General features: G+C 63.6%; 52 protein-coding genes and 4 tRNA genes (2 of these 56 running past the window's edge). 25 read left to right on the top strand and 31 right to left on the bottom strand.

All coding sequences use genetic code 11. The annotated features are described in order from the left end of the window. Positions 1-192, bottom strand: partial view of a substrate-binding periplasmic protein gene (locus JWV26_RS00230; protein ID WP_206418073.1) — the start only. 681 nt of this gene lie to the left of the window's left edge; the window shows 192 of its 873 coding nt (coding positions 1-192); it begins with the start codon at positions 190-192; the stop codon falls past the left edge of the window. Positions 193-195: 3 nt separating this feature from the next. Then, positions 196-615 (bottom strand): cytochrome c-550 PedF, encoded by a 420-nt coding sequence (gene pedF, locus JWV26_RS00235; protein WP_017363267.1) that lies wholly within the window; start codon positions 613-615, stop codon positions 196-198. A 329-nt stretch (positions 616-944) separates the two neighbouring features. Here pedF and exaA point away from each other — a divergent pair, with 329 nt between their 5' ends. The 4 genes from exaA to JWV26_RS00255 all read left to right on the top strand — a co-directional run bounded on the left by exaA (position 945) and on the right by JWV26_RS00255 (position 5535). Further along, positions 945-2807, top strand: a complete 1863-nt coding sequence (exaA, locus tag JWV26_RS00240; protein WP_206418075.1) for a quinoprotein ethanol dehydrogenase — start codon at positions 945-947, stop codon at positions 2805-2807. Between the two features lie 117 nt (positions 2808-2924). Continuing rightward, positions 2925-3584, top strand: a complete 660-nt coding sequence (locus tag JWV26_RS00245) for a pentapeptide repeat-containing protein (protein ID WP_206418077.1) — start codon at positions 2925-2927, stop codon at positions 3582-3584. A 224-nt stretch (positions 3585-3808) separates the two neighbouring features. Next, entirely contained in the window at positions 3809-4237 is a 429-nt protein-coding gene (locus JWV26_RS00250; RefSeq protein WP_206418078.1) for a DUF2231 domain-containing protein, read from the top strand. Next, entirely contained in the window at positions 4234-5535 is a 1302-nt protein-coding gene (locus JWV26_RS00255) for a PQQ-dependent sugar dehydrogenase (protein WP_206418080.1), read from the top strand. Before JWV26_RS00250 ends, JWV26_RS00255 begins: the two co-directional genes overlap by 4 nt. Positions 5536-5715: 180 nt before the next feature. Here JWV26_RS00255 and JWV26_RS00260 read toward each other — a convergent pair whose 3' ends face one another. The 4 genes from JWV26_RS00260 to JWV26_RS00275 form a co-directional block, all read right to left on the bottom strand. Next, positions 5716-6156 carry an NUDIX hydrolase gene (locus JWV26_RS00260; protein WP_074916248.1) on the bottom strand — a complete coding sequence of 147 codons (441 nt, stop codon included), beginning with the start codon at positions 6154-6156 and terminating at the stop codon, positions 5716-5718. 314 nt (positions 6157-6470) lie between these two features. Next, positions 6471-7121 (bottom strand): response regulator transcription factor, encoded by a 651-nt coding sequence (locus JWV26_RS00265; RefSeq protein WP_206418082.1) that lies wholly within the window; start codon positions 7119-7121, stop codon positions 6471-6473. Further along, on the bottom strand, positions 7118-8383 hold the full coding sequence (locus JWV26_RS00270) for a HAMP domain-containing sensor histidine kinase (RefSeq protein WP_206418083.1): 1266 nt from the start codon (positions 8381-8383) through the stop codon (positions 7118-7120). The genes JWV26_RS00265 and JWV26_RS00270 overlap by 4 nt, the downstream gene beginning before the upstream one ends. A 13-nt stretch (positions 8384-8396) precedes the next feature. Then, on the bottom strand, positions 8397-8834 hold the full coding sequence (locus JWV26_RS00275) for a cupredoxin domain-containing protein (protein WP_074915805.1): 438 nt from the start codon (positions 8832-8834) through the stop codon (positions 8397-8399). Positions 8835-8992: 158 nt separating this feature from the next. Here JWV26_RS00275 and JWV26_RS00280 point away from each other — a divergent pair, with 158 nt between their 5' ends. From JWV26_RS00280 to JWV26_RS00310, 7 genes are all read left to right on the top strand, one after another. Further along, positions 8993-10168 (top strand): ABC transporter substrate-binding protein, encoded by a 1176-nt coding sequence (locus JWV26_RS00280; protein ID WP_074915807.1) that lies wholly within the window; start codon positions 8993-8995, stop codon positions 10166-10168. A gap of 86 nt (positions 10169-10254) precedes the next feature. After that, on the top strand, positions 10255-11220 hold the full coding sequence (locus JWV26_RS00285) for a YVTN family beta-propeller repeat protein (RefSeq protein ID WP_206418085.1): 966 nt from the start codon (positions 10255-10257) through the stop codon (positions 11218-11220). After that, on the top strand, positions 11217-12038 hold the full coding sequence (locus JWV26_RS00290) for an ABC transporter ATP-binding protein (RefSeq protein WP_206418087.1): 822 nt from the start codon (positions 11217-11219) through the stop codon (positions 12036-12038). The genes JWV26_RS00285 and JWV26_RS00290 overlap by 4 nt, the downstream gene beginning before the upstream one ends. Then, a complete protein-coding gene (locus JWV26_RS00295) occupies positions 12038-12829 on the top strand; it encodes an ABC transporter permease (protein WP_206418088.1) in 792 nt (263 codons plus the stop codon). The genes JWV26_RS00290 and JWV26_RS00295 overlap by 1 nt, the downstream gene beginning before the upstream one ends. A 310-nt stretch (positions 12830-13139) precedes the next feature. Then, the gene (locus JWV26_RS00300; protein WP_206418090.1) at positions 13140-13715 is read left to right on the top strand and encodes a PQQ-dependent catabolism-associated CXXCW motif protein; all 576 of its coding nucleotides are present in this window, start codon (positions 13140-13142) and stop codon (positions 13713-13715) included. Between the two features lie 23 nt (positions 13716-13738). Beyond that, the gene (locus JWV26_RS00305; protein WP_017363255.1) at positions 13739-14404 is read left to right on the top strand and encodes a response regulator transcription factor; all 666 of its coding nucleotides are present in this window, start codon (positions 13739-13741) and stop codon (positions 14402-14404) included. 154 nt (positions 14405-14558) lie between these two features. Beyond that, a complete protein-coding gene (locus tag JWV26_RS00310; RefSeq protein WP_072425577.1) occupies positions 14559-14978 on the top strand; it encodes a GNAT family acetyltransferase in 420 nt (139 codons plus the stop codon). A 177-nt stretch (positions 14979-15155) separates the two neighbouring features. Here the strand turns inward: JWV26_RS00310 and nahK are convergent, their stop codons facing one another. From nahK to pqqF, 4 genes are all read right to left on the bottom strand, one after another. Next, a complete protein-coding gene (nahK, locus tag JWV26_RS00315) occupies positions 15156-17798 on the bottom strand; it encodes a hybrid sensor histidine kinase/response regulator NahK/ErcS' (protein ID WP_206418092.1) in 2643 nt (880 codons plus the stop codon). Beyond that, positions 17728-18891, bottom strand: a complete 1164-nt coding sequence (nosP, locus tag JWV26_RS00320; protein WP_206418103.1) for a nitric oxide-sensing protein NosP — start codon at positions 18889-18891, stop codon at positions 17728-17730. Before nosP ends, nahK begins: the two co-directional genes overlap by 71 nt. A 261-nt stretch (positions 18892-19152) precedes the next feature. Further along, complete coding sequence (locus JWV26_RS00325; protein ID WP_074915821.1) at positions 19153-20337, bottom strand: porin; 1185 nt, start codon at positions 20335-20337, stop codon at positions 19153-19155. A 361-nt stretch (positions 20338-20698) separates the two neighbouring features. Further along, a complete protein-coding gene (gene pqqF / locus JWV26_RS00330) occupies positions 20699-23080 on the bottom strand; it encodes a pyrroloquinoline quinone biosynthesis protein PqqF (protein ID WP_196460750.1) in 2382 nt (793 codons plus the stop codon). A 184-nt stretch (positions 23081-23264) separates the two neighbouring features. On the opposite strand from pqqF, the gene dusA reads away from it, so the two are divergent. Then, complete coding sequence (dusA, locus tag JWV26_RS00335) at positions 23265-24257, top strand: tRNA dihydrouridine(20/20a) synthase DusA (protein WP_196460752.1); 993 nt, start codon at positions 23265-23267, stop codon at positions 24255-24257. Here dusA and JWV26_RS00340 read toward each other — a convergent pair. After that, entirely contained in the window at positions 24254-24553 is a 300-nt protein-coding gene (locus tag JWV26_RS00340) for a transcriptional repressor (RefSeq protein ID WP_072425583.1), read from the bottom strand. The two genes, dusA and JWV26_RS00340, sit on opposite strands and share 4 nt — an antisense overlap. A 195-nt stretch (positions 24554-24748) precedes the next feature. Between JWV26_RS00340 and tal the strand changes: the two genes are divergently transcribed. Then, positions 24749-25675, top strand: a complete 927-nt coding sequence (gene tal, locus JWV26_RS00345; protein WP_206418105.1) for a transaldolase — start codon at positions 24749-24751, stop codon at positions 25673-25675. Between the two features lie 129 nt (positions 25676-25804). Here the strand turns inward: tal and rssC are convergent, their stop codons facing one another. Next, entirely contained in the window at positions 25805-26287 is a 483-nt protein-coding gene (gene rssC / locus JWV26_RS00350; RefSeq protein ID WP_026088796.1) for an anti-sigma factor antagonist RssC, read from the bottom strand. Between the two features lie 8 nt (positions 26288-26295). Next, positions 26296-27480 carry a two-component system response regulator RssB gene (rssB, locus tag JWV26_RS00355; protein WP_072425585.1) on the bottom strand — a complete coding sequence of 395 codons (1185 nt, stop codon included), beginning with the start codon at positions 27478-27480 and terminating at the stop codon, positions 26296-26298. A gap of 213 nt (positions 27481-27693) precedes the next feature. On the opposite strand from rssB, the gene JWV26_RS00360 reads away from it, so the two are divergent. Next, the gene (locus JWV26_RS00360; RefSeq protein ID WP_196460754.1) at positions 27694-27993 is read left to right on the top strand and encodes a PilZ domain-containing protein; all 300 of its coding nucleotides are present in this window, start codon (positions 27694-27696) and stop codon (positions 27991-27993) included. A gap of 56 nt (positions 27994-28049) precedes the next feature. On the opposite strand, the gene JWV26_RS00365 is transcribed toward JWV26_RS00360, so the two are convergent. Further along, positions 28050-28754, bottom strand: a complete 705-nt coding sequence (locus JWV26_RS00365) for an MlaA family lipoprotein (RefSeq protein ID WP_017679272.1) — start codon at positions 28752-28754, stop codon at positions 28050-28052. Between the two features lie 104 nt (positions 28755-28858). Here JWV26_RS00365 and JWV26_RS00370 point away from each other — a divergent pair, with 104 nt between their 5' ends. From JWV26_RS00370 to JWV26_RS00380, 3 genes are all read left to right on the top strand, one after another. After that, a complete protein-coding gene (locus JWV26_RS00370; protein WP_072425587.1) occupies positions 28859-29269 on the top strand; it encodes an acyl-CoA thioesterase in 411 nt (136 codons plus the stop codon). A 62-nt stretch (positions 29270-29331) separates the two neighbouring features. Then, entirely contained in the window at positions 29332-30048 is a 717-nt protein-coding gene (locus JWV26_RS00375) for an HAD superfamily inactivated hydrolase PcrP (protein WP_072425588.1), read from the top strand. Positions 30049-30164: 116 nt separating this feature from the next. Further along, positions 30165-30431, top strand: a complete 267-nt coding sequence (locus tag JWV26_RS00380; protein ID WP_021490580.1) for a DUF4404 family protein — start codon at positions 30165-30167, stop codon at positions 30429-30431. A 68-nt stretch (positions 30432-30499) separates the two neighbouring features. Here the strand turns inward: JWV26_RS00380 and queF are convergent, their stop codons facing one another. The 6 genes from queF to JWV26_RS00410 all read right to left on the bottom strand — a co-directional run bounded on the left by queF (position 30500) and on the right by JWV26_RS00410 (position 38305). Then, complete coding sequence (queF, locus tag JWV26_RS00385) at positions 30500-31330, bottom strand: NADPH-dependent 7-cyano-7-deazaguanine reductase QueF (protein WP_072425589.1); 831 nt, start codon at positions 31328-31330, stop codon at positions 30500-30502. Positions 31331-31511: 181 nt separating this feature from the next. Continuing rightward, positions 31512-34580 (bottom strand): efflux RND transporter permease subunit, encoded by a 3069-nt coding sequence (locus JWV26_RS00390; RefSeq protein WP_072425590.1) that lies wholly within the window; start codon positions 34578-34580, stop codon positions 31512-31514. Further along, complete coding sequence (locus tag JWV26_RS00395) at positions 34577-35599, bottom strand: efflux RND transporter periplasmic adaptor subunit (protein WP_072425591.1); 1023 nt, start codon at positions 35597-35599, stop codon at positions 34577-34579. Before JWV26_RS00395 ends, JWV26_RS00390 begins: the two co-directional genes overlap by 4 nt. Positions 35600-35764: 165 nt before the next feature. After that, entirely contained in the window at positions 35765-36559 is a 795-nt protein-coding gene (locus JWV26_RS00400; RefSeq protein WP_072425592.1) for an ABC transporter permease, read from the bottom strand. Continuing rightward, positions 36556-37488: an ABC transporter ATP-binding protein gene (locus tag JWV26_RS00405; RefSeq protein ID WP_072425593.1), complete on the bottom strand. Its 933-nt coding sequence runs from the start codon at positions 37486-37488 to the stop codon at positions 36556-36558. Before JWV26_RS00405 ends, JWV26_RS00400 begins: the two co-directional genes overlap by 4 nt. Positions 37489-37642: 154 nt before the next feature. Further along, on the bottom strand, positions 37643-38305 hold the full coding sequence (locus tag JWV26_RS00410) for a transglutaminase-like domain-containing protein (RefSeq protein ID WP_206418107.1): 663 nt from the start codon (positions 38303-38305) through the stop codon (positions 37643-37645). A 140-nt stretch (positions 38306-38445) separates the two neighbouring features. Between JWV26_RS00410 and JWV26_RS00415 the strand changes: the two genes are divergently transcribed. Together JWV26_RS00415 and JWV26_RS00420 are read left to right on the top strand one after the other, a co-directional pair. Next, positions 38446-40893, top strand: a complete 2448-nt coding sequence (locus JWV26_RS00415; RefSeq protein WP_206418109.1) for an acyl-CoA dehydrogenase — start codon at positions 38446-38448, stop codon at positions 40891-40893. Positions 40894-41037: 144 nt separating this feature from the next. Continuing rightward, entirely contained in the window at positions 41038-41445 is a 408-nt protein-coding gene (locus JWV26_RS00420; RefSeq protein WP_206418111.1) for a PA2817 family protein, read from the top strand. 109 nt (positions 41446-41554) lie between these two features. On the opposite strand, the gene JWV26_RS00425 is transcribed toward JWV26_RS00420, so the two are convergent. From JWV26_RS00425 to JWV26_RS00440, 4 genes are all read right to left on the bottom strand, one after another. Then, a tRNA-Gly gene (locus tag JWV26_RS00425) sits at positions 41555-41630 on the bottom strand. Between the two features lie 14 nt (positions 41631-41644). Next, a tRNA-Glu gene (locus JWV26_RS00430) sits at positions 41645-41720 on the bottom strand. A 45-nt stretch (positions 41721-41765) separates the two neighbouring features. Continuing rightward, a tRNA-Gly gene (locus JWV26_RS00435) sits at positions 41766-41841 on the bottom strand. A 15-nt stretch (positions 41842-41856) separates the two neighbouring features. Then, a tRNA-Glu gene (locus tag JWV26_RS00440) sits at positions 41857-41932 on the bottom strand. A 243-nt stretch (positions 41933-42175) separates the two neighbouring features. On the opposite strand from JWV26_RS00440, the gene JWV26_RS00445 reads away from it, so the two are divergent. Beyond that, on the top strand, positions 42176-42919 hold the full coding sequence (locus tag JWV26_RS00445; protein WP_074915976.1) for a hypothetical protein: 744 nt from the start codon (positions 42176-42178) through the stop codon (positions 42917-42919). Between the two features lie 53 nt (positions 42920-42972). Next, positions 42973-43635: a glutathione S-transferase family protein gene (locus JWV26_RS00450; protein WP_206418113.1), complete on the top strand. Its 663-nt coding sequence runs from the start codon at positions 42973-42975 to the stop codon at positions 43633-43635. A gap of 125 nt (positions 43636-43760) precedes the next feature. On the opposite strand, the gene JWV26_RS00455 is transcribed toward JWV26_RS00450, so the two are convergent. Next, positions 43761-44243, bottom strand: coding sequence for a GAF domain-containing protein (locus JWV26_RS00455; RefSeq protein ID WP_206418114.1), 483 nt, complete (start codon positions 44241-44243; stop codon positions 43761-43763). After that, entirely contained in the window at positions 44240-45130 is an 891-nt protein-coding gene (locus JWV26_RS00460; protein ID WP_021490590.1) for an ATP-binding protein, read from the bottom strand. Before JWV26_RS00460 ends, JWV26_RS00455 begins: the two co-directional genes overlap by 4 nt. Positions 45131-45240: 110 nt before the next feature. Here JWV26_RS00460 and JWV26_RS00465 point away from each other — a divergent pair, with 110 nt between their 5' ends. Continuing rightward, positions 45241-47562: a response regulator gene (locus JWV26_RS00465; RefSeq protein WP_206418116.1), complete on the top strand. Its 2322-nt coding sequence runs from the start codon at positions 45241-45243 to the stop codon at positions 47560-47562. Here the strand turns inward: JWV26_RS00465 and JWV26_RS00470 are convergent. The 3 genes from JWV26_RS00470 to pdxB all read right to left on the bottom strand — a co-directional run bounded on the left by JWV26_RS00470 (position 47552) and on the right by pdxB (position 49804). Next, positions 47552-48010 carry a MarR family winged helix-turn-helix transcriptional regulator gene (locus tag JWV26_RS00470; RefSeq protein WP_100549378.1) on the bottom strand — a complete coding sequence of 153 codons (459 nt, stop codon included), beginning with the start codon at positions 48008-48010 and terminating at the stop codon, positions 47552-47554. The two genes, JWV26_RS00465 and JWV26_RS00470, sit on opposite strands and share 11 nt — an antisense overlap. Then, the gene (locus JWV26_RS00475) at positions 48007-48492 is read right to left on the bottom strand and encodes a glutathione peroxidase (protein WP_206418118.1); all 486 of its coding nucleotides are present in this window, start codon (positions 48490-48492) and stop codon (positions 48007-48009) included. The genes JWV26_RS00470 and JWV26_RS00475 overlap by 4 nt, the downstream gene beginning before the upstream one ends. Positions 48493-48673: 181 nt before the next feature. Next, positions 48674-49804: a 4-phosphoerythronate dehydrogenase PdxB gene (gene pdxB / locus JWV26_RS00480; RefSeq protein WP_206418120.1), complete on the bottom strand. Its 1131-nt coding sequence runs from the start codon at positions 49802-49804 to the stop codon at positions 48674-48676. Between the two features lie 150 nt (positions 49805-49954). Here pdxB and JWV26_RS00485 point away from each other — a divergent pair, with 150 nt between their 5' ends. Both JWV26_RS00485 and JWV26_RS00490 read left to right on the top strand, forming a co-directional pair. Further along, positions 49955-51328 (top strand): MATE family efflux transporter, encoded by a 1374-nt coding sequence (locus JWV26_RS00485; protein WP_206418121.1) that lies wholly within the window; start codon positions 49955-49957, stop codon positions 51326-51328. A gap of 40 nt (positions 51329-51368) precedes the next feature. Continuing rightward, positions 51369-52442, top strand: a complete 1074-nt coding sequence (locus JWV26_RS00490) for a DUF3080 domain-containing protein (RefSeq protein ID WP_206418122.1) — start codon at positions 51369-51371, stop codon at positions 52440-52442. A gap of 99 nt (positions 52443-52541) precedes the next feature. Here the strand turns inward: JWV26_RS00490 and tusA are convergent, their stop codons facing one another. Beyond that, a complete protein-coding gene (gene tusA, locus JWV26_RS00495; RefSeq protein ID WP_420890286.1) occupies positions 52542-52793 on the bottom strand; it encodes a sulfurtransferase TusA in 252 nt (83 codons plus the stop codon). A gap of 91 nt (positions 52794-52884) precedes the next feature. Further along, positions 52885-53940 carry a 23S rRNA (cytidine(2498)-2'-O)-methyltransferase RlmM gene (rlmM, locus tag JWV26_RS00500; protein WP_206418123.1) on the bottom strand — a complete coding sequence of 352 codons (1056 nt, stop codon included), beginning with the start codon at positions 53938-53940 and terminating at the stop codon, positions 52885-52887. Between the two features lie 256 nt (positions 53941-54196). Here rlmM and acnA point away from each other — a divergent pair, with 256 nt between their 5' ends. Then, positions 54197-55797, top strand: partial view of an aconitate hydratase AcnA gene (gene acnA, locus JWV26_RS00505; protein WP_206418124.1) — the 5' portion only. It continues 1141 nt past the right edge of the window; 1601 of the gene's 2742 nt are visible here — the first part of the coding sequence; the start codon lies at positions 54197-54199; its stop codon lies beyond the right edge, outside the window.

Here is a 55797-nt window from a genome sequence, read left to right on the forward strand (position 1 = left end):
AGCCAGCGCCTTGGTCAGCTCGTAGTCGACGCCACGCGGCTGACCGTCCTGCTCGTAGCTGTAGGGCGGGAAGTTCTGGTACAGCGCCACGCGCAGGATGCCCGACTCGGTGATGCGGTCGAAGTCACGCACCTGCGCGTGAGCGATGCCCAGGCTGAGCAGAAGGCCACACAGGAGGATCAGCAGGCGCATGAATTACTCCTCGACGTGCACGCTCTCCAGATAGGTACGCACCGCCCACAGTGCTTCCTGGCTCAGGTAATCGGCCATTTTCGGCATATACACACGCCCATCGCGCACCGCGCCGTTGATCACCCGCTCCTTGAACCATTCATCGCCGCTGGCACCGAGCTCCAGCAGGCGCAGGTCTGGCGCGATACCGCCGGACTTGGCTTCCAGGCCATGGCAGGCAGCGCAGTTCTGGTTGTAGGCCGAGGAGCCGATCTCGATGGCGCGCGGGTTGTCGCGATAGGGGTTCTCTTCCAGCCATTCCTCACCCAGCGGCTCCAGGCCGTCGGTGTTCACTGCCTGCGGTACCACATCGCCGTGCGCCCAGAGGTTGGTCGACGCGGCGAGCAGCAGCAACGCCAGGGTGGATTGGATCTTCTTGTTCATGGCTAGGACCTCATCTAATGCACGCAAGACAGCCCGTTCAGAGCTTGTGGCGACCATCTTAGAAAGGCCGTGCAACGCGCCGAATGCTGCTTTGGTGGTCGCGTTCTAGTCCCTTGGTAGTAGGGCTTGTGAGGGGGTGTCAGCGATGCCTTGGCAGCAAGGCCAAGTCATGCCCCCATCGGGAAATCCTCCCGGCAAAGACGGGAGTTTTTCCGTAGGCGCAAAGGTGGCCGGGTACCACCATCGGCTTGCCTCTGCAGGGCATTCCCGGAACCACGTTCTTGCGGTGTCACTGCAGCGACCTACCACCTCCAATGGGAAGCACAACGATGACAACAAGAAACCTACCCAGCACCCCACGCCCCCTGGCGCTTGCCCTGATGCTGGCTGGCGGCCTGGCGCTGAGCCAGACGGCGTTGGCCAAACCGGTCACCTGGGAAGACATTGCCAACGACCACACCACCACCAGCAACGTGCTGCAGTACGGCATGGGCACCAACGCCCAGCGCTGGAGCCCGCTGGCCCAGGTGAACGCGGACAACGTGTTCAAGCTGACCCCGGCCTGGAGCTATTCCTTCGGTGACGAGAAGCAGCGCGGCCAGGAATCCCAGGCCATCATCCACGACGGCGTGGTCTACGTGACCGGCTCCTACTCGCGCGTCTTCGCCCTCGACGCCAAGACCGGCAAACGCCTGTGGACCTACAGCCACCGTCTGCCCGACGACATCCGCCCGTGCTGCGACGTGGTCAACCGCGGCGCCGCCATCTATGGCGACAAGATCTACTTCGGCACCCTCGACGCCCGCGTCGTGGCGCTGAACAAGGACACCGGCAAGGTGGTGTGGAACAAGAAATTCGGCGACCACTCTGCCGGCTACACCATGACCGGCGCGCCGACCATCGTGAAGGACGGCAAGAGCGGCAAGGTTCTGCTGATCCACGGCAGCTCCGGTGACGAGTTCGGCGTGGTCGGCCGCCTTTTCGCCCGCGACCCGGATACCGGTGAGGAAGTCTGGATGCGCCCCTTCGTCGAAGGCCACATGGGCCGCCTGAATGGCAAGGACAGTACCCCGACCGGCGACGTCAAAGCGCCGAGCTGGCCGGACGATCCCAACCACCCGACCGGCAAGAAGGAAGCCTGGAGCCAGGGCGGCGGCGCGCCGTGGCAGAGCGCCAGTTTCGATGCCGAGACCAACACCATCATCATCGGCGCCGGCAACCCGGCCCCGTGGAACGGCTGGGCACGCACCAGCGACGGCGGCGATCCCAAGGACTACGACAGCCTGTACACCTCCGGCCAGGTCGGCGTCGACCCCACCACCGGCGAAGTGAAGTGGTTCTACCAGCACACCCCGAACGATGCTTGGGACTTCTCCGGCAACAATGAGCTGGTACTTTTCGACTACAAGGACAAGGACGGCAAGGTCACCAAGGCCACCGCTCACGCCGACCGCAACGGCTTCTTCTACGTGGTCGACCGCGCCAACGGCAAGCTGAAGAATGCCTTCCCCTTCGTCGACAAGATCACCTGGGCCAGCCATATCGATCTGGAAACCGGTCGCCCGGTCGAGAACGAAGGCCAGCGCCCGCCGAAGCCCAAGGCCGGCGAAACCAAGGGTCAAGTGGTCGAAGTCTCCCCGCCCTTCCTCGGCGGCAAGAACTGGAACCCCATGGCCTACAGCCAGGACACTGGCCTGTTCTACGTCCCGGCCAACCACTGGAAAGAGGACTACTGGGCCGAAGAGGCGCATTACAAGAAAGGCTCCGCCTACCTGGGCATGGGTTTCCGCATCAAGCGCCTGTTCGACGACCACGTCGGCATCCTGCGCGCGATGAACCCGACCACCGGCAAGGTCGCCTGGGAACACAAGGAGCGCCTGCCGCTTTGGGCCGGCGTGCTCGCCACCAAGGGCAACCTGGTGTTCACCGGCACCGGCGACGGCTACTTCAAGGCCTTCGACGCCAAGAACGGCAAGGAGCTTTGGAAGTTCCAGGTTGGCACCGGGATCATCTCCCCGCCCGTCACCTGGGAACAGGACGGTGAGCAGTACATCGGCGTGACCGCCGGCTACGGCGGCGCCGTACCGCTGTGGGGCGGCGACATGGCCGACCTGACCAAACCGGTCGCCCAGGGTGGTTCCTTCTGGGTGTTCAAGCTGCCGAGCTGGGATAACGCCAGCGCCAAGCGCTAAAGGCTTAACGTATGGCGCACCGTAGGGTGCGCCATACGCACCAGCTTTTCGCGTTCCCATCTCGCCATCTGCGCTGCCCTATTGGTGCGCACGGCGCACCCTACACGAGGACTCGCCATGAACTACTTGCCCCTGCTTATCCCGGTCCTGCTGCTGGTAATCGGCAGCCATGCCATCGGCGCCGAAACCGAGAACGACGGCGTACTGCAGATCAACGGCTGCCGCATCGAACCCGACAGCCAATGCCCCAACGCCAACCTGCGTGGCGCCGACCTGCGCAACCTCGACATGCGCCGCATGGACCTGTCCGGCGCGGATCTTTCCGGCGCCGACCTGCGCCACGTCAACCTCGATCTGGCCAACCTTGAAAAAGCCAAACTGCGCGGCGCCAACCTGACCCGTGCCAGCCTGCAACAGAGCAACCTGCGCCTGGCAGATCTGTCCGGCGCAAGCCTGGTCGCCATCAGTGGCTGGGCCATGTTCGCCCAGGCTGCCGAGTTCGAAGGCGCCGACATGCGCGCCGCCAACCTGGAGTTCGCCCGCCTCTCGGGCGCCAAGCTGCACAACGTGCAACTGCAGGCCGCCAACCTGGAAATGACCTGGCTGAGCAAGGCCGACCTCAAGGGCGCACACCTTGAGGATGCCAACCTGCAGGAAGTGAAGCTCGGCGGCTCCAACCTGGAAAACGCCAACCTCACCGGCGCACGCACCCGCTTCGGCAACTTTCAGGACGCCAACATGCCCGGCTGCGTGCAATGTCCCAAGGGTTGGGACTGAGTCCGATCCCGGTAGGAGCGGCTTCAGCCGCGATGCGCTCGTGAATATCTCGGCTAAAGCCGCTCCTACACCCCATGCGAGCACCAGGCCGAACGCCTCGACCTTTCGCCCTGAAGTAAAACAACCTGAACCATGCCCACACAGGGCAATCCCTTTTTAGGAACAGCCAGATCGAGGCGGCAGCATCCAGGCCGTCATCAGTCATTGCCCAAGAGGGATCTGCCGTGACCACCACCGCAACGCCACACGCCTGCCCCACCTTGCTCAGCCCCCTGCACGTCACCCTGCTGTGCGGCCAGGTACCGCTGTTTCTCGGCGCACTGCTGGCCGACATCGCCTACTACCGCAGCTACCAGATCCAGTGGAGCAACTTCGCTTCCTGGCTGATCGCCGGTGCGCTGGTGTTCACCGGTCTGGCCTTGCTGTTCGCCCTGGTCGGCCTGCTGCGTGAACGCTCCAGTTCACGCCCACTCACCTATTTCCTCCTGCTTCTGGTCACCTGGGTGCTGGGCTTCATCAATGCGCTGGAGCACGCCAAGGACGCCTGGGCTGTGATGCCCATGGGCCTGGCCTTGTCGGTGGTCGTCACCTTGCTGGCCGTTACCGCCACCTGGGTCGGCATGGCCCAGCCACGCACAGGAGATGCCCGATGAAAACGCACCTAGCATTGACCGCCCTGCCCCTCGCCCTGCTGCTGGCCGCCTGCGTCGAAGAGCCCGGCAGCAACCAGCAGTTCTACGGCGCCCAGCCGGACTTGCCCGAGCCCGAACGCGGCATCCTGCCGAGCATGACCATCGCCGAGCCGACGCCCTGGGGCGATCAGCGACCGACCGTGCCTGAAGGCTTCAGCGTCAGCGCCATCGCCACCGACCTGAAGATTCCCCGGCAAACCCTGGTGCTGCCCAACGGCGACATCCTCGTCGCCGAGGGCCGTGGTGGTAACGCGGCCAAGCTCAAGCCCAAGGACGTGATCGCCGGCGTGATCAAGGCACGCGGCAACACCACGGTGGAAAGCGGCAACCGCCTGACCCTGCTGCGCGACGCCGATGGCGACGGCAGCTACGAGCTGCAGACGGTGTTCGCCGACGACCTCAACGCGCCCTACGGCCTGGCTCTGCACGAAGGCAATCTGTACGTGGCCAACCAGAACGAGCTGGTGCGCTTCGACTACGAAGAGGGCCAGACCAAGGCCAGCGGCCCGCCAAGCAAGGTCGCCGACCTGCCGTCGGAGATCAATCACCACTGGACCAAGGCGCTGACCATCAGCGAAGACGGCCGCTACCTGTACGTCGGCATCGGCTCCAACAGCAACATCACCGAGCGAGGCATGGAGGCCGAAGTCGACCGCGCCCTGGTCTGGCAGGTGGACGCCGAAACCGGCGCCTACAAGCCCTACGCCACCGGCCTGCGCAACCCCACCGCACTGGCCATCCAACCGGGCACCGGCACTTTGTGGGCAGTGGTCAACGAACGTGACGAACTGGGCGAAGACCTGGTGCCCGACTACCTCACCTCGGTGCAGGAAGGCGGCTTCTACGGCTGGCCCTACAGCTACTTCGGCCAGCACGTCGACCCGCGGGTGAAGCCACAGGACCCGGACAAGGTCGCCAGCGCCATCGCCCCGGACTACGCCCTCGGCGCCCACGTCGCGGCACTGGGCCTGGACTTCTCCAGCGAAGTGATGGGCGAGCAATATGCCGACGGCGTATTCGTCGGCGAGCACGGCAGCTGGAACCGCAAGAACCCGGTGGGCTACAAGGTGATCTTCGTGCCATTCGAGAACGGCCGCCCTGCAGGCGACCCCATCGACTTCGTCACCGGCTTTCGCACCGAAGACGGCAAGACCCGTGGCCGCCCGGTTGGCGTGACGGTCGATCCACGCGGCGCACTGATCGTGGCGGATGATCTGGCCAACACGATTTGGCGGGTGGTGCGCGAAGGCAGCGAGTGAGGCTAAGGGAAGCGATCTCACCTATGGCTCCCACACTCCGCGTGGGGAGGAAGCCCATGACGCTCTGCGTAGCCAGCGGATGCATATGCGCCACGACATACAAGCGGACGCTGAGCGTCTAGGGCTGCATTCCCAAGCAGAGCGTGGGGAAGATCAATCTGATCCGACTAACGCTTGAGTTCAGTTGCCCGCTTTAGCGGGTCCGCTGGAATGATTGGTTAGGGCTGTACGAATGAATGCCAACGCACCTTGAAAGACTTCGTGCCACTCTGAATGGACTGGCTTGGCAAGAGGATGCCAGAAAAACTTGAAATCATGCCCACCATCGTCGCCAGTGTGATGAACCCATTTATCAGGAGTTTCTTGCCCAACCTTACAGAGATGAAATGACCAGATTTGATCCTGGTAACCAGACGCCCAAAGACCTAGGTCAGATGTAACGTCTGCTGCCAGGATGCCAGCCTCTTCCGCGAGTTCGCGTACCGCTGCTTCCCTTGGATTTTCTCCCGGTTCAATTGTGCCTTTTACCAACTGAAGACCAGCAATCGGATGCTGGAATGCAAGAATTTCCACCTCATCGCCATTACGCAGAACCACGGGACAAGATTTCGTTGGTGTCATTTCTGTGCCCCTAACAGTGATTAGATTGCTGTCCATGCTAATCCAATAGCAGAGAGGGCGGTATAACTCCGCACACCCACCACAACAACAATCGCTATAAAATCAATATGTTGCAAGCCATCCCAAAAAGGCGAATGTATTCGCTGGGCCTCCTTTCGCTCACGCATTGCGGCGCCACAAAGAATCAGGCCGAAAGGCGGGATGCAAATACCGCTGCGCCAACGAAAGTCCCCGCGAGTGCGGGCAAATAAGGGCAGCCAGAATAGGATCGGCCTTCCGGCGTTCATACACGGCGTCAACAGGCATCACCCTGCTCAAGCACTCTCTAACCCCACCCTTACCACCCCACTATCAATCGCCAAATACACCAGCTCCGCCTGCGAGCTGATCTGCAGTTTGTTCTTTACCAGGGTCTGGTAATTGGACAGGGTCTTGGCGCTGATGCACAGCTTTTCGGCGATCTGCCTGGGTGGCAGGCCGCGGGCGAGCATGACGAAGATTTCGAACTCGCGCTGGGTCAGTTCACGCAGGCGCGGGTCGAGGCCGTCGCCGCTGGCGGGGTTGCAGGCCAGTTGGGTCGCCAACTGCTGCTCGATATAGGCGTGACCGGCGGCGGTGCGTTTGACCGCTTCCACCAGCACTTCCGGTGAGGAGTTCTTGGTCAGGTAGCCGATGGCGCCGGCGTCCAGTGCCTGGCGTACCAGGGGCAATTCGTCGTGCATGCTGAAGAACAGCACGCGCAGTTGCGGCAGGCGCTGGCGCAGACGGCGAGTGGTTTCCAGGCCGCTGATACCGGGCAGGCCGATGTCCATGATCACCAGGTTGGGTATCTCTTCCTGCACCCGCTGCAGGGCCTGCTCGCCATCGCAGGCTTCGCGCAATTGCACCTCCGGCAAAAGGGCGCGCAGCAGGCTGGCGTAGCCCTGGCGCACCACGGCGTGGTCATCTACCAGCAAAATCTTCATGACGTTGCCTCCAGGGGAATATTCAGGCACAGCGCCCAGCCCGCTTGCGGGCGACTGTGCAGGCGCAGTTCGCCGCCCAGGCTGCGGCTGCGTTCGCGCATCGAGCGCAGACCGATGCCAGGACGCAGCGGCAGCGCGGTGCCCTGTCCGTTATCGCGCACCAGCAACCGCAGGCCCTGGCCACGGCGTTGCAGGCGAATGCGCACTTCACTGGCATCGGCATGACGGGCGACATTGGTCAGCGCCTCCTGCACCAGGCGATAGAGATGGGCCTTGCTCGCCAGCGGCAGGCTTGGCAGTTGTTCGCTCAGTTGCAAGCGACAGCGAATGCCTTGCGCCTGCTGCCAATCGGCGGCCAGTTGCTGCAATGCCGGGCCGAGTTCCAGACGCTCCAGCACCACCGGGTAGAGGTCGCGGATCAGGCTGCGAAAGCCCTGTTGCAAGCGCTCGCAGTTGTCGTCGAGCAGACGCGCGGTGTCCTGCACCTGCTGCGGCCGGTCGGCAATCACCTTGAGCAGGCAGGCCTGGGCGCGAATGCCACTGAGGTATTGGCCGAGGTCGTCATGCAGGGTCTGACCGAGACGCGTGCGCTCGCGCTCCTGCAGTTCCAGCAGCGCCTGGGTCAGTTCGGCGTTGTCCGCCTGCACCTGTTGCAGGGTGATGGCCATCTCATTGAAGTGCGCCGCCAGGTGCTTGGCCTCGGCCGGGCCGTGGTCATGCAAGCGCGTATCGAAGTGACCGGCGCCGACTTCGCGCAAACCGGCGAGCAGTTCGTCCAGCACACGCCGAGCCCGCTGCACGGCAAAGCGGATGGTCAGCAGGCTGAGGATCAGGGCGAAGGCGCTGAGGAGCAGCAGTTGCAGCAGCGAGTCCTGGATTTCTTCGATTTCATCATAGGGATCGAGGGCGATACGCAACTCGCGGCCATCCTCCAGCGGCCAGGCATCGGCCACCAGTGAGGCCGAGCCCAGCAGGCGTTCGGCGATCCAGTGCTCGATGACGCTTTCGGTCTGCTGCTCGGGCTCTTCGCCCGGTCGCAGCCAGCTCACGCGGATATGTCGCAGGTTTTCGGTCAATTCCGGGCGCAGGCTGCCGGGGTTGCTGCGCGCCACTTCGCCAAGGTATTCCACCACCGCTTCGGCGGCCTGCAACTCACGCTGCACATCGTGGCTGGCCTGGCGCAACAGCAGCGCCAGCCCGGCCAGGGTCACCAGCCCGAACAGCAGGCTGACGCCGAGATTGATGCGGCCCAGAGCAGTCATCTACTTGGCCACGCTACTTGACCACGAAGTAACCAAGCATGCCCTTGCCTTCCAGGCCCTTGGCGTAGAAGCGGTATTTGCCTGGCTTGACCGGCAGGAAGAAGATCTCCGCCTCGCCGGCATCCTCGAATTCCAGTTCGGTGAGGGTGACCGCCTTGATCTCCACACCACCCGCCTCGACCTTGCGCAGGTAGATGGAAGTGGCGAACTCCGGCGCCTGGAAGGCGTATTCCTTCTGCCCACTGGAAATGACCTTGAGCTGGTAGGCCTGACCGGTTTCCAGCTGGTATTCGGTCTGCGACATGAAGTAGTCGCTGTCATCGTTACCCAGCACCAGGTCGGGCAGCGCAACCGGGCGGCGGGTCATGTCACCGGCGGCATGCAGGCTGTCAACTCCGAGTAGGCTGAGGATCAGCAGCAGCGGCAACGTAAGGACTTTGATGATGCGCATGGAAGTTCACCTGTTGTTTTTATGGGCCTGGTGACCATGCTAGGGAGCGGGCGACCGTTGCGGTCTACTACCTTGGTACGGCCCCGCTGGTACTTTGGGCATATTTCCCAAGGCGGGGGCTGTTCCTATGCTGGGGCCATCCGACCGGGAGCCGCCCCATGCGCCAGATTCGCCAGTCCGCCCTGCTAGTTCTCGCCCTGCTCTACACCGGCGCCGCCTGCGCCAGCGAGCTGCAGGTACGCATCGGCTACCTGGCCCACCTGCCGCCGCGCGGCCCGCTGCTGTCCAACGTCATTCCCGAGCCGCTGGACGCCGGCCGCCGCGGCGCCGAGCTGGCGATTGCCGACAGCAACAGCACCGGACGTTTTCTCAAGCAGAGCTACAGCCTGGAGAGTGCCGAGAGCGACGACGCCGCAGCCGTGCTCGCTGCCGCCGAACAGCAGCACCAGGCCGGCATCCGCCTGTTCGTGGTCAACGCCCCGGCCGCCACTCTGCGCCAGCTCAGCCAGCGCCTGCCAGACAGCCTGCTGCTCAATGCCGGCAGTGCCGACGACGGCCTGCGCCGCGCACACTGCCTGGGCAACGTGCTGCACACCCTGCCCAGCCGCGCCATGCTGGCCGACGCCCTGGCGCAGTTCCTCGCCGTACGCAAATGGACACGCTGGCTGCTGGTAACCGGCAGCACCGAGGACGACATCGCCTACGCCGACGCTCTCAAACGCGCCGCCAAACGCTTCGGCCACAGGATCGTCGCCGAGAAGCCGTGGAGCTTCGACACCGATCAGCGCCGCAGCGCCCAGGCCGAGATGCCTCTGTTCACCCAGGCCAGCGAGTACGACGTGGTGCTGGTGGCCGACGAGCGCGGCGACTTCGGCGAATACCTGCCTTACAACACCTGGTATCCGCGCCCGGTGGCCGGCACTCAGGGCCTGAGCCCGACCGCCTGGCACAAGACGGTGGAAACCTTCGGCGCCGCGCAGTTGCAGAAACGCTTCGAGGCACTGGCCGGACGCTGGATGAACGACCGTGACTTCGCCGCCTGGATGGCCGTGCGCAGCGTCGCCGCCGCCGTGACCAAGCAGCGCGCCGCCGAGCCACAGGGCATTCGCCACCTGCTGTTGAACGAACAACTGCCGCTGGACGGCTTCAAGGGCCGCAAGTTGAGCTTCCGGCCGTGGAACGGTGAGCTGCGCCAGCCGATTCCGCTGGTACACCCACGCGCCCTGGTCAGCACCTCGCCGCAGGACGGCTTCCTCCATCCGAGCAACGAAATGGACAGCCTCGGCTATGACCGGCCTGAGGTGAGCTGCGATCTGGCGGAGACCGCTAACTGATGGTGCGCACGGCGCACCCTACCCAAACCGAACCGTAGGGTGCGCCGCGCGCACCAGTCCAAGATAACAACAAGAGGATCACCCCCATGCGTCTGACCCGTATCGCCTGCGCCGTCGCCTTCGGCCTGGCCTGCCAATCGGCCTTCGCCGCTACCGCCTACGTGTCCAACGAGAAGGATGACAGCATCAGCGTCATCGACCTCGACAGCCTGGAAGTCACCGCCACACTCGACGTCGGCATGCGCCCGCGTGGGCTGCTGCTGTCCTCCGACAACAAGCTCCTGTACATCTGCGCCAGCGACTCGGACCGCGTACAGGTGATGGACCTGGCCACGCGCAAGATCATCAAGGAGCTGCCCTCCGGCGCCGACCCCGAGCAGTTCGCCCTGCACCCCAACGACCGCTGGCTGTACATCTCCAACGAGGACGACGCCCTGGTCACCGTGGTCGACGCCCAGAGCGACGAGGTGCTGGCGCAGATCGAAGTGGGCGTAGAGCCCGAAGGCATGGCCGTGAGCCCGGACGGCAAGTGGGCGGTCAACACCAGCGAAACCACCAACATGCTGCACTGGATCGACACCAGCACCCAGCAACTGGTGGACAACACCCTGGTCGACCAGCGCCCGCGTCACGTCGAGTTCGACAAGGACGGCAAGCGCCTGTGGGCCTCGGCCGAGATCGGCGGCACAGTGACGGTGCTGGACGTGGACTCGCGCCAGGTACTCAAGGTGCTCAACTTCGCCATCAAGGGCGTGCACCCGGACAAGGTGCAGCCGGTGGGAGTCAAACTCACCGACGACGGCAAGTACGCCTTCGTCGCCCTCGGCCCGGCCAACCATGTGGCGGTGGTGGATGCCAAGACCTACGAGATTCTCGACTACCTGCTGGTGGGCCGGCGCGTCTGGCACCTGGCGTTCACCCCGGATCAGAAGCGCCTGCTGACAACCAACGGCGTCAGCGGCGATGTGTCGGTGATCGACGTCGATGCCCTCAAGGTGACCAAGTCGATCAAGGTCGGCCGCTACCCCTGGGGCGTGGTGGTGACGCCATGAATGCACTGGAGGTGAGCGGCGTTGGTTTCGCCTATGGCGCGCGCCAAGCACTCAACGACCTGGCCTTCGAGCTGGCGCCAGGGCGTTTCGGCGCCCTGCTCGGCCCCAACGGCGCCGGTAAGTCCACCCTGATCGCCCTGCTCACCCGCCTGTACGACCTGCAGCAGGGCGACATCCGCATCTTCGGCCACAGCCTGCGCAATGAGCCGCGCCAGGCGCTGCGCCAGCTCGGCGTGGTGTTCCAGCAAAGCACCCTGGATTTCGACCTGTCGGTGCAGCAGAACCTCACCTACCACGCTGCACTGCACGGCATGCCGCGCCGCGAGGCACAGGCGCGCATCGACGAGGAACTGTTGCGCCAGGATCTCGCCGAGCGCCGTCACGACAAGGTGCGCACGCTCAATGGCGGCCACCGCCGCCGCGTGGAAATCGCCCGCGCCCTGCTCCATCAACCGCGCCTGCTGCTGCTCGACGAAGCCAGCGCCGGACTCGACCCGGCCAGCCGCCTGGCGCTGGGCCGGCATGTGCGCAACCTGTGCCGCGAGCAAGGTCTGTGCGTGCTGTGGACGACCCACCTGCTGGACGAGATCGAGTCCAGCGACGATCTGCTGATCCTCCATCGCGGCGAGCGCGTGGCCTGGGGCAAGGCCAGCCAGTTCGGCGGCGACCTGGCCATCAGCTTTGCCCGCCTCACCGGCGACGAGGCGCTGGGCCGTGGGCATGTGCGTGAGGCGCTGCGGCCGAAGCGTGCCGACGACGTTGGCGATGATGAAACGGCCCCGGTGCGCACGGCGCACCCTACGCGAGGTGCTCGCTGATGACCGCCTACTGGGAATGCCTGCGCGGCATCGTCCTGCGCGAATGGCTGCGCTTCGTGCTGCAGCGCTCGCGCTTTCTCAGCGCCCTGGTGCGCCCGCTGCTGTGGCTGCTGGTGTTCGCTGCTGGTTTTCGCGCCGCGCTGGGCATCGCCATCATCGAACCGTACGACACCTACATCACCTACGACACCTATATCGTGCCGGGCCTGGCCTGCATGATCCTGCTGTTCAACGGCATGCAGGGCTCGCTATCGATGGTCTACGACCGCGAGATGGGCAGCATGCGCGTGCTGCTGACCAGCCCGCTGCCGCGCGCCTTCCTGCTGGTGGCCAAGCTGCTGGCCACGGCGCTGATCTCGCTGCTGCAGGTCTATGCCTTCCTCGTCATCGCCTGGGTCTATGGCGTGCAACCGCCGGCCTGGGGCCTGCTCGCCGCACTGCCGGCGCTGCTGCTGGTGGCGCTGCTGCTCAGTGCGCTGGGCTTGCTGCTGTCCAACGGCATACGGCAACTGGAAAACTTCGCCGGGGTGATGAATTTCGTCATATTCCCGATGTTCTTCCTGTCGTCGGCGCTGTACCCACTGTGGAAGATGCGCGAGTCCAGCGAGTGGCTGTACTGGCTCTGCGCGGTCAACCCCTTCACCCATGCCGTTGAGCTGGTGCGCAACGCCTTGTACCTGCGCCTGCATGTCGAGGCGCTGCTGGTCTGCGCCGGCCTGACGGTATTACTGACGCTGCTCGCCGTGATCAGCTTCAACCCGCAGCATGCCGCGCTGCGCAAGGCGGGATAGGTAACGAACAAATGCAGCGAATCGCGACGCCAACCGCGTAGGGCGACCCGTAGCACCGACCGTAGGGCGAACTCAGGAGCGAAGCGAACAGTCCGCCAGGCATGGCATGGCATGGCATGGCATGGCAGCACAACGTTCCAACGAAACTCCATCGGCGTACTGCTTCGCGAGTACGCCCTACGACAGATTCCAGGCACGCCCCACCAGCCACCTCTACTACTTTGGTACTGGTTTTCCTCTCCAACGTAGAATTCCCAAGCCTGCGACCATGGCCTGTAATACCGCTACAAAAATAAGTAGAGACCTTGCCATGAAGTACCGTCTGCCCGTGCAAGCAGGCCTGATGCTCGCCTCGGTGTTACTGGCCTGCCTTGCGCACGCCGAAGAGCTGTTCGACGCCGATGGTTATCGCAGCAGCCAGTACCGCAGCCCAACGCCTTCCAGTCTGGAAGGCGTACAGATCGTCGATACCCCCGCCCTGCAGAAGCTCCTTGCCGAGCGCCCGGACACCCGCCTGATCGACGTGTATCGCCGCCCCTTCGTGCAGGACCGCTTCGTCGAGGACGCCCCCCACGCCAACCTGCCTGGTAGCCTATGGCTGGCCAACGCCGGCGACGGCAACCTGCCCCCGCAATGGCAACGCTACTTCACCCACTACCTGCACCAGCAGAGCCGTGGCGACGTGCGCCAGCCCTTCGTGTTCTACTGCCGCTCCGACTGCTGGCTGAGCTGGAACGCCGCGCGTCGCGCCCATGCCATGGGCTATCGCCAGCTCTACTGGTACCGTGACGGCGTCGATGCCTGGGAACAGGCCGGCCTGCCCCTGGAGCCCGCACAACCCGCCGAACTGCCTGCTGCTTTCCTCACGCCCACTGCCACACCATAATCACGACAACGAGGTGCAAGGCCATGTACAAGATTCTGATTGCCGACGACCATCCGCTGTTTCGTGAAGCCATCCATAACGTCATCGCCGACGGCTTTCCCGGCAGCGAGATCATGGAAACCGCCGACCTGGACAGCGCCCTGGAGCTGACCCAGAGCCACGACGACCTGGACCTGATCCTGCTCGACCTGAACATGCCCGGCATGCACGGCCTGGGCGGGCTGATGAACCTGCGCAACGAGGCGCCGACCATTCCGGTGGTGATCGTTTCCGCCGAGCAGGACAAGCAGATCGTGCTGCAGGCCATCACCTATGGCGCGGTGGGTTTCATCACCAAGTCCTCGCCACGGGCGCAGATGACCGACGCCATCGCGCAGATTCTCGACGGCAACGTCTACCTGCCGCCGGACATCATCCGCTCACAGAAGAGCGGTAGCTCGCGCCAGCACCACGACAACCACAGCATCGCCCCGGAGCTGCTGCAGGCCCTGACGCGCAAGCAACTGCTGGTGCTCGAGCGGATGACCAAGGGCGAGTCGAACAAGCAGATCGCCTACAGCCTGGATATCGCCGAAACCACCGTCAAAGCCCACGTCTCTGCCATCCTGCGCAAGCTCGGCGTGCATAACCGCGTGCAGGCGATCCTCTCGGCTGGCGATATCGACTTCGCCTCCTACCTGCGCCGCTAGCGCCCGATAGGTTGACTGTCATTCCCGCGCAGGCGGGAAGCCAGAACCCAAGAAGCACCTGGGCTCCCGCCTTCGCGGGAGTGACGAGCGAGGTTGTCCTGACTCCCGTCATCAAGCCGTGCTAAAACGGCGGCCTCACCGATTGGAGTCCACCATGCACATCCGCCCCTTCCGGCTAGCTGACGAAGCCGCCGTCGTCGATCTCTGGCAACGCTGCGACCTGACCCGCCCGTGGAACGACCCGCACAAGGACATCCAGCGCAAGCTGCAGGTGCAGCCCGAGCTGTTTCTGGTGGGTGAGATCGACGGCAAGCTGGTGGCCTCGGCCATGGCCGGCTACGAAGGCCATCGCGGCTGGGTCAACTACCTGGCGGTGTGCCCCGAGCAACGCCAGCAGGGCCTGGCCCGTCAGCTGATGGCACATATCGAAGAACAGTTGCTGGCCCTGGGCTGCCCCAAGCTCAGCCTGCAGGTACGCGACACCAACGCCGCGGCATTGGCCTTCTACGAGCGGCTTGGCTACAAGGTCGATGCCTCGGTCAGCCTGGGCAAGCGATTGATCGCGGATGATTGACTGCGCGCCCGCATCATAGCCCGGATGCAATCCGGGGCAGAACGGCATGATCCTTCCCGGATTGCATCCGGGCTACGGGCCAGCTTCGGTGCGCGCAGCGCACCCTACGGGATCGAGGCCGCCTGCGCGGTTGGCGTCATGCGAGTACATCGTAGGGTGCGCCGTGCGCACCGGGTTTCAAGCCCCCGCCCCGCGCTCCATCAGGTGACTCATCGCCGCCTTCAGCTTCATCGGCCGCACCGGTTTGTGCAGCAGGCTGTGGCCCAGTTCGCGCATCTGCTGCTTGAGTTCGTTGCTGTAGTTGGCGGTGATCATCAGCGCCGGTAGCGGCGTGCTACGTCTAGCATTGATCTGCGCCACGGCGTCGACGCCATTGCGCTCGTCATCGAGGTGGTAGTCGGCGATCAACAGGTCGGCTTCGGCGTGGTAGTTGTCCACCTGGCGCGCCAGATCTTCTTCGCTCAGCGCGGTAACCACCCGGCAGCCCCAACCTTCGAGCAATGTACGCATGCCCGCGCAGATCGCCGCATCGTTATCCAGCACCCAGACCCGCGCACCGCTGAGGCGTTCGAGCAACTGATCCGGACTGTCCTGCACAGTGCGCACACGCGGCGCGCGGCGGGTCAGCGGCACCTCGACGGCAAACATCGATCCCCTGCCCTGCTGCGATGCCACGCGAATACGGTGACCGAGCATGCCCGCAATCTTGTCGACGATCGCCAGGCCCAGGCCCAGGCCGCGATCCTGCTTGCGCTGCACGTTATCGCCGCGTTTGAACTCCTGGAAAATCTCCACCAGCTTGTCCTGAGCGATGCCGATGCCGGTGTCCCAGACCTCGATGGACAGGCTGTTGCCGCGCCGCCGGCAGCCCAGCAGGATGCGCCCGCTGGCGGTGTAGCGAATGGCGTTGCTAAGGAAGTTGCGGAGAATCCGCGCCAACAGCTGCACGTCGCTGCGTACCAGCGCCGAGCTGGGCAGGTAGTCCAGACGCAGGCCCTCGCTACGGGCGATCTGGTGGTACTCGGCGGCCAGATTTTCCAGCAGCTCGCTGACGGCGAACGGCGCGATATCCGGCTTGATCACCCCGGCATCGAGCTTGGAGATATCCACCAGTGTACCCAGCAAACTCTCGACGTCTTCCAGCGAGTTGCTGACATTACGTACCAGCGGCGCGCAGCCGGAAAGGTCCTTCTTCTCCAACAAGGCACTGGTGAACAGCCGCGCCGCGTTGAGCGGCTGCAACAGATCATGGCTGACCGCCGCGAGGAACTTGGTCTTGGACAGATTGGCCTGCTCGGCCTCGCCCTTGGCTTCGCGCAGGCGCGCCTCCATCTGCGTGCGCTCGTCGATCTCGCGGCGCAGTTGGTCGTTCACCGTGGTCAACTCGGCAGTGCGCTCACGCACGCGCTGCTCCAGATGCTGATAGGCCTGGTGCAGCGCCTCGGCGGTGCGACGGCGCTCGGTAATATCGCGGATCAGCACGAAGATACCGACCACCTCGCCGCTGGCCTGGCGGTTGGGCACGTAGGAACGCAGCATGTAGCGTTCCTGGCCGTTGTGGTTGGTTTCGGCGAATTCGAAGGTCACGCTCTCACCGGACAGCGCCAGTTCGACGTAGGGCTCCAGGCGCTGGCAATGCTCCTCGCTGTGCACTTCGCGCAGGCTCTGGCCGAGCATGGCGCCGCGCGGCCAGCAGTACCATTCCTCGTAGACCTTGTTGGTGAATTCGTAGACCAGGTCGGCCGACAGATAGGCGATCAGCGCCGGCACGTGGTCGGTGATCAGTCGAATCCAGCGCTCGCTGTCGCTCAGCGCCTGGGCCTGGCGATGACGCTCGGTGATATCGGTGAAGGTGTTGACGAAGCCGCCGGTAGGCAGCGGATGGGTGCGCACTTCCAGCATGCGCCCGTCGAACAGGCGCACCTCTACCTGGCGCAGCGGTTTGCCGGCGGCATCGCGGCTGTCCGGGGTCAGCGGCTCAAGTTCGCTTTCCGCCATCACTTCGGCGAACGGCCGATGGGCATTGATCGGCGCCAGGCCGCAGAGTTCGAGGAAACGGTGATTCCACAACTCCAGCGCGCCCTCGGCATTGACCATGGCCATGCCCTGCGACAGGTTGTCGACCGCGCGCTGCAGCAGCCGCGACTTCTGCGCCAGGGCCTGTTCGCGGCGCAGCGCCTCGCTCTGCTTCACCTCGGTGATGTCGGTGTAGAGGATCACCAGCCCGCCCTCGCGGGTAGGTCGTTCGCTGACCTGCACCCAGCGCCCGTCCTGCAGGCGGAACAGGCTCGGCTCGCCCTCCTTGCCCAACTGCGCCTCCACCACCAGGCCGGTGCTGCGGCTCAGCCGGCGAATCTCCTCCAGCCGCGTGCCCGTGCCGATGCGCGCGCGGCTGCGTGCCCACAGCGCCTTGAAGCGGCTGTTGAACAGGACGATGCGCTGGCGATCATCGAACAGCACGAAGGCGTCTGAGATGCTCTCGATGGCGTCGATCAAATGCTGGTGTGCGGTCTCGGCCCGCAACCGCGCATCGCTGAGCAGCTGGTTGCTGGATTTCAGTTCGGCCATCGCCTGGTTCAGCGCATCGGTGCGTTCGCGCACCTGCTCGGACAGCACCACCGAATGCTGGAAGGCCGCGTAGGCGTCATCGCCACGGGAATGGATCGACTCGACCCGCTCGATCAGCGCGGCGTTGATGCGCTTGAGCTTGGCGTTTTCCTGCTCCAGCGCCGTACGGCGTGCCTGCAGCTCAGCGTTCGCCACGTCCAATAGGTCGGCCAATGGCGACACCGGTGAAGGTCTGGTTGATGTGCATGCCATTGAACTGCTCTCCGTAGGTGTTGAAGCCGATCACCCGCTGCTGACGCAGCAGTGTGGCGACCGACTCGACGCCGCCATCGTTCTCGATCTCCAGGCGGCGCAGGAAGCAGTCGCAGCCGATGGTCAGCAGCAGCGGACCGAGGCGCTGCTCCAGCCCGGCGAACAGCTGCGCAAGGTTCGGCAGCAAGGGGCCAGGGTGCATGGAGGTGAGGACGATGCCGTTCTCCACCGCACAGTAGAAGGTCAAGCTGAGGTCGTCATGCACCTGCTGGATCGAGCGCACGTAGTAGTGATCGCTGATCCGCACCGCCAGCGGATAGGCAGCGAACGCGCGCAGATCCAGGGCCTCGACCGGCACGCCGATCAGCTCGGCATATTCCTGCGCGGCCGGCGCGGCATTGAGTTCGTACACCCGGCGCGTGGCGCTGTCGGCACGGGTCACCACCAGCTTTTCCGCACTGGGCTGTATGTGATGGGTGCTGAACACCTCGAATTCCAGCCAGGTGTTGAACAGCACCACGACCGCCGCACCGCTGTGGAAGCGCCCGCCGTGATAGACGTGAGTGTGGGTCAGGTGGTTGTCGTCGCCGGCCGAGCCGCCGAAGTGCGGGATGCTGCCCAGCGCCGCACTGAGTGCGCCGAGCACCAGTTCTTCGCGGCTGGAAAGTCCGTCGAGCAGGGTCAGGGCGAAGCTGTGGCCCTTGATCGAGGCCAGCTCGTTGCTGCGGCAATCCTTCACCAGGCCATCGACCAGTTGCTGTGCATCGAGCAGATTGAAGCGCTCCATCTCGTCGATCAGCACGCTGGCGATGGAGAAACAGCGCAGGTCGAAGCCCAGCGCCACCACGCAGCCGCGGTCGTAGCCCTGCGGGGTGATCTCGCCGGCGCTGGTACAGCCCACCAGGCTGACGCCGCCGAAATGCGCCTCCAGCGCCTGACCGAGGCCGTCGAGATCGTACTCGGCCGAGCAAAAGAACAGCACGAAGCCGAGATAGGGATGGATCAGCTGGCGTGCCAGTTCCTGGGCGGCCAATTCCACATCCTTCGTGCTGGAGACGGCGCTAAGCACGCCCTCCGACTGTTCCAAGGCCATATCACGCCCCAAATGCACCTGCTGATCATGGGGAAATTCTACGAAGCTGGCGCTGGCCACCCCATGCTACTTGAGTACTGGGTAGTAGATCCGTAGGGCGTACTCGCGAAGCAGTACGCCGGACGCCAAGTGGGACTCAGGGGAACGGTAATCGCTGGTGCGCGCGGCGCACCCTACGGGGCGGCGTAAGTAGCCCAGGAAGCCATAGAACAAAAAAGACCGGGCAGAGGTCGCCCCCTGCCCAGCCTTGTGCAACGGCGCTTACCAGCTGAGTACCGCACCGACGGCGAAGGTGTCGGTGTCCTCGTTCAGACCGCTGCCGGCGGCGGCGTCGATCTGGTACTGGTTGTACTCGGCGACCAGCTTGAGGTTGTCGTTGATGGTGCGGAAATAGGCGATGCCGCGGGTCTCGTAGTCCGCCGCCACGCCCAGGCCGTTGCCGTCGTCCTCGGTCTTGCCGTAGGACAGCGCCACGCGGTTCTTGCCCCAGGTGTAGGAGCCCTGCAGCAGATAACCGTCGCTATCGATGTCACGCAGGGTCGGCTCGCCCAGGTTGTTGGTGAAGAACGGGTTGATGCCTTTGGCCTGGAAACCCGAACCGGTCAGCGACAGGCCGCCGAACTTGGCCTGCACGCCATAGCCAAGGCCCTTGGAGGTGACCTTGTCGACGGTGTCGTCGGTGTTTTCGGAGGTCTGGTAGGCGCCGTTGACCCAGGTGTAGATGGTCGAACCGCCCACATCGAACTGGTAGCTGACTTCCGATTCGAAGCGCGGGTTTTCCTGGTAGGCCTTGCCGGTGGCGCTGTCGTCGTTGGTGTCGACCGGGTCCATGATGCCCACTGCGACGCGCAGGCCTTCGGCCAGGTTGTTGTTGCGGTAGGTGATCTGCGAAGTCGGGAACGGGTAAGGGTAGCCGGTGCCGATGTTGCCGAAGGACACGCCGTTGCCGTCCACCAGGCCGAGAGTGTCGGAGACGTTGCCGTAACCGGCCAGCAGCTCGTCGAGGAAGATGTTCGAGCGCGAGAACAGACCGAAGTCCTTGCCCACCAGCACCTCTCCCCACTCCGGGCTGGAAACGGTGCCATAGAACTGACGAACGTCGATAGCGGTGTCGGTGCCATTGGTTTCGCTGTCGTTGATGGTGACCCAGAAGGACGAGCGGCCGGTCAGTTTCAGATCATCGATCTGCTTGCCGAAGTTGAAGCCGATCCAGTTGGGCAGAAAGCCCATCTTCACCCGCGACTGGCGACGGTCGAACTGCTCGCCATCACGGTCCACGTCGCTGTTGACGTAGAAGGCGTTGATGTAGCCGTCGGTGGAGAAAGTGGTGTCGTCCTTGTCGTACAGGACGATCTCGGCGGCGGCCTGCTGCGCGGTCGCCAGGGCAACGGCCGTAGCCAGAGTCAGGGGCAGAAATCGAGTGATGGCGATCTTGTTGTTGTGCATAACGCTCTCCGCTTGAGTGGCGACCGCCAGGGCAGTCGTGTCGGAGGCGATTATCGAAAGCGGGTCCGGCGGGCCATACGCTGCCTTGGCAGCGATTCGCTGCTGCTTTGGCCGGGCGCTACCGTCGCGCTTCCGCCGGATCGCGACCGACCTGCTACCGGTAGCGGGAGAAAGGTATTAGTACCGGGCCAGCCCTAGGGTGTAGAAATGCGCCGGCAACTAAGCGGCAGGCGTCGCACACCGCAACGAACGGCGGCGGCGCGGCTGCACAAGGCTTCGCCCCGGGTCGGGGCTTCTACAGAAAAAGGGCGTTGGAAATTCGAGCGCAGTCGCGCGCAAAGAGCACTGAAGAGAAAACAGCCTAGACCGTCGACGGCGCTCCGCTGGCCAGCACGCGCCAGTCGCAGGCACTTAGCAGTTGCTCATGTGCCTGGAGCAGATCGTTTGCGGTCAGGCCCACCAGCGCTTGCTGCACCCGTTGCAGGTGCGCCTCGGGCAAGCCTGCCAGATGCAGCTGCCATAGCTGCTCGGCACGCGGCAGATTGGCCATGGCCCGGCTCAGCGCTGGCAGCAAGGCATCGCGATACCGCGACACGGCCGTATCGTCCAGTACTGCGAGCAACTGACGCTGCTCGCCCAGAAAGGCGCGGATATGCTCGAAGATGCCAGCCGCCTCGCAGATTGGTGACTGCAGGGCAAACAGCAACCCCCGGCAACCCTCGATTTGGCGGAAACCGGCGAACAAGGCATAGCCCAATTGCAGCTCACCACGCAGGCGCTGATAGAAGCGCCCCTGCAACACCTGGCCAAGCAGGCGCCAGGCAGCCTCGGTGCAGGCATCGTCGGCAGGCAAGGGGCAGAACAGCAGCAACGCGGCGTCCTTACCCGGCTGCGCGACCTGGTGCCAGTCGACCCCGGTCTCGATGCGGGGCACTGGCGGCAGATCCGCAAGCGCCTCGACAGCCGCGCACAGCTCGGCCAACTGTGCCTGTTCGCTCGCCCCGAGCCCGACGCTCAGGCCTTCCAGCCGTGAGGCCTTGGGCCGTTCGCAGAGCTGCGGCAAACGCTGCAGCAGCGCCCGCAACAACATGCCCTGGGAAGCGGGCTCCGCCGGTTGATCGAGCTCGGCCAGCAGCAGCGGCACCAGCAAGGCACTGAAGGCCGGCAACAGCGCTGCCGGCCCGCGCAGTGAAAGGCTCCAGCCAGCGGCTTGCACGCTCAGTTGGCTGACGATGCCAAGCCGCTCACCGCGCCAGCGCAGATCGGCGCTACGCAGCAGCAATCCTGCTTCGATGGCCGCCGTGTCGCCCGCGCCTGAACAAGGGCCACGCCAGTAAAGCGCGGCCGGCCCACCCTCGGTCTGCCCCGGATGATGTCGCAACGCGGCCAATGGCAAAACGGCCGATACCACGGCAGCGCCGGCCAGCAGCGGATCATTGCCAGGCAGCCGCCACTGGTGGCTCGGAATTGGAGTTGGCAATGACATCGGCAGGGTCTGCAATGGCAAATCCAATCCGATCGCCGGCCACAGGGGTCGCACCTGTTCGCCGCACCGCAATTCGATCAGCCCGTCACCGCGAGCCACGCAAACCAGCAAGGCGTTCAGATCGCGTAAGGTATGGCTCTCGTCCTGAACAGGCGACTGCAGCTCCCTGGCCATCGCCAACGGGCTGAGCCCAAGCAACCTGAGCGCTGCTGCCTGCTGTTGGTGCTGCAGCCGCAATGACCAATCTGCATGGCCCTGCAGCTGCGCGGCCCAACTCTGTACGACCGCGCGCACTGCGGCGCCCTGCTCCGCGGTGGCGCCAGGAAAGTCCAGGCGCAATAGGCATTGTCCCCCGTGCTGATACAGCACCCGCGCCTGCAACTGCCGGCACAATTGCAGTGCGCGCAGGCCGTCGAGCAAGCCGCCGGGCGCAGGGTCCTGCAAGGCATCCAGTAACAGACCCAACGATGCGCTCAGCTCATGGGTGTCGAGCTGTACGGCAAGGCCCAAGTGCACTCCAGGGCGACTGTGCTGCAGATGCAGGCACGGCGCTCGCAGCGGTAGCAGGTCGGCCGGCGGCGCGGAACAGACGGCACCCTCGCCTGCTGGTAACGTTCCAAGCAGCGCCTCGGCGATATCCAGCAACTGCTCGGCCGGTTGTGGCCCGACCAGGGTCAGGCGAATATGTCCGGCGTGGTAGTGGCACTGGTGATAATCACGCAGCGCCTGCTGAAATTCCGCAGACTCCACCGCCAGCGTGCTTCGATCCCCTGCCAGGAATGCGCCGCAGCGGTGCCCGGCGGCGAGCGCCTGGCCCAGGGCATGATCGATGCGACTGTCGGCATCCTGGCTGCGCGCCTGATATTCGGCGTGCAGCACCTCGCGCTCGCGCAGCTGCGCGTCGATCTCCAGCAACGGCTGGCAGAGCATGTCCAGCAGACGCGTCAGTGCCGGTTGCAACAGCCCGGCCGGCAGCTCACAGACGAAATCGGTATGCCGCGCCTGGGTCGAGGCATTGACCAGCCCACCATGGCGCTGGACGAAGGCCATCAAACCCTCGTCGCTCGGATAATCGCGGCTACCGAGAAACAACAGATGCTCGAGAAAGTGCGCCAGGCCCGGATAGGCCGGCGGCTCGTCATGACTGCCCGCAGCAACTCGCAGGCACACCCCTACCTGCTGCGCCCAAGGCTGCTGCTGCGCGCGCAGCTCGGCGCCGTTGGCCAGGCGCCGGGTAATGGGAGCTTGATCAGTCATCGAGGGTTCTCTGGACAGCTTGTCACCAAGCTTGCCCATTGCACCACGGTCCGGCAATGCTGCTTTGGACCGATGCAAGCCGACATGTTGGTGTAGAGCCCTCCTATGGCCGGCAACAAAAGCCCGTGCCACACGGCCTTGCTGTTAGAATACGCAGCCATTTTTCAGCTCGTCACAGCGCCCCATGTCCCAGGATTCCAACCGCCCCGCTCTGTCCCGCCGCTTCTCCGTTGCCCCGATGATGGATTGGACGGATCGTCATTGCCGGTACTTTCTCCGTCAGCTGTCGCGCCATGCCCTGCTCTACACGGAGATGGTCACCACCGGCGCGCTGATTCATGGCGACCGCGAGCGTTTCCTGCGTTACAGCGAGTGTGAACACCCGATTGCCCTGCAACTGGGTGGCAGCAACCCGCAGGACCTGGCGACCTGCGCAAAGATGGCCGAAGCACAGGGTTATGACGAAGTGAACCTGAACGTCGGCTGCCCAAGCGACCGAGTGCAGAACAACATGATCGGCGCCTGCCTGATGGGCCATCCAGCGCTGGTGGCCGACTGCGTGAAAGCCATGCAAGACGCCGCAAGCATCCCGGTGACAGTCAAGCACCGCATCGGTATCAACGGCCGTGATAGCTACGCAGAGCTGTGCGATTTCGTCGGTCAGGTGCGCGATGCCGGCTGCCGCAGCTTCACCGTACACGCGCGTATCGCCATCCTCGAAGGCTTGTCGCCGAAGGAAAACCGTGAGATTCCACCGCTGCGTTACGACATTGCCGCCCAGCTCAAGCAGGATTTTCCAGATCTGGAGATCATCCTCAACGGCGGCATCAAGACGCTGGAGGAATGCGAGCAGCATCTGCAAACCTTCGACGGCGTGATGCTCGGCCGAGAGGCCTATCACAACCCCTATCTGCTGGCGCAGGTGGACAGCCGCCTGTTTGGCGCCGAAGACCCGGGCATTTCCCGCATGGACGCCCTGCTCGCACTCAAGCCCTACGTCGAGCAGCACCTGCGCGAGGGCGGCACACTGCATCACGTCAGCCGTCACGTGCTCGGCCTGGCTCAGGGCTTCCCAGGTGCGCGGCGCTTCCGCCAGTTGCTGTCGGTGGATATTCACAAGGTGCAAGACCCGCTGGCGCTGCTCGACCAGGCAGCAGAGCTGCTACGCGGGCATTAATCCGGCGCGCTGAGGCGGTAGCGGCTACGCCCCGTCGTCTGCACCAGACCGTTTTCCTCCATGCGGCGCAGCACCTGGCGTACGCTGACCAGCGATAGCGGTTCGCCGGCGTCGCTCAGTTGCCGATGCAGCTCGCGCGCGGAGATACCCGCTTCGTCATTGGCGCTGCACAGCGCCTCCACCACCTTGAGCCTGGGCATGCTGAAGCGCAGCCCGGCGGCCTGCAGCCACTCACGGCACTGACGCGTATCCAGGCCTGCGGAAACTGAACGAGAAAGCAGGGTTTGGGTCGACATGTTCGGGCTCCTTGGCAGCTCGTCTAAAGTCGGACTCCACCGACTTCGGTACGTTCTCACGTACCGTCATTACTAAAGACGTACGAGCCAGCGAAAAGCGCAGCCCGAAAAGGTAAATTTTGTCAGTGACCCGACCGTTGAGCGCTTGCGGCGCCTCGGGTAAGGTCATGCCATCTGCAACGACAAGGCCTCGTCATGACCTCCAAGCTGGAACAACTCAAGCAGTTCACTACCGTAGTCGCCGACACCGGTGACCTCGACGCCATCGCCCGCCTGCAACCGGTGGATGCCACCACCAACCCCTCGCTGCTGCTCAAGGCGGCGGCCCTGCCCCGCTATGCCGATCTGTTGAACCAGGCAGTGAGTGCCGGCAAGGGAGACCTGGGGCTGGCCTGCGATCACTTCGCGGTGGCCGTCGGCCAGGAGATCCTCAAGGTCATTCCGGGGCGCATTTCCACCGAAGTCGATGCGCGCCTGTCGTTCGACACCGACGCGACCCTGCGCCGCGCCGAGCGCCTGATCGGCCTTTACGAAAAAGCGGGGATTGGCCGCGATCGCGTACTGATCAAGATTGCTTCGACCTGGGAAGGCATCCGCGCCGCCGAGCAGCTGGAAAAAGTCGGCGTGCAGACCAACCTGACCCTGCTGTTCGCCTTCGCCCAGGCGCAGGCCTGTGCCGATGCCGGCATATTCCTCATCTCGCCGTTCGTGGGGCGCATCTACGATTGGTACAAGAAGGCCGAGGGCCGTGATTTCGTAGGCAACGATGATCCTGGCGTGCAGTCGGTCAAACGCATCTACAACTACTACAAGGCAAACGGCTACGACACCGTGGTAATGGGAGCAAGCTTCCGCAACCTCGGTCAGATCGAAGCGTTGGCCGGTTGCGACCGCCTGACCATCAGCCCCGACCTGCTGCAGAAACTGGCTGAGGACGATGGCCAGCTCAGTCGCCAGCTCGCCCCTGGTGCTACCGGCGAACCTCGCCAGAGCCTTTATGAAGGCGGCTTCCGCTGGGCGCTGAACGAAGACGCCATGGCCACCGAGAAGCTGGCCGAAGGCATCCGCCTGTTCGCACGCGACCAGGAGAAACTCGAAGCCCTGCTGGCCGCCAAGGCCTGAATGAAAAGGGGCGTCAGCCAAGCTGACGCCCCTTTTCATTGCGAGTTCGAAGGTAGGGTGCGCTGTGCGCGCCAAGGATTTTCTCGGCAGATATCGGTGCACGCAGCGCACCTACAGAAAAGCGGGAGATCAGTGCCGCTCGAGTGCGCTGACCAAATCGTGAAAGGCCTCGCGATTGGAATCGTTGAGCCCCATCAGGATGCGGTGCGCTTCCAGCACCTTGGCCTTCACCACCTCTTCGGACTGATCCTGCGAAGGCAGATCATCCAGACAATCCGGACAGGGAATCGGCCGATCGACGATGTTGAACACCTGATCGAAACCCATGGACTCCAGCAAACGGGTGATGTCGTCGTGGGTGGTGACAACGGTCGGCAACAGTCCCACCTTCTGCCGCGACAGAATGGACAACTTCGCCAGCAAACCGAGAGTCGTGCTGTCGATACTGCGCGTTTCAGTCAAGTCGATGACGATGGCCGAAAAATTCAACGCGGTGAAAATCTTTTCAATCGTGGCATCCAGAGCTGAACACAGCGTCAGACGGACTTCACCGACAAACTTCAGGACGAAGGTTCCATCCTGCTCGGCGAATTGGATGCGACCGGGGCTTATCCCAGGATTCATGCAAGGTTCCTGCTCAACACCAGCAAGGCGATATCATCCGGCATCTCGCCCAGATTGGCCAGACCGAGAACTTGACGCAAACCGCCCAGCGTACCGCCAGCCTGGCTAACCAGTTGTGGCAGCGCCAATTCCTTCTCTTTCAGCGTGTCGCCCGGCAACAGGTCGAGAATGCCGTCGGAGAGCAGCGTCAGGCTGAAAGACTCAGGCAACTGCATCACCAGATCGCCGTATTCGGCTTCTTCGAAAAGGCCCACCGGCAGGCCGCGGCCCTCCAGGTAACGCGCCTGGCCATTCTCGAACAGTATCGGCAATGGCAAATGCCCGCCGATGCTGTAGGTGAGCATGCCGCTCTCCTCGTCGATCACGCCGCCGAGCATGGTCACGTGTTTGCCCAGCTTGCAGTTGATCAGGCCGCGGTTGATGTGACCGAGCACATCCGAGGGCTTGAACTCCGGCAGCGTACCGCCACGCCGCCACTCGTAAAGCAGGCGCGTGGTCATGAACTTGAGCAGCACGGTGACGAATGCCGAGGACGCCCCATGACCGGAGACATCGGCCAGATAGAATGCGATGCGTCGCTCGTCGATACGGAAGTAATCGACGAAGTCACCGGACAGGTACAGCGACGGAATGATCTGGTGCGCGAAGTTCAGGCCATCGGCCTGCCAGGGCGTCACCGGCAGCATGTTCATCTGCACCTGACGACCGGCGTTCTGGTCTTCCTGCAACAGATGCAAGCTGGCCTGGAGCTCACGATTGGTCGCTTCCAGCTTCTCGCGATAGAGCTGGTTCTCGACGCGCAGACGCGCACGATCCAGCGCGCGGCGCACCGAATGCTCCAGCACCGCCAGGTCTTCGAGAGGTTTGATCAGGTAGTCGGCAGCGCCGAGACGCAGGGCTTCGACGGCATCGTTCATCACGCCGGCGCCGGAAACGACGATCACCGGCACCTCGACACCCAGCGCGTTGATACGTCGAATCAGTTCAAGACCGTCGACCTGCGGCATGCGCAGGTCGCAGATCATCAGGTCGGGGCCTTCCTGCTGGAACACTTCCAGCCCCTGCAAACCGTTGTTGGCCTGCAACACCTTGAAGCCGCTGTCCTCGAGGTAGGCCGCGAGGCTTGCACGTACGACATCGTCGTCGTCGATGATCAGCAGAGTGGCACTGGTTTTGTGCATGGGGTATCCAGGCAAACTGCGCCAGGGCAATTTTGGTCACTGCCCATGGCGCGGCGCCGCATCTATGGCGCCAGGGCGATTTCAAGGGGCAGACGGTACTCCCATCTGCCGGCCGATTCAAGCCGGGACCGGTCGTCGTTCGGCGGCTTTACAGGTCAAATCGACGAGGGTTATAAGAGCCGCGGGAGAGCTCATAAGAAGAGGACAGGGTCCATGAGTCAGAATGATCGAGCGTACAGCGAGAAACGTGACTACATCCGCATGCGACTGGAAGCTGCAGTCATCCTCCATCACGCTGGCCGGGAAATCCCTGCAGTGTGCCTGGATCTTTCCAGTACCGGCATGCAAATCGAGGCTGAAGCTGCCCTGAGCATGGGCGACAAGGTCAAGGTCCACATCCCCTCAGAGCACAGCGAACTCGCCGGGCTCGACGCCCAGGCCGAGGTGGTGCGAATAGGCGATCTGGGCGATGGTCGTCAGTCGCTGGGCCTGGCAATCATCTCCATGAGCTGAAATCTGCATTTACGAAAAAGGCGGCCCAGAGGCCGCCTTTTTCGTATCTACAGGGCTTAGAAATCGTCTTCGACCTGCCCATCCTTCACCTTGAACTCACGGCTCTGCAGGTAGGCGTTGCGGATGAAGATGTACTTGTCGCCGCTGACCAGTCGCTCGGCCTGCAGCAGGTTGGCACGGGTGTCGACCACCTGTACGCCACGGGTGACGTTGCGCGTCGGTACGTGATCCATGTAGGGATACGGCGTCAGGAAGCTGTCCGGCACTCGACCGGTGGCATCACGCACGGTGCTTGGGCCGAGGAGCGGGATGACCAGGTAAGGACCGCTGTTCAAACCCCAGACACCGAGGGTCTGACCGAAGTCTTCGTCATTCTTGCGCAGGCCCATGTGTTTGGCCACGTCGAAGAACCCCAGCACACCGAAGGTGGTGTTGAAGATCAGGCGACCGGTATCGACGCCGGCGTTGTGCAACTTGCCCTGCAGCAGGTTGTTGGCCAGGTTGCCGACGTCGCCGATATTACCGAAGACGTTGTGCACGCCATCCTCGAGAAACTGCGGCGTGACAGCCCGGTAACCCTGGGCGATCGGCTTCAGCGCATAGGTGTCGACGGTATCGTTGAAGCGGAAGATGGGGCGATTGAAACTTTCCCAAGGATCTTCTTCCGAAGCTGCCTGACTCATCGCAGGCAGCAGGCTGAGGCCGACGAGGGCCATCAGGCCACCCAGGCGCGCGATCCAGCGAGCACCGATCACATGCATTTAAATCTCTCCTTGAGGAAAATAATGTGGCCACCGCCAGCGGGCCGAATGCCGCGTAGTATAAAGCCTGGAGCCCTGATTGGGCAGCATAGCGAAGAAAAGCGATGACCGACGAAACCTTGCTGCACACGGCACACATCCCCGTACGCTGGGGCGACATGGACAGCTACGGGCACGTCAACAACATCATCTACATGCAGTACCTGGAAGAAGCCCGTGTCGCCTGGTTCGAGCTGGCCGGCGTAGCCATGAGCAACGTGCCGTTCGGTCCGGTGGTACTGCAAACCCAGCACACCTACCTGAAACCGGTGATCCACCCCGCCACCGTGGTGGTGGAACTGCGGGCTGGCGCGGTGGGACGCAGCAGCCTGGTGATCGCTCACCGGCTGACCACCGCCGAAGACCCGCTCACGGTCTACGGTGAGGGTTACTGCAAACTGGTGTGGATCGACCACGAAAGTGGCAAATCGGTAGCCCTGCCGGAGCATGTACGCGGCCTGTTCAACGTCACCTAGCAGTCACATTACGGTCATCCGTCGGCGTTAGATTGGCCTAGGCCAATGCCACGGATGATCCCATGCCCTCCCCCTGCACCGCCCTGATCTTTCAACTGTCCGGCTGCCTGGTCGACTTCGGCGCCCGCACGCTACCTGTCGCGCTGCAACGGCTGCATCCCGAGTGCACAACCGCGAACCCGACCGGTACGCCGCAACAGGCACTGGATGCATGGTTAGGCAAGTCGGCAACCAGCGCACAACTGCAGGCGCTGCAACAGAAGCTGAGCGAGGTGGCCGGAGAACATGCCGAACTGACCCCGGGTGCTGCACAGTTGCTGCAAACCCTGCATGCCAACGGCACGCCCTGCGCCTGGCTGGATGACCTGCCAGCCGACGCCAGTCTGCGCCTGGCCGAAGCTCTGCCCACACCCATCGAAGCGGTGCTGGCGCGTCAGGCCAGGCCATGGCCGGCGCCAGACAGTTGCTGGCAGGCTCTGAGCCAGCTGGACGTCGAGCGCCTGGACGGTTGTGTAGTCGTCAGCGGTAATCCGCTACTGCTGCAAGCCGGCCTCAATGCCGGCTGCTGGACTATCGGCCTGGCTGCCTGCGGGCCACTGTGCGGCTACGCCCTGGCCGACTGGCAGGCTCTGAGCGCGAGCGATCAGGAACACCTGCGCGCTGAGGCCACGCTGCAGCTCTATCGTCTGGGCGTGCACTCGGTGGTCGATCATCTGGGAGAAATCGAGGCCAGCCTGGACGATATCGGCGTGCGCCGGAGCAAGGGCGAAAAGCCCTGAGCCTTTGACTCGGATCAGGCAAAGCCGGCCCGCTTGGATTAACCTTCAGGTACGGGTTGAAAACTTCCAGCGCAGCTGGGGGTCAATGCCTAAGCTGATTCGATAAGGAGAACTCTATGCCAGCAAGCGACCTGCAGCAGCAACTGGAAGCCCTCCAGCAACACCTGGCCCAGGACACGCCGCTCAGCGAGGAAGAACGCGCATCGCTTTACCTGCTGACCCAGGAAATCGAAGTGCAATTGGCTCGTGAAGCCGCCTCAGCGCCTGACGCTACGCTGGTCGATGGCGTCAATCTGGCGGTAGAACGTTTCGAGGCCAGCCACCCTACCCTCGCCGGCACCCTGCGCAACATCATGCAGAGCCTGGCCAATATGGGCATCTGAATGCCCCGCCCCGGCTAACATCGAGCAACTCAAGAAAATGCCGCCATTTGGCGGCATTTTTTCATGGGTTACTGGCGCGCCAGGCGACCATTTTCCGACTTGATCGCCTCGGTGCTGCGATACGGATTGATATCCAGCCCACCACGGCGCACGTAGCGCGCATAGACAGTCAGCGACTGCGGCTGCAGCAGGCGCTGCAGATCGAGGAAGATGCGCTCGACGCACTGCTCGTGAAAATCCGCGTGCTGACGGAAGCTCACCAGATAAGCCAGCAAGCTGGCATGATCCAGCGCCGCGCCGCGGTACTCGACGACCAGGCTGCCCCAGTCCGGCTGACCGGTAACCGGGCAGTTGGACTTGAGCAGATGGCTGTGCAGGCTCTCTTCCACCACCCGACCAGCGTCGCAACGCAGCAGCTCTGGCTGCGGGTGATCGTACTGGCTGACACTGATGTCCAGCTCATCGATGCACTGACCCGGCAGCGTCGCCACGCCCTCCTCAGAAACTTCAACCAGCGAGCGCAGGCGCACCGCCACCGGCTTACCAGCCACTACCGACAGGTCACGCACCAGTGTCGCTCGCAGCTCGTCCCAACTGGCGAAAGCGGACTGGTTCAGGGAGTTGAGGTACAGCTTGAAGGACTTCGACTCGATGATGTTCGGCGAGTCTGCGGGGATGGCGAACTCACCGATGGCCACCACCGGTTTGCCGGACGGCAGCAACCAGGACAGCTCGTAGCAGTTCCAGTAGTCCACGCCCTGATACGGCAGGCTGGCGCCATCCAGACCCAGCTCCGCCCACTTGGTAGTGCGCGAGATGGGGAACAGCAGCTCTGGGCTGTACTCGGCGATGTACTGGCTGGACTTGCCCAGCGGGGAATGTTCGGCGGGGTGCTGCATGACGGGCAATCCAGAATAGCGAAAACCGCGCGAGTTTAACGGGTTAACCACCGCGCCGCACGCGCAGCGGGCTGTGGGTTTGCTCGGTGCGCACAGCGCACCCTACTGCCGCTGATCTTTCCACCTTGCTACACACGTAGGGTGCGCCGCGCGCACCGCAGTGCCCACCGGCACAAGCCAGTCAGACCGCCACCGGCTCCTCCTCGATCTTGCGCAGTGGCGCCCAGCGCCTCAGCAGCAGGTACAGCGTCGGAATCACGTAGAGGGTGAAGAAGGTGCCGACCAGCAACCCGCCGACGATCACCAGGCCGATCTGCTGGCGGCTTTCCGCGCCGGCTCCGCTGGCGATGGCCAACGGCAGCGAACCCAGCACCATGGCGCCGGTGGTCATCAGGATCGGCCGCAGGCGCTGCACCGAGGCCTCGATCACCGCCTCGCGCAGGGCCTTGCCCTCACGGAGCAGGTGGTTGGCGAACTCGACGATAAGGATGCCGTGCTTGGTGATCAGGCCAATCAGAGTCACCAGGCCGATCTGCGAATAGATGTTCCAGGTGCCGCCGAACAGCTTCAGTGCCAGCAAGGCGCCGGCCATCGACAAGGGCACACTGAACAGGATGATCAGCGGGTCACTGAAACTCTCGAACTGCGCCGCCAGCACCAGGAAGATGAACGCCAGGGCCAAGGCGAAGATCAGCAGAATGCCCGAGCTGGATTCCTTGAAGTCACGCGACGTGCCGGTGTAGTCGTATTGCGTCTCTGGCGGAAATACCTCACGGGCGGCGACTTCCAGATGATTGAGCGCCTCGCCCAGGGTGTATCCGGTGCCGACGTTGGCACTGATGGTCACCGCACGTAGCTGGTTGAAGTGATTGAGCTCGCGCGGTGCCACCGTCTCGCGCACCTCGATCAGGTTGGACAGCTGCACCATGCCGCCGTCGCGATCACGCACATACACCCGATCCAGATCCTGCGGGTTGCTGCGGTCGATATCCTGCAGCTGCACCATGACGTCGTACTGCTCGCCATTCTGCTTGAAGCGGGTCACCTGGCGGCTGCCGAACAGGCTTTCCAGGCTGCGCCCGATCACCGATACATCGGTGCCAACCGCCGTTGCCTGCTCGCGATTGACCGTGATCTTGAGCTGCGGCGAGTTGAGTTTGAGGTCGCTGTCCAGCCCCTCCAGGCCCGGATAATCACGCATGCGTTCCATCAGTTGATCGACATAAACCTGCAGCTCGGCGTATTCCATGGACGAGCGCACGACGAAGTTGATCGGCTGGTTGCGCGCGCTCTGCCCCAGCGGCGGGCGGTTGACCGGGGTCACGCGCATGCCGGCGATGTCCTGCAACTGCGGCAGCAGTTCATTGCGAATCTCGAACTGGGTACGCGAGCGGTCGCCCCAGTCCTCCAGTTTCATGAAGGAGATGCCCTGCGCCACCGTGGGGAAACCGGCGATCATCAGATAGCGATTGGTCTCCGGAATACTCGCGTAAGCGGCCTCGACCTCACGGCCATAGCGCGCCGTATAGTCGATGGTGGCGCCGTCCGGGCCATTGAACACGCCAACGATGGTGCCGGTGTCCTCGGTAGGCGCCAGCTCCGAACGCAAGCCGCCGAACAGCCAGGCGCACATCACGAAGGCCCCCAGCAGCACGCCAAGTACCAGCGGCCAGGCACGCAGCGCACGGTCCAGGCTGTGCTTGTAGCTGTAGGTCAGACCATTGAGGAAGCCTTCGATCAGGTTGTACACGCGGCCATGGCGCTGCTCGTGCTGGTGCGATCGGAGCATCACCGCGCACATCATCGGCGTCAGCGTCAATGCCACGAAACCGGAAACCAGCACGGCGCCGGCCAGGGTCCAGGCGAACTCGGTGAACAGCTTGCCGGTGGTGCCCTGCATGAAGCCGATGGGCGCGAATACCGCAGCCAGGGTCAGGGTCATGGCAATCACCGCGAAGGCGATCTCGCGGCTGCCCTTGAAGGCCGCCTGCATCGGCTTCATCCCCGCCTCGATATGGCGGTGGATGTTCTCCAGCATGACGATGGCATCGTCCACCACCAGGCCGATGGCCAGAACCATGGCCAGCAGGGTCAGGGTGTTGATGGTGAAGCCCATCAGCGACATCAGGGCAAAGGCGCCGATTAACGATACCGGAATGGTCACCAGCGGAATCAGCGTCGCGCGCAGCGAACGCAGGAAGATGAAGATGATCAGGATGACCAGCGCCACCGCTTCCCAGATGGTGGTGAAGACGTTGTCGATGGACTCGCGGATGAACTGCGAGTTGTCGTTGGCCACGGTCATGTTCATGCCGTCGGGCAGCAGAGCCTTGACGTCATCCCAGGCCGCTTCGAGGCCATCGGAGATATCCAGCGGGTTGGCCGTGGCCTGCTTGACCAGGCCCAGGGTTACCGCCGGCAAACCGTTGAAGCGCACCACGGTACGCTCATCGCGCGGCCCCACTTCGGCACGGCCGACATCGGACAGGCGCAGCAGGTAGCCTTGCGAGTCGTCGAGGATCAGCTCGTTGAACTGCTCCGGGGTACGCAGATCGGTCTCCGAGAGCACGCTGAACTCACGTTCACGCGACTCGATGCGCCCGGCCGGAATCTCCACGTTCTGCCGGCGCAGGGCATCCTCCACGTCCTGCACGGTGAGGTTGTGCGCAGCGAGCTTTTCCGGGTCGAGCCAGATACGCATGGAGAACGTCCGCGCACCGCGTACCTGCACTTCGGACACGCCGGGAATGGTCTGCAGACGGTCCTTGATCACCCGCTCCAGCAGGTCGGTGATCTCCATGGCGCTGTGCTGCTGGCTGTGAAAGGCGATCCAGATCACCGGCTGGGCGTCGGCCTCGACCTTCTGCACGATGGGTTCGTCCACCTCGTCCGGCAGCAGGTTGCGTACTCGGCCGAGGCGGTCCCGTACGTCGTTGGCCGCCTCGTCGGCGCTGCGGCCGAGACGGAATTGCGCGGTGATCTGGGTGTTTTCCGCGCGACTGATGGAGGTGACGAAGTCCAACCCCTCGATGCCGGAGAGTACGTCCTCCACCGGCTGCGCTACCTGCGACTCCATGATCTCCGGGCTGGCCCCTGGATAGGTGACCTGCACGGTGACGATGGGCACGTCGATATTGGGGTATTCACGCACATTGAGGCGGTCGTAGGCCATCAGCCCCAGCAGCACCACGATCAGCGACAGAACAGTGGCGAATACCGGCCGGCGAATGCAGACATCGGAGAGTGTCACGGCTGACGCTCCCCGCTCTTGGTGCGTACGGCCAGCCCTTCGCGCACACGCTGCCAACCGGCGCTGATGATGGTTTCGTCGCCCTGCAGGCCTTCACGCACCTCGACCAGGCCGTCGAAACGCTTGCCCAGAGTCACCTCACGGCGTTCGACCTTGCCATCGACCACCAGGTTGACCAGCAGCTTGTCACCCTGCGGCATCACCGCTTCCTCGGGAATCACCAGCGCATTGGACCGCTCCTCGAGAATTACCGAAACGCGGACGAACTGTCCCGGACGCAGGCGGCGGTCATCGTTGCCGATATGCGCGCGGATCGCCTGGCTGCGCCCGGCTTCGTCGAGGCGCGGGTTGATGGCAAAGATTTCGCCGCGAAAGCGCTCGCCGGGGAAGGTATCGAGGGTGATTTCCACGGTCTGGCCGAGGCGCACCTGGGCCACGGCCTTCTGCGGAACACGGAAGTCGACCTTGAGCGGGTCGAGCACTTCCAGGTTAACGATGTTCTGCCCGGCACTGAGGTAGTCACCGACACTGGCCTGGCGCAGGCCGAGCGTGCCGTCATGAGGGGCCTTGATCTGGGTCTTGTCGAGCCGCGCCTGGGCCAGGGCCTGACTGGCACGGGCGGCCTGCAGCTGGCTCTGCGCCTCGTCCAGCGCCTGGGCGTTGCTGGCACCACGCTGAAACAGCATCTGCGCGCGCTGGTGGTTTTTTTCGGCCAGATCAAGATTGGCCCGCGCCTGGGCAAATTCGGCGCGGGCAATGGCATCATCGAGGCTGATCAACAGGTCGCCAGCGGTCACCGCCTGGCCTTCACGAAAATGCAGGGTGGCCAGGCGCCCTTCCACTTCCGGACGAATCATCACCGATTCGTCGGAGCGCAGCGAACCGAAGGTGATCAACTCGTCACGCACCTCCATCTGCCGTACCGGCACGATCTCGACCATTGGCCCTTCGGCAGCCATCGCAGGCGTCGTGAACAAGCCCAGACACAGCCATGGAAGAGCACGCAACAGCACGGTCATGATCAGCCCCTTTTTCTTGGTAGAGGCGGAGTCTAACCGGCTGCTGCGTTACTGACAGGGGCGCAAGTTATTTCGCTATGTTTTTTCGGTCGCCGCCACATTCTGTAGGAGCGGCTTTAGCCGCGAGAATCGCGGATAAAGCCGCTCCTACATGAGCGGCAAACGTCACTGACGCATACCACGACCGCTGACCAGCAGGCGGATGCACAGGGTATAGAGCACAGCGGTGGCCAGCAGCATGAAGCCGATGGCCACGCCGATACGGATGTCGGACACCCCGAGAATGCCGTAACGGAAGGCGTTGACCATGTGCAAGATGGGGTTGCCCAGCGACACCGTCTGCCAGAACGGCGGCAACAGGGTGATGGAGTAGAACACCCCGCCCAGGTAGGTCAGCGGCGTCAGCACGAAGGTCGGGATGATCGAGATATCGTCGAAGTTGCGCGCATACACCGCGTTGACGAAGCCACCGAGGGAGAAGATGGTCGCCGTCAGCAGCACCACCAGCACGGTCACGCCCAGGTGATGCACCTGCAGGTGGGTAAAGAACAACGACAGCAACGTGACGATGAAGCCCACCGCCAGCCCACGCAACACGCCACCGACGACGAAACCGATGAGGATGGTGTGCGGTGACACCGGCGACACCAGCAACTCCTCGACGTTGCGCTGGAACTTGCTGCCGAAGAAGCTCGACACCACGTTGCCGTAGCTGTTGGTGATCACCGACATCATGATCAGCCCCGGCACGATGTACTCCATGTAGCTGAAGCCACCCATGTCGCCGATCTGCCGGCCGATCAGGTTGCCGAAGATCACGAAGTACAAAACCATGGTGATCGCCGGCGGTAGCAGGGTCTGCGGCCAGATCCGCACGAAGCGGCGGATCTCACGGTGAACGATGGTACGCAGGGCCACCAGGTTGGCGGCGAATTCGCTGTTGAGGTACTGAGAAGTCATTGCGCCACCTTGGCCAGGTTCTTTTCCACCAGGGAGACGAACAGCTCCTCCAGGCGATTGCTCTTGTTACGCAGGCTGAGCACCTCGACCTGCTGCTGCGCCAACTGCTGGAACAGCGCATTGAGGCCCTGGCTCTTCTCCACCTGCACCTCCAGAGTGTGGTGGTCGACCAGGCGCGCCGGATAGCCCTGCAGCGTCGGCGCTGAGCTGTAGGAGTCCTTGAGGTCGAAGAGAAAGGTCTCCACGTGCAGCTTCTTCAGCAGATCCTTCATGCTGCTCAGCTCGACGATACGACCGTGGTCGATGATGCCGATGTTGCGGCACAGCTGCTCGGCCTCTTCCAGGTAGTGGGTGGTCAGAATGATGGTGGTGCCCTGCTTGTTCAGCTCGGTGAGGAAGCTCCACATCGAACGGCGCAGCTCGATATCCACCCCGGCAGTCGGCTCGTCGAGGATCAGCAGGCGCGGCTGATGCACCAGAGCGCGGGCGATCATCAAGCGGCGCTTCATGCCACCGGACAACTCACGTGAAGCCACGTCGCGCTTGTCCCACAGGCCGAGCTGAGTCAGGTACTGCTCGGCGCGCTCCTTGGCGATCGAGCGCGGAATACCGTAATAACCGGCCTGGGTGACGACGATGTCGAACACCTTCTCGAACTGGTTGAAGTTGAACTCCTGCGGCACCACGCCCAGGCAGCGCTTGAGCGCGTAGGGTTCGCGGTCGAGGTCATGGCCAAACACACTGACCGTGCCACTGCTCTTGTTAACCAGCGTGGAGAGCACGCCGATAGTGGTGGATTTGCCGGCACCGTTTGGGCCAAGCAAGGCGAAGAAATCCCCTTCGGCGACGTCCAGATCGATGCCGTGCAGGGCCTGGAAGCCGTTTCCGTAGGTCTTGGTCAACTGGCGAATGGTCAGGGCGGAGCTCATGAAGATGGGGTTTCCCGCGCGAGAGTGAGGTCGTTATAGATGAGGGCGAAGACGCTCGATTGCAACTGCGTGTTTCGCCCGCTCATTACTGGCATGCACCCTACCGACCCTGACGCGCGGAGAAAAGGCCGTCCTGCCGATCTTGATTATCGACTCAGTCGATAACACTGGCCTCACGCTGCATATCGCCACTGAGCTGCAGCGCACCGGTCTCGAACAGGTGCGGATAGCAGACGCGCAGATGCTCGAAGAACAGTTGCTCGGGCAGATCCTCGAACTGACCGTGGTCATGCAGATACTCCATGTAGCGCTCGCCCTTGTCGTTGTAGGGATGGAAGACGCTGTCATGCACGCCGTCGAACTCCAGCGGCGCCACCTTGAATACCCGGCACAGCGCCTCGTTGAACGCCGGCGTGGCCTTGACCCAGCGCCCGTTCAGGTGCAGTTCGGTGTAACCGTGCATGGCGAACACCTCACTGCGCAGCAGTTCCAACAGGCGCGGCGTAGACAGGTGATTGCGCACATCGGCCAAACCGATACGCGCGGGAATGCCGCAATGCCGGGCGCAAGCGGCGAGCAGATTGGCCTTGGGTACGCAGTAGGACTCACCGCTCGCCAGCGCATGGCTGGCCTTCAATGTCTGCGCATCGAGACTGAAGGCATAGGGGTTGTAACGAATCTCGTCACGTACCGCGAGATACAGGGCCACGGCCTGACTGATCGGTTCTCGTGAGGCGCCACGCCAACCTTCGGCGAACTCGACTACCGCGGGATGGTCACTGTCAATGAAGCGGCCGGGACGTAGACAGGTCTGCATGACGGGGACTCCTGAAGTTCGCTTCAGTCTAATCCCGTCGATTGCGCCACGTTCACGACGATCCGGCCAAGCTCACCGCCCCTGCCGCCATTTATGGCTATGCTCGGGGCGTCGCCCGCTCGAATCATGGAGGAATGCACATGCTCGTCATCTGGTTGCTGGTTCTGCTGCTTGGGGTCGCCTACCTGGCCCACAGCCGTACCGCCGCCCTACCTGCCCTCGGCATCACCGCAGCCTACCTGGTGGCCATGGCCTTGTTCAGCCCGGTACCGGGCTGGTTGCAACTGCTGCTGTGGATCGTCACCGGCGCCGTCGCCGCCTTCATCCTGCTCGGCGATCTGCGCCGGCAACTGTTCACCAGCCCGCTGTTCGCCTGGTTCCAGCGCGTACTGCCGCCGATGTCGGCGACCGAGCGCGATGCCATCGAAGCCGGCACCGTGTGGTGGGATGGCGAGCTGTTCAGCGGCAAACCGGACTGGGACAAACTGCTGGCCTACCCCAAGGCCAAGCTGAGCGAAGAGGAACAGGCGTTCATCGACGGCCCCACCGAAGAACTCTGCGCGATGATCAGCGACTGGCAGGTCGGCCAGCAGATGGATCTGCCGGAAAAAGCCTGGGAGCACATCAAGCAGCACGGTTTCTTCGCCCTGATCATTCCCAAGGAATACGGCGGCAAGGGCTTCTCTGCCTATGCCCATTCGCAGGTGGCGATGAAGCTGGCCACCCGCAGCGGTGACCTGGCCTCCACCGTGATGGTGCCCAACTCCCTCGGCCCGGCCGAACTGCTGCTGCATTACGGCACTGAAGAGCAGCGCAATCATTACCTGCCACGCCTGGCGCGGGGTGAGGATATTCCCTGCTTCGCCCTAACCGGCCCGCTGGCCGGCTCCGACGCCGGCGCCATGCCGGACACCGGGATCATCTGCAAAGGCCAGTACAACGGCGAGGAAGTGATCGGCCTGCGCCTGAACTGGGAGAAGCGCTACATCACCCTCGGCCCGGTGGCCACCCTGCTCGGCCTGGCCTTCAAGGCCTACGACCCGGATCATCTGCTCGGCGACAAGGAAGACCTGGGCATCAGCCTGGCGCTGATCCCCACCGATACCCCCGGCGTGGAAATTGGCCGTCGTCACCTGCCGCTGGGCGCTGCCTTCATGAACGGGCCGAACTCGGGCAAGGACGTCTTCATTCCGCTGGAGTACCTGATCGGTGGCCAGGAGTACCTCGGCAAGGGCTGGATGATGCTGATGAACTGCCTGTCGGTCGGCCGCTCCATCTCGCTGCCGGCAGTCGGCACCGGCGCGGCCAAGTTCACCAGCCTCGCCACCGGCCAGTACGCCCAGTTGCGCGAGCAATTCAACGTGCCGCTGGCCGCCTTCGAGGGCATCCAGGAAGCCCTGGCGCGCATCGGCGGCAACGCCTGGCTGATGGACAGCGCGCGTATCCTCACCGCCAACGCCGTCGACCTGGGCGAGAAGCCCTCGGTGCTATCGGCGATTCTCAAGTACCACCTCACCGAACGCGGCCGCGAGTGCATCGGCCACGCCATGGACGTGCACGGAGGCAAGGGCATCATCATGGGCCCGAACAACTACCTGGCCCGTTCCTGGCAGGGCGCGCCGATCTTCATCACCGTCGAGGGTGCCAACATCCTCTCGCGCAACCTGATGATCTTCGGCCAGGGCGCCATCCGCTGCCATCCCTACGTGCTCAAGGAAATGGCCCTGGCCGACCGCGAGGACAAGGATCAGGCACTGGCCGAGTTCGACTCACTGCTGATGAGCCATATCGGCTTCGCCGTCGGCAACGCCGCCAGCAGCTTCCTCTTGGGGCTGACTCTGAACTGCCTGGGCCAGGTGCCCGGCGACGACCTAAGCCAGCCTTACTACCGCGCGCTCAATCGCCTGGCGGCGGCCTTCGCGCTGTGCGCCGACAGCAGCATGATGCTGCTCGGCGGCGACCTGAAGCGTCGCGAGCGCCTGTCCGCACGCCTTGGCGACGTGCTCAGCCATCTCTATCTGGGTTCGGCTGCGCTCAAGCGCTACCACGACCTGGACTACCCGGAAGCGATCCGTCCACTGCTGCGCTGGGCCATGGAGGAAAACCTTTACCACGCCGAACAGGCCCTGGACGACCTTCTGAGCAACTTCCCCAACCGCCTGTTCGGCTGCCTGCTGAAAGTGCTGGTGTTCCCGCTGGGTCGCCGCCATCACGGCCCGAGCGACGCACTGGACGCCGAAGTGGCCGCGATCATTGGCCGCCAGGCCGGCGACCCGGCGCTGGAATCGGTGCTGGAAGGCTGCTACCGCCCGCAGGCGGACCAGGATTCAGTAGGAGCCCTGCAACATGCGCTGAACCTGGTGCAAGCCAGCCAGGATGCGCGCAAGCGTCTGCACCAGGCGCTCAAGGACGGCAGCCTGCAACCGGCGCCGGGCCAGGACGCCATCGAGACGGCGATCGCTGCCGGCATCCTCGACGGCGAACAGGGCCAGCGCCTGCAAGCCGCCGAAGCGGCGCGCCGTCGGGTGATCGATGTTGACGACTTTGCCAAGGAAGAGCTCAAGCTGAGCCGCGGCAAGGTGCGCTGAGTCGAACCGCTTGTGGGAGGGACTTTAGCCGCGAGTTTCTTGCGTCGCGGCTAACCCCCCTCCCACGAAAGTCAGCTATGCAGGACAGCGGGCGCCAGGAACTCTATACTCCTGCGCCCGTTTTACCCTTCAGGAACCTGCACCATGGCCAGCCATCTCGAACACCACCTCGCCCTGCTCAACCACCTGCGCGGCATCCTCGTCGCCCTGAGCGAAGCCGAACAGGTGCTCGACGACAGCCATGCCCTGTTCCTCGAGCGCTACGATGAGCTGCTCGCCGAACTGCCGAGCGACCCGGTGTCCAGCCAGTACCTCGGCCAGGACCTGATCAGCCAGGTGTTTCACCGCTACCCGCAGATCGCCCATCTGGTACCACGTGACCTGCTGTGGTTCTTCGGCGGCGACTGCCTGCACTTCATGCCCGACGAGGAAATCGCTCTGTACCAGACCCTCGACGAGCGCCGCTTCGAAGCCGAAGAGAACGACGAACCCTTCGACTGGAACCAGGAAAAACAACTGCTGGCCCTGCCCACCGACAGCTCCAAGCACTGATCTGCCAATAAACGAAAGGCCCGCACGGTAAACCGGCGGGCCTTGTTTTGTGTCTGTACAAACGACAGAAACGAAAACGCCGCTCGATTGAGCGGCGTTTTCGTTTATTTGGAGCGGGAAACGAGACTCGAACTCGCGACCCCGACCTTGGCAAGGTCGTGCTCTACCAACTGAGCTATTCCCGCGGTACAACTTGAAGTGGCGTCCCCTAGGGGACTCGAACCCCTGTTACCGCCGTGAAAGGGCGGTGTCCTAGGCCACTAGACGAAGGGGACCTGGAACTTCGTTTGAAACCCTGCCGAAGCAGAATTTCCAAATTTTGGAGCGGGAAACGAGACTCGAACTCGCGACCCCGACCTTGGCAAGGTCGTGCTCTACCAACTGAGCTATTCCCGCATTACAGCTTGAAAGTGGCGTCCCCTAGGGGACTCGAACCCCTGTTACCGCCGTGAAAGGGCGGTGTCCTAGGCCACTAGACGAAGGGGACACACCCCGGAACATCAAGCAACTTTCCGGCTTCCTTCGCTCTGTTTCTAGCATTGCGCTGGAAGTGGCGCGCATTCTATGGAGCCTTTCGAGGGTCGTCAACCTCTCTCTAAAAAATTTTTAAAATCAAAGACTTCAGCCCATAAATCGATATGCCACTAGGAGCCATGCAGCCAAGCCACTACACTCGGTCGAAAAGTCGATTCTCGAGAGGTCCCAAGCAGTGTCCGCACTCGTGATAACCATGCTGATCGTCGGCGGCATCGCCCTGCTGATGGTGATTGCCTACATCAACCACGCCGTCGAGAACAGCAAGCTGGAGAAAGCGCGCCAGCGCGCTGATCTGCTCGACCGCATTCGTCGCTGCCAGGATATCTCCGAACGCATGCCTGGACAGCTGATGACACCGCAGCTGAAGCTGCTGCTGAGCCAGTTGCAGTTGCAAGTCAGCGAACGCCTGCTGCCGCTGGACAAGCACAACGCCAAACTGAAGACCGATATCGACACTCTCAAGACCCAGATCGCCCAGGGCGAATCCATCCCGGTGAAGAACCCACCACAACCCATCGCCAACGAAGCCAAGGCCAAGGATGTACGTTTCCTTCTGGAAAACCTGCACGCCCTGATCACCAGTTCGGTACAGGGCGGCCTGCTGCCCGCCAACGATGGCAAGCATTGGCTCAAGCAGATTCGTCAGATGCTAGTACTGGTGCATATCGAGTTCTTCAGCACCCTGGGCCAGACGGCCATGCAGCAGAATCAACCCGGCCAGGCACGCCTGGCCTTCGAACGCGGCGTGCAGTACCTGCGCAAGCAACCTGACCCGACCCCTTACCAGACGCAACTCAAGCGTTTCGAAGAGCAATTGGCGCGCGCCAATGCCATGGTGCTCAACAACAGCGTACCCAACGCGGATGAACCCAGCCAGTTGACCGAAGGTCTGAAGGACCTGGAAGACGACTGGAAGAAGAAGAACATCTACGACTGAGCAGACGACCGCCTTCGCTCAGTCAACCACGTTGACCGCCGATAGGAGCTGTAATGAGCCTGACCGTTTACGGAGCACCCCTGTCTCCCTTCGTCCGCAAACTCTGCCTGTGCCTGATCGAAAAGGGCCTGGATTACGAGCTGGAGGTGGTCATGCCCTTCGGCCAGCCGGACTGGTTTCGCGAGCTCAATCCGCTAGGCCGGATTCCCGCCTTTCGCGATGGTGACCTGAAGCTGGCGGACTCCAGCGTCATCTGCCAGTACTTGGAAGAGCGCTACCCTGAGCACATGCAGCTATATGGCGACGGTGCGGAGCAACGTGCCAGGGTGCGCTGGCTGGAAAAATACGCGGACTACGAGTTGGCGCCGCTGTGCACCTTCACCGTGTTTCGCAACCGCGTGCTGAAAGCCACCATGGGCCAGCCATGCGATGAGGAAAAGGTGCAGCAGACGCTCAAGGACAGGCTGCCCAACCACTTCGACTATTTCGAGGCCACGTTGGGTGACGCGCCCTACTTCCTTGGCGAACAACTGTCCATGGCCGACCTGGCACTGGCCAGCCAGCTGATCAACATGGAGCACGGCGGGGAAACCCTGGATGCCGACCGCTGGCCAAACCTGCTGGCGCACTACGAGCGTATCAAGGCCCGCGCATCCACACAGCAACTGCTGCCGCGTGAACTGCGCACACTGGAGAAGATCGGCGCCAAGCGCTGAAGACGCCTGCTTCGTAGGGTGCGCCGTGCGCACCTATTGCGAAATCAGCTTCGGCGACGTCTCAAGCCAGCGGTGCGCGTGGCGCCCCTAGCGGATCGAGTCTCCCTGCATCGCCAAAGGCGTATTCAGCAGTCGCTGGCGGCCAGGAATATCGCTGCCAGCGCTTCGATACCGGCCTGATCCACCCCGGTGAACCGCCCCACCGACGGGCTGTCCAGATCCAGCACGCCGATCAGGCGCCCTTCCTTGACCAGAGGCACCACCAGCTCACTGTTCGATGCACTGTCGCAGGCAATATGCCCCGGGAAGGCATGCACATCCTCGACCCGCTGCGTTTGCAGGCTGGCCGCCGCCGCGCCGCAGACGCCACGACCGAAGGCGATGCGCACGCAGGCCACCTTGCCCTGGAATGGGCCGAGCACCAGCTCGCCATCCTTCACCAGATAGAAGCCGGCCCAGTTCAGATCGGCCAGCTCGTGAAACAGGAAGGCGGAAAACTGCGCAGCATTGGCGATGAAGTCGCGCTCGCCGCTAAGCAATGCCTGCAATTGTGCACTCAGCAGCGGGTAACCGTTGAGATCACCACCAGCCTGAGAAAGATCGATCATGCCTGTTGCTCCAGCAGTTGCAGCCCGACCCAGTGGCGGGCGAATTGATAGGCGCAGCGGCCATTGCGGTTACCGCGACCCAGCGCCCAGCGAATGGCGGCTTTCTCCAGCGCCTCGTCCCAGCTCCAGTCGAGCCCGACCTGACGCGCCTGCACCTCTACCCAGTGACGCACGACGAGCAGGAAGTGATCCTGGCTGAAGGGATAGAACGACAGCCACAAGCCAAAACGGTCGGACAGCGCGATCTTGTCCTCCACCGCCTCGTTGGGGTGCAGCTCGCCGTCGACCCGCTTCCAGTTCTCGTTATCGCTCTGATGCTCGGGCACCAGATGGCGACGGTTGGAGGTGGCGTATAGCAGCACGTTGTCCGGCGCCTGCTCCAACGAGCCGTCGAGCACGCTCTTGAGTACCCGGTAGTCACCCTCGCCCGCTTCGAACGACAGGTCGTCGCAGAACAGCACGAAGCGTTGCGGCAAGCCGGCCAGCAGCTCGACCACGCGCGGCAGGTCGGCCAGATGATCGCGCTCGATCTCGATCAGACGCAGGCCGGCCTTGGCGTGCTCGGCGAGCAGGGCACGCACCAGCGACGACTTGCCAGTGCCACGCGCGCCCCAGAGCAAGGCATGGTTGGCCGGCATGCCACTGACGAACTGACGGGTGTTACGCGCCAGTTGCTCGCGCTGGGCGTCCACACCCAACAGGTCGCTCAGCGACAGGTCGAGGCTGACATCCAGCGGCAACAGGTAGCCGCTGCGGCCATCACGCACCCAGCGCGCCGCCACGCACTTGCTCCAGTCCACCTCCGGACGCAGTGCAGGCAGCAGCGGTTCGATGCGCTCCAGCACCTGCTCGGCGCGGGCAAGAAAATCCAGTAACCGGGAATCCACGATCTACTACTCCTTTTGCGCAGAGCCGCACGTTGCAGGCTCTGCCGGTATGGGGTCGCTATCAGCTATGCTTGGCAGGCGCCCAAGGATCAGAGACCACGCACGCATTTATGGACATTTCGCTCACCAATCGCCTGTCGTTCAAACAGGCCGGCCTGACCGTCCTGGTGGCGTTTATCCTTGGTACGCTGCTGAGCGTCACCCAGGTGGCGGTCGATTATGCCAGCGAAGAGGCCTCCATCAACCGCGAGATTCGCGCGCTGCTGGAAATCAGCCACAACCCCGCCGCCCGTATCGCCTACAACATCGACGCGGAACTGGCGCAGGAGCTGGTCCTCGGCCTGCTACGCTCGCCCGCGGTGACCCGCGCCGAACTCATCGACAACAACGGCCTGGTGCTGGCCAGCGTCAGCCGCCCGCGCCGGGAAAGCCGCTACCGGGTCTTCAGCGACAGCCTGTTCGGGGCCCAACGGCAGTTCCAGGACCCACTCCACGTCAGCCATGCCCCCAACGAAGCCCTGGGCTTTCTACGCCTGGAAGTCGACACCTACGCCTTCGGCAGTCACTTTCTCAGACGTTCGCTGCTGACTCTGCTCACCGGCTTCGCGCGCAGCCTGCTGCTGTCGCTGATCCTGCTGGTGCTGTTCTATTTCATGCTGACCAAGCCCCTGACCGGGGTGATTCGCGCACTCAGCGAGCGCAACCCGCAAGACCCGCAGCACCGTCCCGTGCCCTGCCCCAAGGGCCATGAGCGCGACGAGATCGGCACCCTGGTGGAGGTCACCAACCGCCAGCTGTCGAGCATCGCCCAGGAGATCGAACAAAGGCGTAACGCCGAAGACCGCCTGACCCAGTACCTGAATGAACTGGAAAACATCGTCTCGGCGCGCACCGCCGAGCTCAAGGCCACCAACGCCCGCCTCAGCCAGTCCAACCGCGAACTGGAGGTGGCGCGTACCACCGCCCTGAACATGGCGCAGGCGCGCTCGGCCTTTCTGGCCAACATGAGCCACGAGATCCGTACGCCTCTCAACGGCCTGCTGGGCATGCTCGCGTTGGCCCTGGACGGCCCGCTCAGCGCCGAGCAGCGCCAGCAGCTGGGCATCGCCCATGACTCCGGCAAGGTGCTGGTGGAGTTGCTCAACGACATTCTCGACCTGTCCAAATTCGAAGCAGGCCAGCTCGAACTGGAGGAAATTCCCTTCGACCTCGGCGCCTTGGCAGAGGAAACCGCCAGCCTGCTGTCTCAGAACGCCGCCAGCGCAGTCGAGCTGACCTGCCTGATCGACCCGGCACTGCCGACCCAGGTGCTGGGCGACCCGACACGGGTGCGCCAGATCGTCAGCAACCTGCTGTCCAACGCGCTCAAATTCACCCGTTTCGGCCGTGTCGACCTGATCGTCGCCTGCGGTAAGGACGGCATCAGCATCCGCGTGCGCGATACTGGTATCGGCATCGCCGAAGATGCCCAGGCGCGCATCTTCCAGCCCTTCGCCCAGGCCGAAGTCGGCATCACCCGTGAGTACGGCGGCACCGGGCTCGGCCTGGCGCTGACGCGGCGCCTGTGCGAAGCGATGCATGGCAAGCTGACCCTGCAGTCGAAAGAAGGCTTCGGCAGCGAGTTCTGCGCGCAACTGCCGCTGCCGGCCCATGCGCAAGCCAGCTCCCAACCCTCACTACAAGGCCGCATCGTGGCCATGACACCGGCCAGTAGCGGCCTGCAGCAGATGCTCAGCCAGTGGCTGCCAACCTGGGGCCTGGGTTATCAGCGCCTGGATACCGATGCCAGCCTGCACGGCGTGGATGCCGACCTGCTGATCAGCGATTGCCCGGAATGCCTGCTGGGTATTCGCCCGACGATCAGCACGCCGATACTGCTGGTCACCGCCTATGGCAACTTCCTGCCGCACGAGCAAGCGCAGCGTCTCATGCCGCTGCTGCAGATCGCCCGCCCGCTGGCGCGCAATGGCCTGTTACAGATGCTGCGGCACATTCTCCACAGCGACGACGGCGACCTGCACAACAGCGCCCAGACGCAAGCTGCTCGAGAAAGCACAGCGCGCGTGCTGCTGGTCGAAGACAACCCGGTCAACCAGATGGTCGCCAAAGGCATGCTGGCCAAGCTCGGCTACCAGGTGCTGGTCGCCGCGCACGGCGCTGAAGCATTGGAGGTGCTGGAGCAAGAGCCAATCGATCTGATCCTGATGGACTGCAACATGCCGGTGATGGATGGCTACGAAGCCAGCCGACGCATCCGCAGCAATGGCCGCTGGCCGGAGTTGCCCATCGTCGCCCTGACCGCCAATGCGCTGTCCGACGAGCGTGAGCGCTGCCGCGCCGCCGGCATGAACGACTACCTGGCCAAACCCTTCCGCCGTGAAGAACTGGCTGTCATGCTCGACACCTGGCTGCCCGATGAGGTCAATCGCTGAGCCGAGCCAGCAACCGATCCAGGCTGCGCCGCAGCCCTTCCATCTCCAGCAGATCCTGATCACCGAACTGGCAGAGCAACTGCGCCTTGAGCGGCAGGACCTGCGCCTGCAGCGCCCTGCCAGCCTCGCTCAGGGCCAGATGCACCTCGCGTTCATCCGTCTGCGCGCGACGACGCTGCACCAGGTCCATCTGCTCCAGACGCTTGAGCAGCGGCGTCAGGGTGCCGGAATCGAGCTGCAGGCGTTGCCCGAGCGCCTTGAGCGTCGGCTGCTCGGGCGCCCGCTCCTGCCATTCCCACAGTACCAGCATCGCCAGATACTGCGGGTAGGTCAGGCCGAGGGCGTCGAGCATCGGCTTGTAGGCGCGGATCACCGCGCGCGAGGCGGCGTAAAGCTTGAAGCACAGCTGATTGTCCAGCTGCAGCCCGGCGGTGTCGAAAGCGGTCATTTGAGCAGGGCTTCGATCTCGCTGCTCAGTTCTTCGGGCTTGGTGGTCGGGGCGAAGCGCTTGACCACCTTGCCGTCGTCGCCAATCAGAAACTTGGTGAAGTTCCACTTGATGCCCTGGCTGCCCAGCAGGCCCGGCGCGCGCTTCTTCAACTGGACGAACAGCGGATGGGCATCGGCGCCGTTGACGTCGACCTTCTTGAACAGCGGGAAGCTGACGCCGAAGTTCAGCTCGCAGAACTCGGAGATCGCTCCCTCGTCACCCGGCTCCTGCTTGCCGAACTGATTGCAGGGGAAACCGAGCACTACCAGCCCTTTGTCCTTGTATTGCTGCCAGACGCTTTCCAGCCCTTTGTACTGCGGGGTGAAGCCACACTTGCTGGCGGTGTTGACCACCAGCATGGCCTTGCCGCCGAAGTCAGCCAGGGTCTTCTGCTCGCCCTTGATGGTGGTGACCGGAATATCGAAAAGTGCGTTGCTCATGGGGAAATGTCCTGAATGGGCTTGAAGTGACGAACAAAGTAGCGAGCAATTAAATTGCATGCAATTTAATTAGCACCCAATAAGTCGTGCAGATATCGCACTATCCGTAAGGTGGGTTACGCCGCACCGGGCTTAGCAAACTGTTCTGCAAGCGTGACAGGCGGCTAACCCACCCTTGTATCTACGAAACGGTGGCGCCCAGGGCTCGCACCAGAGCAGCCAGCGGCGCTGAATCGCCCTGAATACGTACGCGCAAGCCATCGATCTCGCGGCGCATGGGGTAATGCTTGCGCAGGCGGTCGAAGCCGGCGCGACGGGTATCGGCATCGCCAACCAGGCTGCGGCGAAAATCCGCATCGTCCCGGCGCGGGTCATAGACCGCGCGGCAGATGCTGGCCAGCGCCCAGGCAGGATCGGCGCTGCCGTCGATGCTCAGCTCACTCAACCAGGGCGCCGGCAACAGATCGGTCAGGCTCACCTGCTCGGCCACGCCCAGCGCCTGACAGCTGGCCTGGTAAATCTGCGCCGTGCCGCGCAGCTTGCCGTCCAGGCTGTAGCCGGCAATGTGCGGCGTGGCCAGTTGGCACAGCGCGGCCAGTTCGACATCGGCCTGCGGCTCGCCTTCCCAGACGTCCAGCACGGCCTTCAGATCAAGCCGCTGTGGCAACAGGTTGCGCAGCGCGGTGTTGTCCACCACAGCACCGCGACTGGCATTGATCAGCCAGGTGCCAGGCCTGAGTGCATCCAGACGCGCCGCATCGAACAGGTGACGGGTCGAAGCGTCCAGCGGCGTGTGCAGGCTGATCACGTCGCATTCTTCGACGATCCGCTCCAGGCTGACGAAATCGCCGCCCTCGGCAGCTTGGCGCGGCGGATCGCACACCCGTCCCTGCCAGCCGAGACCACGCAGCAGATTGACCAGACGCCCACCAACCTGCCCCGCCCCGACCACGCCATAGACACGCACAGCCGGATCCACACCCTCACGCTCGGCCAGGGTCAGCACACTGCCCAGCACGTAATCCACCACGCCACGGGCGTTGCAGCCCGGCGCGCTGCTCCAGGCGATGCCGGCCTCGGCGAAATAATCGAGATCCAGATGGTCGGTGCCGATGGTGCAGGTACCGACGAAACGTACCCGGCTACCTTCGAGCAAGGCGCGATTCACCTGGGTCACCGAACGCACCAGCAACAGGTCGGCATCACGCACATCGGCCGCTGTGATGGCGCGCCCGGGCAAGCGACGGATGCTGCCGAACGCAGCGAAGAACTCATCGAGCAGGGGAATGTTTTCGTCGGCGACTATGTGCATGAGAGGCTCCATCGGGCAGGTCACCATTCTAAGTTAGCCGACACCTCAACGTCGCCCCACAAGCCGCCAGACAGGGCATCAGATCGCCCTTTCCTGACCGACACGTCAAGGCGTAGACTACGCGGTTTTCTGCCCTCCTGAAGAATCGAAATGTCCACCGACACCCGCCTTGGCCGCGTGCGCACGGAACTGCGCAGCCTGCTCATTCTGGCCACGCCGATCATCATCGCCCAGTTGGCGCACACCGCCATGGGCTTCGTCGATACGCTGATGGCCGGGCGCGTCAGCCCGCAGGACCTGGCAGCGGTGGCGCTGGGCAACTCGATCTGGGTGCCGGTTTTCCTGCTGATGACCGGCATCCTGCTGGCGACCACGCCCAAGGTGGCGCAGCGCTTCGGCGCTGGCGAAGAGGCCGATATCGGCCCGCTGGTGCGTCAGGCACTCTGGCTGGCGCTGGCCGTCGGCGGCAGCGCGGCGGCGCTGCTGTGGAACGCCGAGTTCATCCTGCACACCATGAACATCGAGCCAGAGCTGATCACCCCCGCCATGGGTTATCTGCGCGCGGTGGCCTGCGGCTTCCCGGCAGTGGCGCTGTACCACGTGCTGCGCTGCTTCAGCGATGGCCTCGGCCATACCCGCCCGGCCATGGTGCTGGGCATTCTCGGCCTGCTGCTGAACATTCCTGCCAACTACATCTTCATCTACGGCAAGTTCGGCCTGCCGGCCATGGGTGGCGTTGGCTGCGGCTGGGCCACCGCGCTGGTGATGGGCTTCATGCTGATCGGCATGCTGGTCTGGGTGAAGTGGGCGCCCTACTACCGTGCCAGCGCGCTGTTCACCCGCTTCGAATGGCCGCAGTGGACAGTGATCAAACGCCTGCTGAGCATCGGCGTGCCGATCGGCATCGCGGTATTTGCCGAATCGAGCATCTTCGCGGTGATCGCCCTGCTGATCGGCGGGCTCGGCGCCACCGTGGTGGCCGGGCACCAGATCGCGCTCAACTTCAGCTCCATGGTATTCATGATCCCTTACTCATTGGCCATGGCCGCCACCGTGCGCGTCGGCCAGGCGCTGGGCCGTGGTCAGCCGCGCGAGGCGCGCTTCGCTGCCGGGGTAAGCATGGCCGCGGCGCTGGGCTACGCCTGCGTATCGGCCAGCCTGATGTTCCTGCTGCGCGAACAGATCGCGCAGATCTACACCCCGGACAAGACGGTGATCGCCGTGGCGGCAACGCTGATCGTCTATTCGGCGCTGTTCCAGTTCTCCGATGCCATCCAGGTAACCGCCGCAGGCGCACTGCGCGGCTATCAGGACACACGCATCACCATGCTGCTGACGCTGTTCGCCTATTGGGGCATCGGCCTGCCGGTGGGCTATGCGCTGGGGCTGTCCGACCTGTTCGGCGAACCCAGCGGCCCCAGTGGCCTGTGGCAGGGGCTGGTGGTCGGGCTGACCTGCGCCGCCGCGATGCTCACCGTGCGCCTGGCGCGCAGCGCGCGCAAGCGCATCCGCCGGGCCGTCTGAGTCATTGGATAGGCGGGGAGATCAGCTCTAGACTGAGCGCATGATTCGACCTGCCCTGCTCCTCTGCTTCCTTCTGCTCGCCGGCTGCGGCCCGGCCAACGATGGCCTGGCCCTGCAGAGCGATTACCTCGAACGCCTGCAGCGCTCGCTCGATGCTGCTGACTTCAACGCCTTCGATAATCGCAGTGTCAGCCAGTACCGCCTACCGGCCCGGCGCGAGCGGCTTTCGGATATCCCCGAACTGCGCATCGGCCTGCTCGATCTGGTGATCGACGCACGGCGCTGTCCGCATTTGCAGCAGTTGATCAGCCAACGCAACAGCAGCCTGGGCAAACAGTTGATGCCCAGCCAGCGCCTGGGCTACGAAGGCGATCTGCTGCGCGCCATCGATGCCTGCCTGCCGCATTTGCAGGACGACTCCAGCCTGAAGGCCACGCTGCAGCGCTTGGCCAGCGACAAGCGCCAGCAACTGCCCGCTGTATTCTGGAATGCGCTGAACGGCAGTCCGGAGTTCGAGAACTACCTGCGTTTCGCTGATAAAGCCTTGCCGGTGGACACGCTGGAAGACAGCGCCGCGCTGGACGCTTTGCAGCGGCTGGCCAGCATCGGCACCGCCCTGCCTGCACAGCTGCCGCCGAGTACCGATGAACTGGAACCGCTGTTCTTCGCCCTCTATGCCAGCGAACAGGGCAGCCAGCTGATTACCAGCCTGGCCAGCCTGCGCCACAACCTGGACGTCGGTAGTGATCTGCTGGAGCAACGCCAGCATAGCCGCCCGCTCTGCCCGCTGGGCCAGGCGACGCCACGCGGGCGCATCCTGCAGAACATCTTCATCAAGTTCTACGCTGGCGGCCTGCAACCCTACCTGGCACAGGTCGACCAACGCGGCCAGCAGTGGCAGGCGGCGCTGCTGCAATTGCAGCGCATCGACGGTATTCCCACCGCCACCCGCGAGCACCTGCAGAGACTGGCCGGCGAGCAGAATTCGTTATGGCAGGATTTCCGCACAGCCACGGCGCGTCACGTCAAAGCCTGGCAGACACTACTGAACAGCTGCGGCCTGGCGCCGGGACAGGCAGGCTGGAATGACGCTGAGAACGCCGCAGAGCCGTAGGGTGCGCCGCGCGCACCAATAACCACAGCCGTAGAGCGGCCTCAGGAGCCTAAGCGAACAGTCCGCCAGAGCATCCGGCACACCGCATACAACCGGCAGCTAATCGGCCTTCTTGCGAATCCAGTACAGGTAGGTGCCGTCTTCCTCGGCCTGGCCGAGCAGCTCGTGACCAAGAAACACGCAGAACTTGGGAATATCACGACGGGTCGACGGATCGGTAGCGATCATCTTGAGCAGGCCGCCCGGCGACAGGTCGCGCACCTTGTTGTGCAACATCATCACCGGCTCCGGGCAATTCAGGCCGCTGGCGTCGAGCAGGTCATCGTGATTGAGGGTCAGGGCTTCGGACATAAGGGGCTCCACAAACAGGCGCGCATTGTCGCGCAAAGCTGACCTTCAGGTCACCTGCGCGCACAGCCCCCTCAGACCTACGCGCAGATCATCACTTGCCATGCCGGCGCAGATGGCAGGTCACTTCCTCACGATCGTGATAGAGCTGCTTGCAGCCAATGCTGACCTTCAGGCCTCGTTCCACCAGCCCCGACTCGATGCGATCGAGCAGGCGCCGCACTTCGGCGTAACGCTGCTTCATCGGCAGTTTGAGGTTGACCACCGCCTCGCGGCACAGCCCCTCGCCCAGCCAGGTTTCGATCATCGCCGCCGTACGGGCCGGCTTCTCGACGATGTCGCAGACCATCCAGTGCACCGGATGCCGTGGACGGAAGGTGAAGCCATCGGCGCGCTGGTGCACGACGAAACCGGAATACATCAGGCTTTCGGCCATCGGCCCGTTGTCCACGGCAGTGACGCGGATTTCCCGATTGACCAGTTGCCAGGTCCAGCCACCCGGCGCGGCGCCCAGATCCACGGCAGTCATGCCCGGCGCCAGCCGCTGATCCCACTGCTCACGGGGGATGAAATGGTGCCAGGCCTCCTCCAGCTTGAGCGTGGAGCGGCTCGGTGCCTCGCGCGGGAACTTCAAGCGCGGAATGCCCATCGGCCACATCGCCTGGTTGTCCGCGTCGGCGATGCCGGCGAACACCTCACGACCGCTCTTGAAGGTCAGCAGTAGGCGCGGCTTCTTCGCGTCGTCCACCAGCTTGCCGGCCTTGAGCAGCGCCTTGCGCAGCGGCGCCTCGAACTTCTTGCAGAAGGTCGAGAGCTCCTTGCCGTCGTTGGTATCCACCACTTCCAGCCACAGGCTGCCACATACCGGGTAGTCGGCCAGCGCCTCCAGCAACACGCTGATACGGTCACTTTCCGGCAGGCTGACGTAGGCCCCGCGCGCCCATTGCCGCGGGAAAATCAGCTGATTGAAGCGCACACTACGCATCATGCGCTCGCCATCGGCCGCCTCGCTGCAGACGAACTCGGCACACGCGCTACCGGGCTTGGTCTTGGAGTAGCCCGGTACATCCAGGCGTGCGGCGAGGTCGGTGATCTCGGCGCAAACCTCCCCTTCGAAACCGGGGCGGCAATGCAGAAACAGGGTATTCATCAAAGGGTCTCCTCAAGGCGCGCATGATACCCGAGACCGGAACCCAGAGCCGCTAAACCTGTCCAGCTACATATGCGCTGCCCACAGATAGGGAGCCGCCAGCCATCGCGTTTCAATGAGGCCCGGCCACCCAGAACAGGCAGCGCATAGCAACCGATAAAGGATATGCGCTAGCCAGACTGCCCAAGCCGAACTAGCTTGAAGGTCTGCCGCCATCAGACACAGCCCGAACCGTGCGGGCCCAAGGAGATGTGCAATGCCCTCCCTCGATAGCCTGAACTGCCGCCGCGAACTGAAAGTCGGCGACGCCACCTACCACTACTTCAGCCTGCCCGAGGCCGCCCAGCGCCTCGGCAACATCGACCGCCTGCCCAAGTCGCTCAAGGTCCTGCTGGAAAACCTGCTGCGCAACGAAGACGGCCAGACCGTGCAGCCGCAGGATCTGCAAGCAATGGTCGACTGGCTCGACCAGCGCGCCTCCGACCGCGAGATCCAGTACCGCCCGGCGCGCGTATTGATGCAGGACTTCACCGGCGTTCCGGCGGTGGTCGACCTGGCCGCCATGCGAGACGCCATGGCCAAGGCCGGCGGCGACCCGCAGCGGATCAACCCACTGTCGTCGGTGGACCTGGTCATCGACCACTCGGTGATGGTCGATCGCTACGCCTCGTCCAGCGCCTTCCACGACAACGTCGAGCTGGAAATGCAGCGCAACGGCGAGCGCTACGCCTTTCTGCGCTGGGGCCAGCACGCTTTCGACAATTTCAGCGTGGTGCCGCCAGGCACCGGCATCTGTCACCAGGTCAACCTGGAGTACCTGGCGCGCACCGTGTGGACCAAGGAGGAAGACGGCGTCACCCTCGCCTACCCCGACACCCTGGTCGGCACCGACTCGCACACCACCATGATCAACGGCCTCGGTGTACTCGGCTGGGGCGTCGGCGGCATCGAAGCGGAAGCGGCCATGCTCGGCCAGCCGGTGTCGATGCTGATTCCCGAAGTGATTGGCTTCAAGCTCAGCGGCAAGCTGAAAGAAGGCATCACCGCCACCGACCTGGTGCTCACCGTCACCCAGATGCTGCGCAAGAAAGGCGTGGTGGGCAAATTCGTCGAGTTCTATGGCGACGGCCTGGCCGATCTGCCGCTGGCCGACCGCGCCACCATCGCCAACATGGCCCCGGAATACGGCGCCACCTGCGGCTTCTTCCCGGTGGACGAGATCACCCTCGGCTACCTGCGTCTGTCTGGCCGCCCGGACGCCACCGTGCAACTGGTCGAGGCCTACAGCAAGGCCCAGGGCCTGTGGCGCGAGCCAGGCGCCGAGCCGCTGTTCACCGACAGCCTGAGCCTGGACCTGGGCAGCGTCGAAGCCAGCCTGGCCGGGCCCAAGCGCCCGCAGGACCGCGTCTCGCTGGGCCAGGTCAGCCAGGCCTTCGACGACTTCGTCGGTCTGCAGCTCAGGCCCACCGCCAAGGAAGAGGGTCGCCTGCTCAGCGAAGGCGGCGGCGGTACCGCCGTCGGCGGCGACAAGCAGAGCGGCGAAATCGACTATGAGGACGACGGCCATACCCATCGCCTGAAAGACGGCGCCGTGGTGATCGCCGCCATCACCTCCTGCACCAACACCTCCAACCCCAGCGTGATGATGGCTGCCGGCCTGCTGGCCAAGAAGGCGGTGGAAAAAGGCCTGCAACGCAAACCCTGGGTGAAGAGCTCGCTGGCCCCCGGCTCCAAGGTGGTCACCGAGTACTTCAATGCCGCTGGCCTTACGCCCTACCTGGAGAAACTCGGCTTCGACCTGGTGGGCTACGGCTGCACCACCTGCATCGGCAACTCCGGGCCGCTGCGCGAGCCCAT

The sequence above is a fragment of the Ectopseudomonas toyotomiensis genome (assembly GCF_017167985.1).
Classification (GTDB): domain Bacteria; phylum Pseudomonadota; class Gammaproteobacteria; order Pseudomonadales; family Pseudomonadaceae; genus Aquipseudomonas; species Aquipseudomonas toyotomiensis.

What these genes read in the sequence shown, in the direction of transcription:
- pedF (WP_017363267.1), bottom strand. Translation starts at nt 615, where the DNA reads ATGAACAAGAAGATCCAATCCACCCTGGCGTTGCTGCTGCTCGCCGCG.
- exaA (WP_206418075.1), top strand. Translation starts at nt 945, where the DNA reads ATGACAACAAGAAACCTACCCAGCACCCCACGCCCCCTGGCGCTTGCC.
- JWV26_RS00245 (WP_206418077.1), top strand. Translation starts at nt 2,925, where the DNA reads ATGAACTACTTGCCCCTGCTTATCCCGGTCCTGCTGCTGGTAATCGGC.
- JWV26_RS00255 (WP_206418080.1), top strand. Translation starts at nt 4,234, where the DNA reads ATGAAAACGCACCTAGCATTGACCGCCCTGCCCCTCGCCCTGCTGCTG.
- JWV26_RS00260 (WP_074916248.1), bottom strand. Translation starts at nt 6,156, where the DNA reads ATGACACCAACGAAATCTTGTCCCGTGGTTCTGCGTAATGGCGATGAG.
- JWV26_RS00265 (WP_206418082.1), bottom strand. Translation starts at nt 7,121, where the DNA reads ATGAAGATTTTGCTGGTAGATGACCACGCCGTGGTGCGCCAGGGCTAC.
- JWV26_RS00270 (WP_206418083.1), bottom strand. Translation starts at nt 8,383, where the DNA reads ATGACTGCTCTGGGCCGCATCAATCTCGGCGTCAGCCTGCTGTTCGGG.
- JWV26_RS00275 (WP_074915805.1), bottom strand. Translation starts at nt 8,834, where the DNA reads ATGCGCATCATCAAAGTCCTTACGTTGCCGCTGCTGCTGATCCTCAGC.
- JWV26_RS00280 (WP_074915807.1), top strand. Translation starts at nt 8,993, where the DNA reads ATGCGCCAGATTCGCCAGTCCGCCCTGCTAGTTCTCGCCCTGCTCTAC.
- JWV26_RS00285 (WP_206418085.1), top strand. Translation starts at nt 10,255, where the DNA reads ATGCGTCTGACCCGTATCGCCTGCGCCGTCGCCTTCGGCCTGGCCTGC.
- JWV26_RS00290 (WP_206418087.1), top strand. Translation starts at nt 11,217, where the DNA reads ATGAATGCACTGGAGGTGAGCGGCGTTGGTTTCGCCTATGGCGCGCGC.
- JWV26_RS00295 (WP_206418088.1), top strand. Translation starts at nt 12,038, where the DNA reads ATGACCGCCTACTGGGAATGCCTGCGCGGCATCGTCCTGCGCGAATGG.
- JWV26_RS00300 (WP_206418090.1), top strand. Translation starts at nt 13,140, where the DNA reads ATGAAGTACCGTCTGCCCGTGCAAGCAGGCCTGATGCTCGCCTCGGTG.
- JWV26_RS00305 (WP_017363255.1), top strand. Translation starts at nt 13,739, where the DNA reads ATGTACAAGATTCTGATTGCCGACGACCATCCGCTGTTTCGTGAAGCC.
- JWV26_RS00310 (WP_072425577.1), top strand. Translation starts at nt 14,559, where the DNA reads ATGCACATCCGCCCCTTCCGGCTAGCTGACGAAGCCGCCGTCGTCGAT.
- nahK (WP_206418092.1), bottom strand. Translation starts at nt 17,798, where the DNA reads ATGGCATGCACATCAACCAGACCTTCACCGGTGTCGCCATTGGCCGAC.
- nosP (WP_206418103.1), bottom strand. Translation starts at nt 18,891, where the DNA reads ATGGCCTTGGAACAGTCGGAGGGCGTGCTTAGCGCCGTCTCCAGCACG.
- JWV26_RS00325 (WP_074915821.1), bottom strand. Translation starts at nt 20,337, where the DNA reads ATGCACAACAACAAGATCGCCATCACTCGATTTCTGCCCCTGACTCTG.
- pqqF (WP_196460750.1), bottom strand. Translation starts at nt 23,080, where the DNA reads ATGACTGATCAAGCTCCCATTACCCGGCGCCTGGCCAACGGCGCCGAG.
- dusA (WP_196460752.1), top strand. Translation starts at nt 23,265, where the DNA reads ATGTCCCAGGATTCCAACCGCCCCGCTCTGTCCCGCCGCTTCTCCGTT.
- JWV26_RS00340 (WP_072425583.1), bottom strand. Translation starts at nt 24,553, where the DNA reads ATGTCGACCCAAACCCTGCTTTCTCGTTCAGTTTCCGCAGGCCTGGAT.
- tal (WP_206418105.1), top strand. Translation starts at nt 24,749, where the DNA reads ATGACCTCCAAGCTGGAACAACTCAAGCAGTTCACTACCGTAGTCGCC.
- rssB (WP_072425585.1), bottom strand. Translation starts at nt 27,480, where the DNA reads ATGCACAAAACCAGTGCCACTCTGCTGATCATCGACGACGACGATGTC.
- JWV26_RS00360 (WP_196460754.1), top strand. Translation starts at nt 27,694, where the DNA reads ATGAGTCAGAATGATCGAGCGTACAGCGAGAAACGTGACTACATCCGC.
- JWV26_RS00365 (WP_017679272.1), bottom strand. Translation starts at nt 28,754, where the DNA reads ATGCATGTGATCGGTGCTCGCTGGATCGCGCGCCTGGGTGGCCTGATG.
- JWV26_RS00370 (WP_072425587.1), top strand. Translation starts at nt 28,859, where the DNA reads ATGACCGACGAAACCTTGCTGCACACGGCACACATCCCCGTACGCTGG.
- JWV26_RS00375 (WP_072425588.1), top strand. Translation starts at nt 29,332, where the DNA reads ATGCCCTCCCCCTGCACCGCCCTGATCTTTCAACTGTCCGGCTGCCTG.
- JWV26_RS00380 (WP_021490580.1), top strand. Translation starts at nt 30,165, where the DNA reads ATGCCAGCAAGCGACCTGCAGCAGCAACTGGAAGCCCTCCAGCAACAC.
- queF (WP_072425589.1), bottom strand. Translation starts at nt 31,330, where the DNA reads ATGCAGCACCCCGCCGAACATTCCCCGCTGGGCAAGTCCAGCCAGTAC.
- JWV26_RS00395 (WP_072425591.1), bottom strand. Translation starts at nt 35,599, where the DNA reads ATGACCGTGCTGTTGCGTGCTCTTCCATGGCTGTGTCTGGGCTTGTTC.
- JWV26_RS00400 (WP_072425592.1), bottom strand. Translation starts at nt 36,559, where the DNA reads ATGACTTCTCAGTACCTCAACAGCGAATTCGCCGCCAACCTGGTGGCC.
- JWV26_RS00405 (WP_072425593.1), bottom strand. Translation starts at nt 37,488, where the DNA reads ATGAGCTCCGCCCTGACCATTCGCCAGTTGACCAAGACCTACGGAAAC.
- JWV26_RS00410 (WP_206418107.1), bottom strand. Translation starts at nt 38,305, where the DNA reads ATGCAGACCTGTCTACGTCCCGGCCGCTTCATTGACAGTGACCATCCC.
- JWV26_RS00415 (WP_206418109.1), top strand. Translation starts at nt 38,446, where the DNA reads ATGCTCGTCATCTGGTTGCTGGTTCTGCTGCTTGGGGTCGCCTACCTG.
- JWV26_RS00420 (WP_206418111.1), top strand. Translation starts at nt 41,038, where the DNA reads ATGGCCAGCCATCTCGAACACCACCTCGCCCTGCTCAACCACCTGCGC.
- JWV26_RS00445 (WP_074915976.1), top strand. Translation starts at nt 42,176, where the DNA reads ATGCTGATCGTCGGCGGCATCGCCCTGCTGATGGTGATTGCCTACATC.
- JWV26_RS00450 (WP_206418113.1), top strand. Translation starts at nt 42,973, where the DNA reads ATGAGCCTGACCGTTTACGGAGCACCCCTGTCTCCCTTCGTCCGCAAA.
- JWV26_RS00455 (WP_206418114.1), bottom strand. Translation starts at nt 44,243, where the DNA reads ATGATCGATCTTTCTCAGGCTGGTGGTGATCTCAACGGTTACCCGCTG.
- JWV26_RS00465 (WP_206418116.1), top strand. Translation starts at nt 45,241, where the DNA reads ATGGACATTTCGCTCACCAATCGCCTGTCGTTCAAACAGGCCGGCCTG.
- JWV26_RS00470 (WP_100549378.1), bottom strand. Translation starts at nt 48,010, where the DNA reads ATGACCGCTTTCGACACCGCCGGGCTGCAGCTGGACAATCAGCTGTGC.
- JWV26_RS00475 (WP_206418118.1), bottom strand. Translation starts at nt 48,492, where the DNA reads ATGAGCAACGCACTTTTCGATATTCCGGTCACCACCATCAAGGGCGAG.
- pdxB (WP_206418120.1), bottom strand. Translation starts at nt 49,804, where the DNA reads ATGCACATAGTCGCCGACGAAAACATTCCCCTGCTCGATGAGTTCTTC.
- JWV26_RS00485 (WP_206418121.1), top strand. Translation starts at nt 49,955, where the DNA reads ATGTCCACCGACACCCGCCTTGGCCGCGTGCGCACGGAACTGCGCAGC.
- JWV26_RS00490 (WP_206418122.1), top strand. Translation starts at nt 51,369, where the DNA reads ATGATTCGACCTGCCCTGCTCCTCTGCTTCCTTCTGCTCGCCGGCTGC.
- tusA (WP_420890286.1), bottom strand. Translation starts at nt 52,793, where the DNA reads ATGTCCGAAGCCCTGACCCTCAATCACGATGACCTGCTCGACGCCAGC.
- rlmM (WP_206418123.1), bottom strand. Translation starts at nt 53,940, where the DNA reads ATGAATACCCTGTTTCTGCATTGCCGCCCCGGTTTCGAAGGGGAGGTT.